Annotated in this window: 63 protein-coding genes and 1 tRNA gene (2 of these 64 running past the window's edge); 33 read left to right on the forward strand and 31 right to left on the reverse strand. The window is 37.1% G+C overall.

What is annotated here, in order from left to right; translation table 11 throughout:
- On the forward strand, positions 1–1,447 hold the 3' portion of the coding sequence (locus CCON33237_RS04435) for a heavy metal translocating P-type ATPase (protein ID WP_054196566.1). The gene continues 935 nt to the left of window position 1, outside the view; 1,447 of the gene's 2,382 nt are visible here — the last part of the coding sequence; the start codon falls outside the window, past its left edge; it ends in the stop codon at positions 1,445–1,447.
- Positions 1,447–1,677: a cbb3-type cytochrome oxidase assembly protein CcoS gene (gene ccoS / locus CCON33237_RS04440; RefSeq protein ID WP_054196567.1), complete on the forward strand. Its 231-nt coding sequence runs from the start codon at positions 1,447–1,449 to the stop codon at positions 1,675–1,677. The genes CCON33237_RS04435 and ccoS overlap by 1 nt, the downstream gene beginning before the upstream one ends.
- Here the strand turns inward: ccoS and CCON33237_RS04445 are convergent.
- The 3 genes from CCON33237_RS04445 to CCON33237_RS04455 form a co-directional block, all read right to left on the reverse strand.
- Complete coding sequence (locus tag CCON33237_RS04445) at positions 1,674–3,311, reverse strand: DNA polymerase III subunit gamma/tau (RefSeq protein WP_054196568.1); 1,638 nt, start codon at positions 3,309–3,311, stop codon at positions 1,674–1,676. The genes ccoS and CCON33237_RS04445 overlap by 4 nt on opposite strands.
- Before the next feature lie 331 nt (positions 3,312–3,642).
- Positions 3,643–5,073 carry a type I glutamate--ammonia ligase gene (gene glnA / locus CCON33237_RS04450; RefSeq protein WP_054196569.1) on the reverse strand — a complete coding sequence of 477 codons (1,431 nt, stop codon included), beginning with the start codon at positions 5,071–5,073 and terminating at the stop codon, positions 3,643–3,645.
- Positions 5,074–5,161: 88 nt separating this feature from the next.
- The gene (locus CCON33237_RS04455) at positions 5,162–5,941 is read right to left on the reverse strand and encodes a histidinol-phosphatase (protein ID WP_054196570.1); all 780 of its coding nucleotides are present in this window, start codon (positions 5,939–5,941) and stop codon (positions 5,162–5,164) included.
- A 136-nt stretch (positions 5,942–6,077) separates the two neighbouring features.
- On the opposite strand from CCON33237_RS04455, the gene CCON33237_RS04460 reads away from it, so the two are divergent.
- The 17 genes from CCON33237_RS04460 (at position 6,078) to rplS (ending at position 18,794) form a co-directional block, all read left to right on the forward strand.
- Positions 6,078–6,836 (forward strand): hypothetical protein, encoded by a 759-nt coding sequence (locus CCON33237_RS04460; protein ID WP_054196571.1) that lies wholly within the window; start codon positions 6,078–6,080, stop codon positions 6,834–6,836.
- The gene (locus tag CCON33237_RS04465) at positions 6,836–8,095 is read left to right on the forward strand and encodes a peptidase U32 family protein (RefSeq protein ID WP_054196572.1); all 1,260 of its coding nucleotides are present in this window, start codon (positions 6,836–6,838) and stop codon (positions 8,093–8,095) included. The genes CCON33237_RS04460 and CCON33237_RS04465 overlap by 1 nt, the downstream gene beginning before the upstream one ends.
- Positions 8,092–8,586 carry a 5-(carboxyamino)imidazole ribonucleotide mutase gene (gene purE / locus CCON33237_RS04470; RefSeq protein ID WP_021084425.1) on the forward strand — a complete coding sequence of 165 codons (495 nt, stop codon included), beginning with the start codon at positions 8,092–8,094 and terminating at the stop codon, positions 8,584–8,586. The genes CCON33237_RS04465 and purE overlap by 4 nt, the downstream gene beginning before the upstream one ends.
- Before the next feature lie 12 nt (positions 8,587–8,598).
- Positions 8,599–9,072 carry a DUF3972 domain-containing protein gene (locus CCON33237_RS04475; RefSeq protein WP_054196573.1) on the forward strand — a complete coding sequence of 158 codons (474 nt, stop codon included), beginning with the start codon at positions 8,599–8,601 and terminating at the stop codon, positions 9,070–9,072.
- Between the two features lie 3 nt (positions 9,073–9,075).
- On the forward strand, positions 9,076–9,495 hold the full coding sequence (locus CCON33237_RS04480; protein ID WP_054196574.1) for a GyrI-like domain-containing protein: 420 nt from the start codon (positions 9,076–9,078) through the stop codon (positions 9,493–9,495).
- Between the two features lie 5 nt (positions 9,496–9,500).
- The gene (locus tag CCON33237_RS04485; RefSeq protein ID WP_054196575.1) at positions 9,501–11,039 is read left to right on the forward strand and encodes an AbgT family transporter; all 1,539 of its coding nucleotides are present in this window, start codon (positions 9,501–9,503) and stop codon (positions 11,037–11,039) included.
- Between the two features lie 18 nt (positions 11,040–11,057).
- On the forward strand, positions 11,058–11,918 hold the full coding sequence (gene glyQ, locus CCON33237_RS04490; protein ID WP_054196576.1) for a glycine--tRNA ligase subunit alpha: 861 nt from the start codon (positions 11,058–11,060) through the stop codon (positions 11,916–11,918).
- Positions 11,919–11,924: 6 nt separating this feature from the next.
- Entirely contained in the window at positions 11,925–12,647 is a 723-nt protein-coding gene (locus CCON33237_RS04495) for a Nif3-like dinuclear metal center hexameric protein (RefSeq protein ID WP_054196577.1), read from the forward strand.
- Between the two features lie 17 nt (positions 12,648–12,664).
- The gene (locus CCON33237_RS04500) at positions 12,665–13,372 is read left to right on the forward strand and encodes a zinc ribbon domain-containing protein (RefSeq protein WP_054196578.1); all 708 of its coding nucleotides are present in this window, start codon (positions 12,665–12,667) and stop codon (positions 13,370–13,372) included.
- Between the two features lie 8 nt (positions 13,373–13,380).
- Positions 13,381–14,517, forward strand: coding sequence for a lipid IV(A) 3-deoxy-D-manno-octulosonic acid transferase (gene waaA / locus CCON33237_RS04505; protein WP_054197395.1), 1,137 nt, complete (start codon positions 13,381–13,383; stop codon positions 14,515–14,517).
- A complete protein-coding gene (locus CCON33237_RS04510; RefSeq protein WP_054196579.1) occupies positions 14,514–15,272 on the forward strand; it encodes an RluA family pseudouridine synthase in 759 nt (252 codons plus the stop codon). Before waaA ends, CCON33237_RS04510 begins: the two co-directional genes overlap by 4 nt.
- A 62-nt stretch (positions 15,273–15,334) precedes the next feature.
- Complete coding sequence (gene ffh / locus CCON33237_RS04515) at positions 15,335–16,675, forward strand: signal recognition particle protein (RefSeq protein ID WP_054196580.1); 1,341 nt, start codon at positions 15,335–15,337, stop codon at positions 16,673–16,675.
- 72 nt (positions 16,676–16,747) lie between these two features.
- A complete protein-coding gene (gene rpsP, locus CCON33237_RS04520; RefSeq protein WP_009293992.1) occupies positions 16,748–16,975 on the forward strand; it encodes a 30S ribosomal protein S16 in 228 nt (75 codons plus the stop codon).
- Positions 16,975–17,217 carry a KH domain-containing protein gene (locus CCON33237_RS04525; RefSeq protein ID WP_054196581.1) on the forward strand — a complete coding sequence of 81 codons (243 nt, stop codon included), beginning with the start codon at positions 16,975–16,977 and terminating at the stop codon, positions 17,215–17,217. Before rpsP ends, CCON33237_RS04525 begins: the two co-directional genes overlap by 1 nt.
- A complete protein-coding gene (gene rimM, locus CCON33237_RS04530) occupies positions 17,210–17,740 on the forward strand; it encodes a ribosome maturation factor RimM (protein ID WP_054196582.1) in 531 nt (176 codons plus the stop codon). The genes CCON33237_RS04525 and rimM overlap by 8 nt, the downstream gene beginning before the upstream one ends.
- Positions 17,737–18,429, forward strand: a complete 693-nt coding sequence (gene trmD, locus CCON33237_RS04535; RefSeq protein WP_054196583.1) for a tRNA (guanosine(37)-N1)-methyltransferase TrmD — start codon at positions 17,737–17,739, stop codon at positions 18,427–18,429. The genes rimM and trmD overlap by 4 nt, the downstream gene beginning before the upstream one ends.
- A gap of 8 nt (positions 18,430–18,437) precedes the next feature.
- Positions 18,438–18,794 (forward strand): 50S ribosomal protein L19, encoded by a 357-nt coding sequence (rplS, locus tag CCON33237_RS04540; RefSeq protein ID WP_021090978.1) that lies wholly within the window; start codon positions 18,438–18,440, stop codon positions 18,792–18,794.
- A gap of 162 nt (positions 18,795–18,956) precedes the next feature.
- On the opposite strand, the gene CCON33237_RS04545 is transcribed toward rplS, so the two are convergent.
- Entirely contained in the window at positions 18,957–19,655 is a 699-nt protein-coding gene (locus CCON33237_RS04545; RefSeq protein ID WP_054197396.1) for a CorA family divalent cation transporter, read from the reverse strand.
- Positions 19,645–20,775 (reverse strand): tRNA guanosine(34) transglycosylase Tgt, encoded by a 1,131-nt coding sequence (tgt, locus tag CCON33237_RS04550; protein WP_054196584.1) that lies wholly within the window; start codon positions 20,773–20,775, stop codon positions 19,645–19,647. Before tgt ends, CCON33237_RS04545 begins: the two co-directional genes overlap by 11 nt.
- A gap of 79 nt (positions 20,776–20,854) precedes the next feature.
- On the opposite strand from tgt, the gene CCON33237_RS04555 reads away from it, so the two are divergent.
- The 11 genes from CCON33237_RS04555 to CCON33237_RS04605 all read left to right on the forward strand — a co-directional run bounded on the left by CCON33237_RS04555 (position 20,855) and on the right by CCON33237_RS04605 (position 32,324).
- Positions 20,855–21,961: an MlaE family ABC transporter permease gene (locus tag CCON33237_RS04555; RefSeq protein WP_054196585.1), complete on the forward strand. Its 1,107-nt coding sequence runs from the start codon at positions 20,855–20,857 to the stop codon at positions 21,959–21,961.
- Positions 21,958–22,698 (forward strand): ABC transporter ATP-binding protein, encoded by a 741-nt coding sequence (locus CCON33237_RS04560; protein ID WP_054196586.1) that lies wholly within the window; start codon positions 21,958–21,960, stop codon positions 22,696–22,698. The genes CCON33237_RS04555 and CCON33237_RS04560 overlap by 4 nt, the downstream gene beginning before the upstream one ends.
- Positions 22,699–23,631, forward strand: a complete 933-nt coding sequence (locus tag CCON33237_RS04565; RefSeq protein ID WP_054196587.1) for an MlaD family protein — start codon at positions 22,699–22,701, stop codon at positions 23,629–23,631.
- Positions 23,628–24,188 (forward strand): ABC-type transport auxiliary lipoprotein family protein, encoded by a 561-nt coding sequence (locus CCON33237_RS04570; protein ID WP_054196588.1) that lies wholly within the window; start codon positions 23,628–23,630, stop codon positions 24,186–24,188. Before CCON33237_RS04565 ends, CCON33237_RS04570 begins: the two co-directional genes overlap by 4 nt.
- A gap of 93 nt (positions 24,189–24,281) precedes the next feature.
- Positions 24,282–25,700, forward strand: coding sequence for a COG3400 family protein (locus tag CCON33237_RS04575; protein ID WP_054196589.1), 1,419 nt, complete (start codon positions 24,282–24,284; stop codon positions 25,698–25,700).
- Between the two features lie 2 nt (positions 25,701–25,702).
- Positions 25,703–26,740, forward strand: a complete 1,038-nt coding sequence (aroB, locus tag CCON33237_RS04580; protein WP_054196590.1) for a 3-dehydroquinate synthase — start codon at positions 25,703–25,705, stop codon at positions 26,738–26,740.
- Positions 26,737–28,326: a mechanosensitive ion channel domain-containing protein gene (locus CCON33237_RS04585; protein WP_054196591.1), complete on the forward strand. Its 1,590-nt coding sequence runs from the start codon at positions 26,737–26,739 to the stop codon at positions 28,324–28,326. The genes aroB and CCON33237_RS04585 overlap by 4 nt, the downstream gene beginning before the upstream one ends.
- The gene (gene mtaB / locus CCON33237_RS04590) at positions 28,323–29,564 is read left to right on the forward strand and encodes a tRNA (N(6)-L-threonylcarbamoyladenosine(37)-C(2))-methylthiotransferase MtaB (RefSeq protein WP_054196592.1); all 1,242 of its coding nucleotides are present in this window, start codon (positions 28,323–28,325) and stop codon (positions 29,562–29,564) included. Before CCON33237_RS04585 ends, mtaB begins: the two co-directional genes overlap by 4 nt.
- Complete coding sequence (locus CCON33237_RS04595; RefSeq protein ID WP_390622033.1) at positions 29,527–31,203, forward strand: ATP-dependent metallopeptidase FtsH/Yme1/Tma family protein; 1,677 nt, start codon at positions 29,527–29,529, stop codon at positions 31,201–31,203. Before mtaB ends, CCON33237_RS04595 begins: the two co-directional genes overlap by 38 nt.
- A gap of 11 nt (positions 31,204–31,214) precedes the next feature.
- Entirely contained in the window at positions 31,215–31,754 is a 540-nt protein-coding gene (gene mog / locus CCON33237_RS04600; RefSeq protein WP_054196593.1) for a molybdopterin adenylyltransferase, read from the forward strand.
- The gene (locus tag CCON33237_RS04605) at positions 31,755–32,324 is read left to right on the forward strand and encodes a hypothetical protein (protein WP_054196594.1); all 570 of its coding nucleotides are present in this window, start codon (positions 31,755–31,757) and stop codon (positions 32,322–32,324) included.
- Positions 32,325–32,360: 36 nt separating this feature from the next.
- Here the strand turns inward: CCON33237_RS04605 and CCON33237_RS04610 are convergent, their stop codons facing one another.
- From CCON33237_RS04610 to murA, 15 genes are all read right to left on the reverse strand, one after another.
- Positions 32,361–32,975 carry a thiamine phosphate synthase gene (locus tag CCON33237_RS04610; protein WP_234402251.1) on the reverse strand — a complete coding sequence of 205 codons (615 nt, stop codon included), beginning with the start codon at positions 32,973–32,975 and terminating at the stop codon, positions 32,361–32,363.
- Complete coding sequence (thiH, locus tag CCON33237_RS04615; RefSeq protein WP_054196596.1) at positions 32,962–34,116, reverse strand: 2-iminoacetate synthase ThiH; 1,155 nt, start codon at positions 34,114–34,116, stop codon at positions 32,962–32,964. The genes CCON33237_RS04610 and thiH overlap by 14 nt, the downstream gene beginning before the upstream one ends.
- Positions 34,116–34,880 (reverse strand): thiazole synthase, encoded by a 765-nt coding sequence (locus tag CCON33237_RS04620; protein ID WP_054196597.1) that lies wholly within the window; start codon positions 34,878–34,880, stop codon positions 34,116–34,118. Before CCON33237_RS04620 ends, thiH begins: the two co-directional genes overlap by 1 nt.
- A gap of 1 nt (position 34,881) precedes the next feature.
- Positions 34,882–35,733: a sulfur carrier protein ThiS adenylyltransferase ThiF gene (thiF, locus tag CCON33237_RS04625; RefSeq protein ID WP_054196598.1), complete on the reverse strand. Its 852-nt coding sequence runs from the start codon at positions 35,731–35,733 to the stop codon at positions 34,882–34,884.
- Between the two features lie 7 nt (positions 35,734–35,740).
- A complete protein-coding gene (thiS, locus tag CCON33237_RS04630; protein WP_054196599.1) occupies positions 35,741–35,944 on the reverse strand; it encodes a sulfur carrier protein ThiS in 204 nt (67 codons plus the stop codon).
- Complete coding sequence (locus CCON33237_RS04635) at positions 35,944–37,122, reverse strand: pyridoxal phosphate-dependent aminotransferase (RefSeq protein WP_054196600.1); 1,179 nt, start codon at positions 37,120–37,122, stop codon at positions 35,944–35,946. Before CCON33237_RS04635 ends, thiS begins: the two co-directional genes overlap by 1 nt.
- A gap of 12 nt (positions 37,123–37,134) precedes the next feature.
- Positions 37,135–38,970, reverse strand: coding sequence for a biosynthetic arginine decarboxylase (gene speA, locus CCON33237_RS04640; RefSeq protein WP_054196601.1), 1,836 nt, complete (start codon positions 38,968–38,970; stop codon positions 37,135–37,137).
- Complete coding sequence (gene hisS, locus CCON33237_RS04645) at positions 38,967–40,193, reverse strand: histidine--tRNA ligase (RefSeq protein WP_054196602.1); 1,227 nt, start codon at positions 40,191–40,193, stop codon at positions 38,967–38,969. The genes speA and hisS overlap by 4 nt, the downstream gene beginning before the upstream one ends.
- Positions 40,194–40,222: 29 nt before the next feature.
- Positions 40,223–40,810 (reverse strand): dTMP kinase, encoded by a 588-nt coding sequence (gene tmk / locus CCON33237_RS04650; protein ID WP_054196603.1) that lies wholly within the window; start codon positions 40,808–40,810, stop codon positions 40,223–40,225.
- Between the two features lies 1 nt (position 40,811).
- Entirely contained in the window at positions 40,812–41,282 is a 471-nt protein-coding gene (gene coaD, locus CCON33237_RS04655; RefSeq protein ID WP_054196604.1) for a pantetheine-phosphate adenylyltransferase, read from the reverse strand.
- Positions 41,279–41,830, reverse strand: coding sequence for a UbiX family flavin prenyltransferase (locus tag CCON33237_RS04660; RefSeq protein ID WP_054196605.1), 552 nt, complete (start codon positions 41,828–41,830; stop codon positions 41,279–41,281). The genes coaD and CCON33237_RS04660 overlap by 4 nt, the downstream gene beginning before the upstream one ends.
- Entirely contained in the window at positions 41,827–42,633 is an 807-nt protein-coding gene (flgA, locus tag CCON33237_RS04665; protein WP_054197398.1) for a flagellar basal body P-ring formation chaperone FlgA, read from the reverse strand. The genes CCON33237_RS04660 and flgA overlap by 4 nt, the downstream gene beginning before the upstream one ends.
- A gap of 65 nt (positions 42,634–42,698) precedes the next feature.
- Positions 42,699–42,773 (reverse strand) — tRNA-Gly (locus CCON33237_RS04670).
- 50 nt (positions 42,774–42,823) lie between these two features.
- Entirely contained in the window at positions 42,824–43,984 is a 1,161-nt protein-coding gene (locus CCON33237_RS04675) for a molybdopterin molybdotransferase MoeA (RefSeq protein WP_054196606.1), read from the reverse strand.
- A 2-nt stretch (positions 43,985–43,986) separates the two neighbouring features.
- Positions 43,987–45,252, reverse strand: coding sequence for a UDP-N-acetylglucosamine 1-carboxyvinyltransferase (murA, locus tag CCON33237_RS04680; protein ID WP_054197399.1), 1,266 nt, complete (start codon positions 45,250–45,252; stop codon positions 43,987–43,989).
- 143 nt (positions 45,253–45,395) lie between these two features.
- On the opposite strand from murA, the gene CCON33237_RS04685 reads away from it, so the two are divergent.
- The 3 genes from CCON33237_RS04685 to CCON33237_RS04695 all read left to right on the forward strand — a co-directional run bounded on the left by CCON33237_RS04685 (position 45,396) and on the right by CCON33237_RS04695 (position 47,488).
- Positions 45,396–46,076 (forward strand): NlpC/P60 family protein, encoded by a 681-nt coding sequence (locus tag CCON33237_RS04685; protein WP_054196607.1) that lies wholly within the window; start codon positions 45,396–45,398, stop codon positions 46,074–46,076.
- 108 nt (positions 46,077–46,184) lie between these two features.
- Complete coding sequence (locus tag CCON33237_RS04690) at positions 46,185–46,994, forward strand: ferritin-like domain-containing protein (RefSeq protein ID WP_054196608.1); 810 nt, start codon at positions 46,185–46,187, stop codon at positions 46,992–46,994.
- Positions 46,994–47,488, forward strand: coding sequence for a SixA phosphatase family protein (locus CCON33237_RS04695; RefSeq protein ID WP_054196609.1), 495 nt, complete (start codon positions 46,994–46,996; stop codon positions 47,486–47,488). Before CCON33237_RS04690 ends, CCON33237_RS04695 begins: the two co-directional genes overlap by 1 nt.
- A gap of 9 nt (positions 47,489–47,497) precedes the next feature.
- Here CCON33237_RS04695 and CCON33237_RS04700 read toward each other — a convergent pair whose 3' ends face one another.
- The 11 genes in view from CCON33237_RS04700 to CCON33237_RS04750 are tightly spaced (at most 21 nt apart) and all read right to left on the reverse strand, a layout consistent with a single transcriptional unit that may run on beyond the window.
- A complete protein-coding gene (locus CCON33237_RS04700) occupies positions 47,498–48,757 on the reverse strand; it encodes a methyl-accepting chemotaxis protein (RefSeq protein ID WP_054196610.1) in 1,260 nt (419 codons plus the stop codon).
- Between the two features lie 2 nt (positions 48,758–48,759).
- Positions 48,760–49,260, reverse strand: coding sequence for a PAS domain-containing protein (locus CCON33237_RS04705; protein WP_054196611.1), 501 nt, complete (start codon positions 49,258–49,260; stop codon positions 48,760–48,762).
- A gap of 21 nt (positions 49,261–49,281) precedes the next feature.
- Positions 49,282–50,520 carry a type II secretion system F family protein gene (locus CCON33237_RS04710; RefSeq protein WP_054196612.1) on the reverse strand — a complete coding sequence of 413 codons (1,239 nt, stop codon included), beginning with the start codon at positions 50,518–50,520 and terminating at the stop codon, positions 49,282–49,284.
- A complete protein-coding gene (locus tag CCON33237_RS04715; protein WP_054196613.1) occupies positions 50,517–52,268 on the reverse strand; it encodes a GspE/PulE family protein in 1,752 nt (583 codons plus the stop codon). Before CCON33237_RS04715 ends, CCON33237_RS04710 begins: the two co-directional genes overlap by 4 nt.
- A gap of 9 nt (positions 52,269–52,277) precedes the next feature.
- Positions 52,278–52,817 (reverse strand): hypothetical protein, encoded by a 540-nt coding sequence (locus CCON33237_RS04720; protein WP_054196614.1) that lies wholly within the window; start codon positions 52,815–52,817, stop codon positions 52,278–52,280.
- Positions 52,814–53,692 (reverse strand): hypothetical protein, encoded by an 879-nt coding sequence (locus CCON33237_RS04725; protein ID WP_054196615.1) that lies wholly within the window; start codon positions 53,690–53,692, stop codon positions 52,814–52,816. Before CCON33237_RS04725 ends, CCON33237_RS04720 begins: the two co-directional genes overlap by 4 nt.
- A complete protein-coding gene (locus CCON33237_RS04730) occupies positions 53,685–54,512 on the reverse strand; it encodes an ATP-binding protein (protein WP_054196616.1) in 828 nt (275 codons plus the stop codon). Before CCON33237_RS04730 ends, CCON33237_RS04725 begins: the two co-directional genes overlap by 8 nt.
- Positions 54,505–56,025 (reverse strand): pilus (MSHA type) biogenesis protein MshL, encoded by a 1,521-nt coding sequence (mshL, locus tag CCON33237_RS04735; RefSeq protein WP_054196617.1) that lies wholly within the window; start codon positions 56,023–56,025, stop codon positions 54,505–54,507. The genes CCON33237_RS04730 and mshL overlap by 8 nt, the downstream gene beginning before the upstream one ends.
- Positions 56,003–56,416, reverse strand: a complete 414-nt coding sequence (locus CCON33237_RS04740) for a hypothetical protein (protein WP_054196618.1) — start codon at positions 56,414–56,416, stop codon at positions 56,003–56,005. The genes mshL and CCON33237_RS04740 overlap by 23 nt, the downstream gene beginning before the upstream one ends.
- Complete coding sequence (locus CCON33237_RS04745) at positions 56,416–57,063, reverse strand: hypothetical protein (RefSeq protein WP_054196619.1); 648 nt, start codon at positions 57,061–57,063, stop codon at positions 56,416–56,418. The genes CCON33237_RS04740 and CCON33237_RS04745 overlap by 1 nt, the downstream gene beginning before the upstream one ends.
- Positions 57,060–57,257, reverse strand: the 3' portion of a protein-coding gene (locus CCON33237_RS04750) for a hypothetical protein (protein ID WP_054196620.1). 1,323 nt of this gene lie beyond the right edge of the window; the window shows 198 of its 1,521 coding nt (coding positions 1,324–1,521); the start codon falls outside the window, past its right edge — the gene reads right to left on this strand; it ends in the stop codon at positions 57,060–57,062. The genes CCON33237_RS04745 and CCON33237_RS04750 overlap by 4 nt, the downstream gene beginning before the upstream one ends.

Here is a 57,257-nt window from a genome sequence, read left to right on the forward strand (position 1 = left end):
GGATGTTTTAAAAGAGCCAAGAGATGTAAATTTGGGCGAAAAGATTGTGCTTAGATCTGGCGAGAGGGCGCTACTTGATGGAGTGGTGCTTAGTGGCGAGGCAAGTGTGGATAGCTCAAGTCTAACGGGAGAGAGCCTGCCTGTGACCTTGGGATTGGGGCAAGAGGTAAAAAGTGGCGTCATTTGCCAAAATGGACAAATCATCTACGAGGCAAAGGAAATTTTTAAAAATTCTTATCTAAACCAGCTCATAAATTTGCTCCAAACTGCAGAGCTAAAAAAGCCAAATATCGAGCTGGTAGTCAATAAAATCGCTTCTAAATTTTCTCTTAGTGTGCTGACTTTAGCATTTTTTACATTTTGGTTTTGGTACTTTAAATTTGGCTTTTCAGAAGCTATTGTCACAGCTGCTAGCGTCATCGTGATCGCTTGCCCTTGTGCGCTTGCGCTTGCCACGCCAGTTAGTAGTGTTTGCGCTCTTGGTGTGGCTTTTAAAAATAGAGTGCTTTTTAAGGAGGCTAAATTTTTTGAAAGCCTTGCAAAGTGCGATGTAGCAGTATTTGACAAGACTGGTACGCTCACAAAGGCAGAATTTGAAGTTAGTGATCTTTTCATAAAAGAGAGCATAAGCTTAGATGAAATTTATTCGCTAGCTCTTATATCAAATCATCAAATAAGCGTGGCAGTGGCTAAATTTCTAAAGCAAAAAGGCGCAAGGAAAATAGAGCTTAAAAATACAAATTTAAGCGTGGCAAAGGGTGTTGAGGCTGAAATTTCGGGTAAAAAATTTTATGCAGGAAGCAAGCGATTTTTAGTTGAAAATGGTATTAGTTTTAATGAAGCTGAAGAAAATGTGAGCTTTTTTGTGGGGCTTAATGGTGAGCTAGTGGCGAAATTTTACCTAAAAGATAGCGTAAAACCTGAAGCAAAGGCCTTGATAGACGAGCTAAAGAATGCTGACATGAAAGTGTGTATCTTAAGTGGCGACGTACAAAAAGTAGTAAAAAACGTAGCAGATGAGCTTGGCGTGAGCGAGTTTAGAGCAGGGATGCTACCTGATGAAAAGGCTAAATTTATAGCTGGTCTCAAGCAGCAGGGCAAAAAGGTGCTGATGGTAGGGGACGGCATAAACGACGCAGCCGCGCTTAGCCTTGCTCATGTTGCCATTTGCATGGGAGGTGGGGCGGCAATAAGCTCAGAAAGAAGCGATGTAGTGCTACTTGATGATAGTTTAAAAAGTCTAGCGAAGGCCATAAAAATCTCAAAATTTACTTACAAAACGATAAAGCAAAATTTGCTCTTTTGTCTTCTTTATAATGTTCTTGCTCTGCCATTTGCTGTGTGTGGCTATGTCATTCCGCTATTTGCTGCACTTTTTATGTCGCTTAGCTCGCTAAGTGTTATCTTAAACTCGCTTTATATTGTTAGAAAATTTAAGGAAAAATAATGGATAGCGCGACACTTGCGATGCTAGTTTTTATCTCAGTTTTGATGGGAGCATTTTTGCTTTTTGGCGTGCTTTGGGGGATAAAAAATAAGCAATTTGAGGACTACCGAAAATTTTTAGACGGAGCAAATTTAGATGATGAAGAGGCGCTAAATGAAGCTTATGAGTTAGAGCTTCGCAAAAAAGAAGCTCTCAAAAAAAGAGCAAAATCTAATAAAGATAAAATTTAGCTCTCAATCGTTGGCTCACCAAAAAGTCTATTGGCCTCTTTTAGAACCCCTTGTTCTCTTTGTCTTTGAAGCTCTTCTGGTGTTTTTGGCTCTTTGTTGAGCATTAAAGCAAAGCTGTTTTTCTCGTTTTGTAGCTCGCTTTTTATCTCGGTTTTTGGCTCATTTTTAGTTTCAATGTTATTTGCATTTAGTCTTGAAATTTCCTCATCAAGCTCGTCTAGTTCGCTTTTTTCATTATTTTCTAAAGAGGCTTTAGGCGTCTTAGTTTGTGCTTTTTGCTCATCGCTCTTTGCATTTACTATCTTCGCATTTTGTCCAAAAAGCGTACGCAATATCTCATTTAAAATTTTCCAATTTTTCTTAAAATATTTAAGATTTTCATCTTTTGCATTTACTATCAGTCCAAGCTCATTGTTATTAAAAAAGCTAAATTCTACAAATTCTTTAAAAAACTCGCCAAGATCGTAATTTCTATCATAAATTTTTGTTAAGAAGAGTTCGTATGGACCTTGCATTTTAGCAGGAGCTACTTGGCTTTTTTGAGTGATGACTTCTGTGATTTGAGTGGAATTCTCGTTATTTTTTGAGATCACTTCATTTATAGCGTCGTCGATATCTTGTAAATTTAGCGCTTCTATCATCATAAAAAGCATTAGCATTAGCACAAAGCCATTGTCGCTACTTACATTTAGCATACCTTTAGCTTGTGCCAAAATCCTAAAAAATCTCTCATAAACAAGTAGAGAAATTTTTGAGTCGTTTTCTATAAATTTTTGCTTTAAATTTGCCAAAATTTCATCTATTATCATCTCAGGATCATAGCTTTCAAGCTCGCTTACAAGTACTCTAATAGCATTTTTATCGTGATTTAAAACATGAGTTATTATCTCTTCGATCTTTTCTGGATCAAGAAGTCCTAACATTGATGCTACGCCATTTGCCGTGACATTATTTGCCCCGTAAATGATAGCTTGATCAAGAAGTGTCAAAGTATCTCTTAACGATCCTCCGCCACTTCTTGCTAAAATTTCGAGTGCCTCTTTTTCGTAGCTAATGCCTTCTTTGCTTAAAATAAACTCAAGATGTTTAATGATGCTGTATCTGCTTATTTGCTTAAACCTAAAATGCTGCGTTCTTGAAAGCACCGTTGTTGGGAGTTTTAATGGATCAGTCGTCGCTAAAATAAATTTTACATAGCTTGGTGGCTCTTCAAGCGTTTTTAAAAGAGCATTAAATGCCTCTTTGGTTAGCATATGCACTTCGTCGATTATAAAAATTTTATATCTTGCCATTGCTGGAGCATATTTTGTTTGCTCTATTAGCTCTCTTATATCATCTATCTTTCTGTGGCTAGCCGCGTCCATTTCAATGATGTCCATATGCCTTGACTCATTTGCCATTATGCATTGTGGGCATACTTCACATGGTTTTGAGGTAGGTCCTTTTTCGCATACTAAAGCTTTTGAAAATATCCTAGCACTCGATGTTTTTCCACTGCCTCTAAGCCCAGAAAATAGATACGCATGACTGATGCGACCTTCGTCAAGTGCGTGTATTAGGCTTTTGCTAACTGCTTCTTGACCTATTAGTTCGTCAAAATTTTTAGGGCGATATTTTAAAGCTAGTGCTTGCAATGCAGTATCCTTTTTATAAAGTTCAAGGATTTTATAAAAAAAGGCATAAATTTATGATTATTTATATATTTAATTGGCTTTAAAATTTTTTTATTTTAGTTTAATGAGGGCGGATAAATTTTTATATGTTTGCATAAAATTCCTAGTGTATTTGCAAAAAATAAAAAATATCCCTTTTTATAATGATCCATAACCGATTAGATTTAAAATTTATAATAAAAATACATAAAATTTTATGTTAAATATTTAGTATATTTATATGTATTTGTTGAAAAATATTTTAAAGTAAAAGATGCCCTGAGAAATCAAGGCATCATAAAGTAAGCTTCTTTTAGCAAGAGAAGCAGGTTTTAAACTCATAAGCGGTTGGACGTGCTTCGTAAGGCCAAACTTGAGTTTCAAATTTGAAGTGCTGATATGTATCTATGAAAAGATCGGTCATTATTGGCTTTAAGTATTCATTATCGCGAATTAGTGCTTCTAAACTGCCACGAAGTGTGTGTGGAAGCTGTTCTATGCCACGCTCTCTGATCTCATCAAGATGAAGTTTAAATAAATTTTCATCCATCGGACCAACTGGCTCGTATTTGTTTTTAACGCCGTCAAGGCCCGCCATTAACATCGCTGAAAAGGCTAGATAAGGGTTTGCTGTGCTATCTGGAAATCTCATCTCAGCCCTAACTGACTTTTCACCTGAACCATAAGGTATGCGGATACTTGCTGAGCGGTTTTGGCTAGAGTATGTTAGGATAGACGGTGCTTCAAAGCCAGGGATTAGGCGTTTGTAGCTGTTTGTGCTTGGGTTAGTAAAGGCTGCAACGCTTCTTGCGTGTTTTAAAACACCACCAATATAGTATCTTGCGAAATCACTTAAATTTGCGTAGTTGCCCTCTTTATAGAATAAATTTTTACCATCTTTCCAGACTGATTGATGCACGTGCATGCCGCTTCCGTTATCGCCATAAAGTGGTTTTGGCATAAACGTAACTGTCTTACCGTTTAGGTGAGCGACCATGCGAACGACGTATTTATAAATTTGGACATTATCGGCGGCTTCGACTAAGTTACCAAATTTTACGCCGATCTCACCTTGTCCTTGAGCGACTTCGTGGTGTCCTAAAAAGACTTCAAGACCAACTTGCTCTAGAACTTGCATCATCTCGGCTCTTAGATCTACCATGCTGTCGATTGGCTGAGTCATCAAGTAACCGCCTTTTCTGCGTGGGCGATGACCTGTGTTGTAGCTATCTTTGAAGTCAGTAGCATCGTTCCACTCGCCTTCTTCGCTATCTACTTGATACATCGCGCAGTTTGGACTATCGATGATTTTGACATTGTCAAAGACAAAAAATTCATTCTCAGGGCCAAAATACGCCTCGTCACCAAGACCGCTATCTTTTACGTACTGCATTGCTCTTTTGGCAATTGAGCGAGGGCATTTTTCATAAATTTGACCTTTGTAAATGTCGTAAATATCGCAAAAAACAACAACTGTAATATCGGAAGTAAATGGATCTAAAAATGCAGTTGTAGCTTCTGGCTTCATTATCATATCGCTCTTATCAATCGGTTGCCAGCCATGCATAGAGCTAGCGTCCATCGGGATGCCATTTATGAAATTTTCTTTCGTAACAGCTTTTATGTTATAGCTAATGCTATGCCAAGCCCCACCTAAATCAGTAAATCTAAAATCTACAAATTTGACTTCATTTTCTTTACAAAAATCAAAAAAATGATCTATATTTTGGACGAATTTTCCCACTTTTTTCTCCTTTTAATTTTTAAATTTTTCGTATTCTATCATAAAACCTAATATTTAAGATTAAATTTATATTTTATTTGAACCCAATCTAAAATTTTACTAATTCTCTATCTCTATTTTTAAAAATAGCACATTTTGAATAGCCTAAATCTCTAGCTATTTGCTCGCAAATTTCACCATTTTTACCGATATCTTCTTTTGCGTGAGCATCTGAGCCAAAGGTGATGGTTATATCTTTTTCGGCTATTAGTTCAAGTAAATTTACGCTTGGATATTGCTCGCCGATAGGCTTTCTAAAGCCGGCGGCATTTATCTCAACAACTAAATCTGCTTCTTTTATCGCTTTTATGGCGTTTTTGGCTAGGATCCTGACATCTTTTTTAGGTAAAAATTTAAAGAGTTTTAAAAGATCGATGTGCCCCATAATGTCAAATTTACCAAGTTTGGCTGATCTTTCTATGTGGTCAAAATACTCTTGCCAAATTTGATCCAAGTCTTTGCCCTCGTATCCGCCGATAAATTCAGGGTTGTCAAACGCCCAGCCGTTAAAAAAATGCACAGAGCCTATCAGATAATCAACCTTTCTAGCAAAAACTCGCTCGTCCATAAAACCATCTAAAAAGTCCATCTCGTAGCCAAGTAAAATTTCTATCTCACCGCTAAATTCGTCTCTTAAACGTAAAATTTCGTCTTCGTAGCTTTGCATCTCTTCAAATTTCATCCTATAAGCTTCATCGTAGTTCATCGGCGCGTGATCGCTAAAGCCAAAGTATTTTGTGCCAGCTTTTATGGCGCATCTCACAAATTCTAGCGGTTCGCCAACTGCGTGGTTGCAAAGAGGTGTGTGGTTGTGAAGATCGACGGTCATTTTTAGCCTTTTAAAGTCGTTTATTTTTCAAAAATGCTACCTAAAATTTGATAAATTTAAAGATAAACGCATACTTTTTAAACTTTCTTTTTATTTAAATCCTATATAATCAAGCCAAATTTTATTAGGAGCTTTTATGACCCAAGAGGAACTTGACGCGCTTATGGCGGGCGGATTAGAGGATGATTCAGGTGATACTAAAGATGCCAGCCAAGAGGTCGCGGACGTCAAAGAGGAAACAGACGAGGTAGCAAAAGTTGCAGAGGCAATTAGTGCTAAAGCAGATGAGTCACAAGCAAAGTCAGAGAGTAGCTCAAAACAGAGCGAAAACTACAGAGTGAGTGCAGACGGCGTTTGGCCACCACCACCACCTACTGAAGACCATAAAATGGTACATCAGCTTGACGATGTGACAAGAGATAGCGAAGAGAAAGCTACTCAGATGTTTGACAAGCTTGAGACGATAAATAACTTTTTTATGGATGCTGAGAGCGACTCAAACAGCCTAAAAGACGCAATAAACTCAAATGTTGAGCTATTTACGACACTAAGTGAGAAATTTCCAAATATTGCCGCATTTAGCGAAGCTTTAGAGAAAAACAACTCGCTTCTTGGCACGATCGATAACATCATCTCAAATTTACAAATGGGACAAGATGAGATCATGATGGCTATGGATATGATGCAGTATCAAGACATCCACAGGCAAAAGATCGAACGTGTTATCAACGTTATGAGAGCACTTAGCAAATATATGAATACCTTGTTTGAAGGTCGTATCGATGATGATAAACGCGTTGGCTCTGCTGTTCATATCGCTGGTGATACAACAACAGAAAACCTTGTCAGTAACGACGACATCGAAGCCTTGATAGAAAGTCTGGGTAAAAAATAGTGCTAAAAAGGCCTGAGCTTTTATCTCCAGCTGGAAATTTAACAAAACTTAAAATCGCCCTTGAATACGGAGCCGACGCCGTTTATGGCTCAGTGGCTAGCTTTTCGCTAAGGACTAGATCGGCAAGGGAGTTTAACCTTGAGACTTTCAAAGAGGCGATAGACTACACACACGAAAAGGGAAAGAAATTTTATGCGACCATAAATGCCTTTCCTTTTAACTCTCAGATAGAGCCGCTAAAAAGGCACTTGCAAACCATCTCAGCGATGAAGCCAGACGCCTTTATCATCGCAACTCCAGGCGTCATGAGCCTAGCAAAAGAGATCGCTCCAGATATCGAGATACACCTCTCTACTCAGGCAAACGTTATGAACGTGCTGGACGCTAAAATTTATCACGATATGGGCGCAAAACGCATCGTCGTGGCACGTGAGATGAATTTAAAAGATGTTATAAAGATAAAAGAAGAAATTCCAACCCTTGATATCGAAATTTTCGTCCATGGCTCGATGTGCTTTGCCTACTCTGGCAGGTGCTTAGTAAGCTCAGTGCAAAGCGGACGTATGTCAAACCGCGGCAGCTGCGCAAACGACTGCAGATTTAAGTATGAACTCTACGCCAAAAACGAAGAGAGTGGCGTGCTTTTTCGCTTAGAAGAGGATGAAAACGGCACTCACATCATGAACTCAAAGGATCTTTGCCTCATCTCGCACATCAAAGAGATCGTTGATAGCGGCGTGATAGATAGCTTTAAGATAGAGGGCCGCACAAAGAGCGAGTACTACGCAGCCTGCACAGCAAGAGCCTATAAAATGGCGATAGATGACGCCATGGATGATAAATTTGACGCGCAAATTTATGAAAATGAGATAAATACGCTGAAAAATCGCGGCTTTACAGATGGATACTTAGTGCATAGACCTTATGAACGAACCGATACGCAAAATCACCTTAGTAGCCTAGAAGAGGGCACACATCAGGTAAATGCAATAAGTGAAGATGGCGAGTTTTTTAAGTGTAAATATAAAATTTTTCCAGGCAATAGCTACGAGATCGTGGCTCCTACTAGATCGGTTATAGAAGATAGTGAAAATGAAATCTCAAAGGTTTATTCACAAGAGGGCAAGAAATTTATCAAATTTAAACAGCTCATCACCAAAAAAGGTAAGGTCATGAGTGAAATTCATAGTGGCAATGAAAATGAGATAAGCCTTGGTATTAAGCTACCAAAATTTAGCTTTTTAAGGGAGAAAATATGAAATTTGTTTCTATTATAATGGGAAGTAAAAGTGACTATGAGATAGTTAGTGAGGCGGCAAAAACTCTTGAAAAATTTGGCGTAAAATATGAACTAATAATCAGCTCAGCCCACAGAAGTCCAAAAAGAACTAGCGAGTACGTCGCAAATGCTGAGAAAAAGGGTGCAAAAGTCTTTATCGCAGCTGCTGGTATGGCGGCTCACTTGGCTGGTGCGATTGCTGCAAATACTACAAAGCCAGTGATCGGCATACCAATGGCTGGCTCAGCTCTAAGCGGCGTTGATGCACTTTACTCAACTGTGCAAATGCCAAGTGGTATGCCAGTGGCGACCTTAGCTATCGGCAAGGCTGGAGCGATAAATGCAGCCTATTTGGCGGTGCAAATTTTAGCCCTTGAAGATGAGGGGTTAGCAAGTGCTCTAAAAGCTGACAGAGAGGCGAAGATAAAGGCTTTAGAGGAAGATTCTTCAAAGGTTGAAGTGATACTGTAAAAAGGAGAAGCGGTGCAGACATATCTTGGTGTTGATGAATTTTGCAAACTTGTGCACTTAGAGCGTGAAGTTATCGAAGATATGATAAATCGTGGCGTTTTGAAAACCAAAGAGGAAAATGGAGAAATTTTGATAGAAGCGAGCGAAGGAACGATGAGCGTGGTGCCTAGTGTTTCGCAAAATTTATCCTTGCAGCCGCAAAGCCAAGATGGTATCAGCTTTGTTGAAAAGACGATCGGAACGATATTAAATTTACACGAAAAGGTGCTTGACGCAAAGGATGAGACACTTGAAACCTTAAGAAATGAGAATAAATTTTTAAAAGAAGCGCTTATTTCTATGCAAGAGCTCTATGACGAAGATAGAAAAACGGTAGAAACTCTTACAAAACAGCTTAAAATTTCACAAGAGGAAGTTGAATTTTTAAAACGAAAATACAAGCTAATGTGGAACCAAGCGGTTGAAAATTTTAACGGACAGAAGTAGTTTATGAAGATTATAAATTTAGAGGATAGCTTTGAAATTTACGGAGCAAAAACTCGCACTAAAAATGAAGATGAGATAGGTGGCAAGGGTAAAATTCCAGCTCTATGGTCTAAATTTATGAGTGAGCACTATGATGGCAAGAGTGAAATTTATAGCGTTTACTGCAACTACGAAAGCGATTTTGATGGACATTACGATAACTTCATCGGCACAAGATCAAGCCATAAAAGTGATGAAATTCTAGAGATAAAAAGTGGCAAATACGCCGTTTTTAGTTTTGTAAGAGAGCCGCAAAATGTAGCAAAATTTTGGGGTGAAATTTGGAAATATTTTGAAAGTAGTGAGCTAAAAAGAGCCTATGAAACGGACTTTGAGCTTTACGGTAGCGACGAGATAAAAATTTTTATATCTATTTTAGGTTAGGTAAAATGAATAAAAAAAATAATAGTTCAATCTTAAGTTTTATTGAAAATTTTGGTAACAAATTGCCAAATCCAACTATGCTTTTTATATATCTTTCGATTATTACGATAATAGTATCATTTGTGTTAGAAAAAATGGGCGTTGGCGTAAGCTATCAGGCTATCAAAGATGGACAAATATCACAGCTTAATGCAAATGTTATAAATTTGCTTTCTGCTGATAGTCTTAGATCTTTTGTTTCGTCTGTGCTTAAGAATTTTACTAATTTTTATCCTTTGGGAGTAGTCTTTGCGATTATTCTAGGTATTGGTATTGCAGACAAGTCTGGACTTTTATCAGCACTTATGACAAAGATTGCCTTAAAATCTTCCAAAATATGGGTAACCCCAATCGTTATTTTTCTTGGTGTAATGTCAAATGTTGCTTCCTCAGTTGGCTATGTTGTACTAATCCCGCTCGGAGCTATTTTATTTGCTGGATTTGGTCGCCATCCAATTGCTGGATTAGCTGCTGCTTTTGCTGGTGTTAGCGGCGGCTGGTCGGCAAATTTATTAATCGGTACAAATGACCCTATGTTTGCAGCATTTTCTATGCAAGCAGCTAGCGTGTTAAATCCGGATTATGTGGTACTAGCAACTGCAAATTGGTATTTTATGATCGCTTCGACATTTTTGATCGTATTTGTTGGCTGGTTTGTAACGGATAAAATCGTAGAGCCTAGGCTTGGAAAATTTGATTTTTTGGGTGATTTTAGCTTACAAGAGCATAGCGAGATAAGTGCAGAGCAAAAACGTGGCTTAAAATTTTCGCTAATAGCATTGATTGTTTTTGTGATTTTACTGCTTGTGGCTATTTTACCTTCAGGCTCTTTATTTGGAGCAAAAGGCAATGAAAGCTTTATGAAATCTACTTTTATGCATTCTATTGTTGTTTTTATGATGTTACTTTTTATAGTGGTAGGTGTCGCTTACGGTGTAGGTGCTAGGAGTATAAAAAGCAGTAATGACGCCATAAAATTTATGGAGCAATCTATTTCTGAGCTATCAGGATTTTTGGTTTTGATATTTTTTGCAGCCCAATTTACATATCTTTTTAATACCTCAAATATTGGGCTAGTGCTTTCTATAAAAGGTTCTATTTTTCTAAAAGAGATTGGATTGACTGGACTTAGCCTTATTATAGTTTTTATTTTCTTGATCGCTTTTATAAATTTATTTATAGCTGTTGATTCTGCAAAGTGGGCTATGATGGCTCCAATTTTTGTACCAATGTTTATGAATCTTGGACTCTCACCAGAGCTTACACAGGCTGCTTTTAGAATAGGCGACTCTACTACAAATATCATAACGCCTTTGATGCCATTTTTTGTTTTGATAGTAGCTTTTATGCAAAAATACAATAAAGAGTTAAAAATCGGATCAGTAGTTTCTATTATGCTTCCTTATACGGTTGCATTTTTAATTTCTTGGACAGCATTAATGTCATTTTGGTACATTTTTGATCTACCGCTAGGACCTGGTGCAGTTATACACTATGTAAAGTAAAATTTTAAAAGGAAAGCAATGACATTTTCACAAATAATATTAACCCTTCAAAACTATTGGCAAAAGCAAGGTTGCGTTATACTTCAGCCATACGATATGCCTGCTGGTGCTGGTACTTATCATCAAGCGACTTTTTTAAGAAGCCTCGGACCAAAGCCGTGGGCTACTGCATACGTAGCTCCAAGCCGCCGTCCGACTGATGGCAGATACGGTGAAAATCCAAACCGCCTAGGCGCTTATTATCAGTTTCAAGTACTCATAAAACCAAGTCCAGAAAATATCCAAGAGCTTTATCTAAAAAGTCTTGAAAAGCTTGGGTTAAATTTGAAAAATCACGACATCCGCTTCGTCGAGGATAACTGGGAGAGTCCGACGCTTGGTGCTTGGGGACTTGGCTGGGAGGTCTGGCTAGATGGTATGGAAGTGACGCAGTTTACGTATTTTCAACAAGTGGGTGGCATCGCATGCGAGCTGATCTCTGGTGAGATAACATACGGCCTTGAACGTTTGGCCATGTATCTCCAAGACGTAAATAGTGTCTACGACATCGTTTGGGATGACAGGGATGGAAGCATCGTAACATACGCCGATGTGCATAAGCAAGGCGAGTACGAGTGGAGTAAATATAACTTTGAAGTGGCAAATGTTGATATGCTTTTTAACCAGTTTGAAAATGCATTTAACGAGTGCAAACGCTGCTTAGAGGCTAAAATTTCACTGCCAGCGTATGATTATTGCATGCTTGCGGCGCATACGTTTAACGTCCTTGACGCGCGCGGAGCGATCAGCGTAACGCAAAGGCAAGACTATATCCTAAAAATTCGAGAGCTTGCAAAAGAGTGTGCGCTAACTTATAAAGAGAGCCTAGAGCAAAAGTAAAATTTTATGAAAATAGCTGAAATTTATAAAATTTTAGATGAAATTTGCCCGTTTGCGAGCCAAGAGTCCTGGGACAATAGTGGCCTACAAGTTGGCTCATTTGATAGCGAATTTGAGCGAATTTATCTAAGTCTTGATTTAGATAGCAAACTTTTGCAAAGTGTATTGCCAAATTCGCTCATTATCACTCACCATCCACTCATTTTTAAGGGGCTAAAGAGCCTGGACTACAGCCTTTATCCAAGCTCACTCATAAGAGAGATGATGATAAAAGATATCTCGCTCATCTCGCTTCACACAAATGCTGACCTTGCATTTTTAAATGAAAAATTTGTAACGCAGGTTTTGGGGCTAGAAATTTCAAGCAAAGAGGGTTTTTTGATCTATGCTGATGTGAAGATGAAATTTAGCGAGCTTTGTGAATTTGTAAAAGAAAAACTTGGGCTAGAAAATTTAAGAGTAGTTCATGCAAAAGATGAAATTTTTAAAATTTGTATCTGCACTGGAAGCGGCGCAGATCTCATACAAGAAGTCAAAGCAGATACCTTTTTGACAGGCGATCTAAAGTATCACCAAGCTCTTTATGCAAAGGAAAACGGGCTAAATTTAATCGATATAAATCACTATGAAAGTGAACGTTATTTTGGTGATTTTTTAGCAAAATATTTGCAAAATCTAAAAATTGAAGTTATAATACGCAATTCTAAAAATCCATTTACATATTGCTAACAAAAAAAGGAAACATTATGAATAAATACTTACAACAATTAGTTGAATTATCTGATCTTGATAAACAAATAGATGGCTTTATACCACGCATTCAAGACATAGAAAAGGCTTATAAAAATATAGAAGAAGAGTGCGAAACCATAACGGTTAATATAGAAAGACTAGATGAAGAGGTAAATGACCTAAAATCTCAAAAATCAGGCACAAATGCTCATATTGCCGAGTTTAGTGCAAAGATAAAAGATGTAGCCAAAAAAAGCTCAAGTGCAAAAAGTGAAAAGGAGATAAAAGCTCTAAGTCTTGAAGAAGATATTGCAAAAGAGCAACTTGAGGCTGCAAATGAAGAGATTGCTAGACTTGAGAAGCTAATAGATAGTAAAAATAGTCAAAAAGATGAGCTTGGTGCAAAAAAAGCTGAACTTGAAGAGAATTTAAAAAATATAAAAAGCAAAACTTCATCTGAACTTGAAAATATCGGGAAAGAACGTGAAGAAGTTTATGCTAAAAAAGACAAGCTTATCGCCACTATGAATCAAAAAATTCTCGCATTTTATGAAAAAATTAGAAAATGGGCTCATAATACGGCTGTTGTTCCTGTAAAAAAACAAGCTTGTTATGGTTGCTTTATGCAGATAAACGACAAAACTTTCTCTGCTGTTATCAAGGGCGAAGATATCGTTACATGTCCGCATTGTGGCAGAATTTTATACAAACAAGAGCAATAACACATTTCGTGATAATAATATATTACTTTCTAGCCTCAATACTCTATCTCTTTGGGGCTATCTTTTTATTTTTTTTAAGTTTTAAAAAAAAGTATCACAAGTCGATTCCAGCACGTTTTTTCCTCTTTAATAATCCAAAATTTCAAGATGCAGATGTACATTTTCACGCTTGCTCATTTGGCGAGGTGCAAGCACTCAAGCCTTTGATGCAAAAATTTGATAGTAAAGCTATAAGTGTGGTGACAAATACAGGCTTTGAAGCGGCAAGTAAAATTTGCTCTAACACGAGATTTTTACCGTTTGAAATTTTCTTGCCATTTTGGCTAAAAAAGAGCAAAATTTTAGTAATTTTTGAGGCTGAGCTTTGGCTTATGCTAGTTTTCATGGCAAAGCTAAAAGGCAGCCGCGTGATACTGATAAACGCTAGAATTTCAGATAGAAGCTACAAAAGCTACTTAAAATTTGGCTTTTTTTACAGATATCTTTTTAAATTCATAGATAAAATTTACGCTCAAAGTGAGCTTGATAAAGAGAGGCTAAAGTCGCTTGGTGCAGATGAAATAGAGGTCGTTGGCAACATAAAGGCTGCGTTTTTGCCAAGCGTGAGTAAAATTTATGAAAAGCCAAAAGCTAGAGTGATCGTGCTGGCAAGCACGCATTTGGGCGAAGAAGAGATGATTTTGCAAAATTTAAATTTAAAAGAAAATGATCTTTTAATCATCGCACCACGCCATCCTGAGAGGTTCGCAGAGGTTGAGAAGATAGCAGGCGACTATGCTAAAAAGCATGACTTTAGCTTTGCGAAATTTAGTCAAACGTATAAATTTGAAGCTAAAGTAAATTTGCTTGACACTTTAGGTGAGCTTGTAAATGTCTATGCTATTAGCGATATAGTCGTGCTTGGAGGCAGTTTTGCGCCAAATATCGGTGGGCATAATCCAATCGAGTGCGCACAATTTAACCCAGTGATAATAAGTGGCGAGTTTATATTTAACCAAAAGGTGTTATTTAGCCTAGTTGAAAACATCTATATTGCAAAAGCAAGCGAGATCAGTGGCATAATAGATAGTGATGCTAAAAAGAGCAAGATCGCCGTGCAAGCAAGTACTGATGCGATCATAGAAGATATAAGGAGCACTTTATGAGCGAAGAAAAAGCGTATAAAATTTTAGCCAAACAAAAAAATATCTCAAACAACGAGGCAAAGGAGCTAATAGATAGCGGTCTAGTCTATGCTAAAGGCCAAAAAGTGATGATAGCTCGAGCACTAATGAGTGAAAATACCAAATTTAGCGTCGAAGAGATGCCAAAGCCAAGCATTATTTTTGAAGATGAAAATTTAATAGCAATCAGTAAGCCAGCTGCCATAACTAGTGAAAAAATTAGTCAAATTTATAAATTTCCACTCCTTCACAGGCTCGATAAGGACACAAGCGGCGTGTTGCTTCTTGTAAAAAATGATGAATTCGCAGCACTTGCCATAAATGAATTTAAAAAGATGAAGGTTGAGAAAATTTACGTGGCCGCAGTTAGGGGCATCATGAGCGAAGAAGTGGTCGTAAATGAGCCAATCTTAACGATTAAAAATAAAAATGGCGCCATTTCAAAGATATCAAAAGATGGCAAAGAGGCGATCAGTGAAATTTCACCTCTCATGGTTGTTGGCAAAAAAACGCTGGTAAAAGTTGCCATAAAAACAGGCAGAACGCACCAGATAAGAGTGCATTTGGCTAGCTTAAATTTACCTATCGTTGGCGATGAGAAATACGGCAAAAATAGGGCAAATAGAATGTTTTTGCATGCCTATTCTATTGCTCTTTTAAACTATAAATTTAAAGCGCCGATCCCAAGAGAATTTAATGCTCTTGGATTTGAGCTATCTAATAAATTTGAAATTTAAAGAGCAATAAAGAAATTATTTAGTAATATACGCCCTTTAATAACAACTTAGAAAGGTGATTAGTGTTCGAACAAATTAGCGAGTCTTTTAGATTAGCCGTTAGCAAGATACGTTTTGTAGATGACGAAAAAGCTCTAAAAAACGCACTTGACGTGCTTAAAAAAGCTCTTTTAAAAGCCGATGTTCACCACAAAGTCACCAAAGACCTACTCACATCTATCGAAAGCGAACTAAAGCAAACTGGCGTTGGCCAAAAGAATTTCTTGGATGCGATCAAGTCAAATTTAACGACTATCTTAACAGCTCCTGGCAATCAAGGCTTTGTCTATGCACCAGTTGCACCGACCATTGTTTTGATGGCTGGTTTGCAAGGTAGTGGTAAAACAACGACAACTATCAAGCTTGCAAACTATCTAAAATTAAGAAAGAAAAAAGTTTTAGTTGCGGCTTGTGACTTGCAAAGATTAGCAGCAGTTGAGCAGCTAAGACAGCTCTGCGTTGCAAATGAGATCGATCTTTTCTTTATAGAAAATGAAAATAATCCTATAAAAGTAGCAAAAGAAGCACTAGAAAAAGCAAAAAGTGGCCTTTATGATGTGCTTTTGGTGGATACCGCTGGTCGTCTTGCGATCGATGAAAAGTTGATGCAAGAGATAAAAGATGTAAAAAATGCTATAAATCCATATGAAATTTTCTATGTAGCTGACGCTATGAGCGGACAAGATGCTGTAAAAACAGCTACAAGTTTTAATGAAATTTTAGGAATTTCTGGAGTTATCCTTTCTAAATTTGACTCTGACTCAAAGGGCGGCGTAGCTATCAGTATCGCTAAACAGCTAAATATTCCACTTAGATTTGTCGGTATTGGCGAGAAAGTAGCCGATATCGAGAGCTTTATACCAGACCGTATCGTAAGCCGTATAATGGGTGAGGGCGACCTAGCTACTTTGGTCGAGAAGACATCGACTATTATTGATGAAAAAGAGGCAAAACGTCTAAATCAAAAGATAAAAAAAGGTCAGTTTAACTTTAATGACTTTTTAGATCAAATGGAAAGTGTTAAAAAGCTTGGCAGTATGAAGTCTTTGATGGGGATGATACCTGGGCTTTCAAACATAGCAAATCAGATAAAAGATATAGATCTTGATAATTCAAAAGAAATTTTACATATTAAGGCTATGATAAACTCTATGACGCAAAAAGAGCGTGAAAATCCTGAACTTTTGAATAATAGTAGAAAAAGACGTTTAGCGGCTGGTTCCGGACTTTCTCAGATAGAGGTAAATCGATTTTTAAAGCAGTTTGAAAATGCCTCAAAACTTGCTAAGAAATTTTCAGGAAAAGGTGGAGCAAAAGGACTTGCAAATATGCTTTCTCAAGCAAATTTAAAAAGACCTGTTTGATAAAAGGGTTTAAATTTGGATATTTGTTATCTAAATTTAAGCTTTATTTAAAAACAAGAGGAGAAATATAATATGGCAACAGTAGTAAGACTAACAAGAATGGGACGCAAAAAAAGACCTTTTTATCGTATAGTTGTTACAGATAGCAGAAAAAGACGCGACAGCGGTTGGATAGAGAGCATTGGTTATTACAACCCTATGGTTGAGCCAAATGTTATAAATTTCAACAAAGAGAGATTAGACTACTGGAAAAGCGTCGGTGCTAAACTTAGTGACAGAGTTGCACAAATTACAAAATAATGGTTGAAAATTTTTTATACGAATACGCCAAGCTGATAGCTGATTTTCCTGAAAAGGTGACTATTGAGCGTCAAGAGCTTGGTGAAAATTTTGTTGAAATTATCATAAATGCTGATAAGATTGATACTGGAAAACTTATCGGTAAAGACGGTAAAATGATAAATGCTATAAAGACCGTTATTATTGGTTGCAAAGCCAAAGATAATACAAGCTATAGGGTAACGGTAAAAGCTATTGAATAGTGATATTGTTGAAGTCGCTACTATCGGAAGATGTGTTGGTTTAAGGGGTTATTTAAAACTTCACAACAAGAGCGACTTCCCAGAGCAATTTAAAAAAGGTGCAACCTTTTTTGACAAAAACAATGATCAGCTCACTATAAAAGACTATAACAGACAAAAAGAGCTGGTTTTGTTTGAAAATTTTGATGACTTAGACCTTGCTAAGACACTTGTAAATAAAACTATCTACACCACAAAAGAACTCACTAGAAAAAACTGCAAATTAAAAAAAAATGAATTTTTTCAGTTTGATATTATTGGCTTAAAAGTTATAGAAAATGGTGAAATTTTGGGTATTGTAGAAGATATCCAAGATAATTTTGCAAATTCACTTTTATGCATAAAAACAGATGAAAAGCTTATTATGAGCGGCAATCCAAAGAATTTTTACATTCCATATTTAGAGCATTTTATTATAAGTGTAAATTTAGATAATGAAGAGATTTTGGTAAAAGGTGCTATAGCTATTTTAGAAAATTCATGAAATTTACATTTATTACACTTTTTGAAAATTTAGTTAAACCTTATTTTAGTGATTCTATTTTAAAACGTGCAATTGGTAATAAATTTATCGAAATTGATTTTATAAATCCAAGGAATTTTACCAAAGATAAGCATAATAAAGTCGATAATTATATGATAGGAGGTGGAGCAGGGCTTTTGATGTTTCCACAGCCTTTGGATGAGTCGATCAAATTTCTAAAAGAAAAAGATAAAAATGCTCATGTGATATTTTTAACGCCAGCTGGTAAAAAATTTAATCAAAATGATGCAAAGAGGCTTTCTAAAAAAGATCACATTTGTTTTGTTTGTAGTAGATATGAAGGCCTTGATGAACGAGTTGTTGAGCTTTGGGCAGATGAAGTTTTTTGTATAGGTGATTTTATTTTAACTGGCGGTGAGCTACCCGCACTTTGTATGAGCGACGCTATATCAAGAAATATTCCTGGGATTTTAGGAAATGATATGAGTCTTGAAGTGGAGAGTTTTGAGGATAATTTGCTTGAAGCTCCATCTTTTACAAAACCTGATAATTTTAAATCTCTCTTTGTAGTTTCAGAGTTTTTAAAGGGTAATCATGCTAGAATCCACAACTTAAAAAACAAGATGGCTCACTGCAAAACAAGGTACTTTCGCCCTGATTTATATCAAAAGCTAAAGCCACATAAATAAGGAAAAACATGAGAAATAAATACATTGAAGCGTTTGAAAATGCACAAATTGCTAGTAAGAATATCCCTGACTTCCGTGCAGGTGATACATTGCGTGTGGCTACTCGTATTCATGAGGGCGACAAAACAAGAATTCAAAATTTTGAAGGTATTTGTATAGCTAGACGCGGTAGCGGTACTGGCGAAACATTTATTATCAGAAAAATTGGTGCTAATAGTGTCGGTGTTGAGAGAATTTTTCCAATCTTTAGTGACTCAATTGAAGAGATAAAGGTTCTTAGAAAAGGTCGTGTTAGAAGAGCTAAATTATTCTATCTACGTGACCTTCGTGGTAAAGCTGCTAAAATCCGCGAACTTAGAAAATAATTCTACTATCTGTCCTGAAGTCTATTCAGGACTTTTAATCTTCTTTTTAAATTTAATTTTTTTAATTTTTTTTGTTTTTTAATATTAAAATATCTATTTATTTTTATTGTTTTTACCGCTAGTCTATAAAAATTTAAAATATATACTAAATTTATTTATTTTCTACTTCTTCTTATTTGTATACCAAAATAAAAAAATAACACAACAAAGAATTACTCCAAGCATTATTGATACAACTATCATGGTAGCATTTTTAGTTTCATTAAATGGCAAGCCTTGTGTATTCATACCAAAAAAACCAGTTATCAGATTTAGTGGTAGCATTACAGCCGATATCATTGTTAAAATGTAAATGTTTTGATTGATTTTGTCGTTTTTTATACTTTGTATAAATGTATAAATATCATCGATTCTACAGGCATATTCATTAGCCATTGTTCTAAAAACATTTGCCTCATGAGTACTATTTTTAAGCTCTTTTTTTAAATTTTGTTGCTCGCTTTGACAAATCGAAAGTGTCTCATAAAAGTGAGATATCTTGTTTTGAAATTTTCTAATCTCATATTTTAGAAAGTGGTGTCTTTTGATAAATTGATTAAAGTTTTTTCGACTAGCATAAATTTTTTCATACTCGTTTAGCTCATCTTGATGTTCTAAAATTTTGTTTGCATATTCATTACATAGTTTTTTAAGAGCCGCTTCAAACTCGTTTTTATCGCATTCGTGATCAAAATCTTCTTTATAAATTTTGCCATTTTTAAATAAAAATTTATAGCTTTGCTTTTGTGTGAAAGAAACAAGCAAAATATAGTCGTATTCATCGCCATAGAAATATCCACAAACTGAACTTTTATAGCTCATTTTTTGCCCTTTTAGCATAAAAATTTTTCTTAAATTTAGCAAATTCGCCTCTTTCTATTGCCTCTCTCATCTCTTTCATTAAATTTAGATAGTAGTGCAGGTTGTGAAGGCTTACTAGCCTAAAAAATGTGAGCTCTCTTGCCTTAAAAAGGTGATTTAAGTAGCCTCTGGAGTAGCGTTTGCAGGTATAGCACTGACACTGCGGGTCAATTGGCGCGTGGTCGTTTATAAATTTGGCTGATTTTATATTTATCTTGCCAAAGCTAGTAAAGAGCGTGCCGTTTCTTGCATTTCTTGTTGGCATGACGCAGTCAAACATATCAACGCCTCGCTCCACGTTTTCCACGAGATCTTCAGGCGTACCAACGCCCATTAGATAACGCGGCCTTAGCTCATCCATAAATGGCATAACCGCCTCAACAGTGTCATACATCGCCTCATTGCTCTCGCCAACGCTTAGCCCTCCTATCGCAAGGCCATCAAATGGCAGCTCATTTAAAGCTTCGGCGCAAAATTTACGTGCTTCATAATCAGTGCCTCCTTGAACGATGCCAAAGATATTTTGCTCTAAGCCAACGCCTTTACTCTGCATAAATTTATGATAATCAATCGCCTCTTTTGCCCATTTTATCGTTCGTTTTATGCTTAGATCGATCCTTTTTGGCTCAGCAGGCAAGGCGACTAGATCATCAAGTATCATCATAATGTCGCTACCTAGATCGTACTGTGTGTCAAGGACGGATCTTGGCGTGAAGTAGTGCATACTGCCGTCGATATGGCTTTTAAATTTTATCCCGCAATCATCGTTTTTGGTGTTTGATCTAAGCGAAAATGCCTGAAATCCGCCGCTATCTGTTAAAAACGAGCGCTCAAATTTAGAAAATCCATGAAGTCCGCCAAACTCGCGCACGACCTTGCTACCAGGGCGCAGATACATGTGGTAAGTGTTTGCTAAGATTATCTTTGCGTCTAAAATTTCACTCATATCAAAGGCGTCTAAGCTTTTAACCGCGCCAACCGTGCCAACTGGCATGAAAACTGGCGTTTGTATCACGCTGTGGGCAGTTGTTAGGATACCACGCCTTGCATTTCCATCTTTTTTTATAACTTCAAATTTCATCTAAATCCTTAAAATTTTTGATTTTTTATTTTAACAAAATTTATAATATAATCCAGAAATTTTAAGGCAAAGGAACTTTTTGCAAAAGAGAAATGATATCGTTTTTACCGAAGCAAACGGTACTGCGACCATAAAATTTGCAGGCGAGTTTAGCTACAAAGAGGCTAAAAATTTACAAAGCATTTTTAAAAAAATTCAAAAGTTTAACGGCAATGTTAAATTTGACTTTAGCGAGCTAAAGAGCATTGATTACGCTGTTTTGATCCTTTTAAAAAACACGCTAAATGGCAAGAAATTTGAGATCGTCACAAATGACGCCAAGATAAAGGCGATGGGCGATCTTTTAAATGACGAGAAGATCGATTTTAACTACATGCCACCGCACAATAGCCTAAATTTTTTCTCACGCTTGGGAGAGAAAATTTGCGAGGGATTTGTAAATTTGCTTGAGTTTGGCTCGTTTTTGGGCGAGTTTTTGATAAAAAGCGTTAGGATTTTATTTAATCCTACAAATTTAAGGTTTAGAGAATTTAGCAACTACATGAAAGATGGCGGTGTAAATGCCGTTTTCATCGTATCACTCACCGCTTTTTTGATAGGCGTCGTGCTCGCATATCTTGGTAGTGCTATGCTTGCAAGTTTTGGGGCAAGTATATTTATAGTCGAGATCATGGGGATGCTGACGCTTAGAGAAGTGGCTCCACTCATAGCTGCTATCGTCGTGGCAGGCAGGTCAGCCTCAAGTTTTACCGCGCAAATTGGCGCTATGAAGCTAACTGAAGAGATTGATGCGATGAAGACGATGGGCTTTGAGCCCTTTAACTTCTTGGTGCTGCCACGCATCATCGCCATGGTGCTTTGCGTGCCTGTCATCATCTTTATAGCAGACGGGATAAGCATTTTAGGGCAGATGATCATTTGCCAAACTATACTTGATATCAGTTTTAGCGACTATCTAAATAGATTTCGTGAGATGGTCGAGCTTAGGCACTTTGCTGTTGGCATGATAAAAGCGCCGTTTTTTGGTGCTGTAATAGCGATCATTGGGTGCATGAGGGGGTTTGGCGTTAGTCAAAATGCTCAGAGTCTTGGAGCAATGACTACTGTTAGCGTTGTAAATGCGATATTTTGGGTCATCGCGCTTGACGCGTTTTTCGCGATAATTTTTATGTGGCTAAAAATATGAATGAGATAATAGTTGGAAAAAATATAACGACAAGTTATGGCGATAAGATAATGCACGATAATGTGAGCTGGAGCATTAAAGAGGCTGAGATTTACGGCTTTTTAGGCGGTAGTGGTGCTGGTAAAACGACGCTTATGAAGACGATGATATATCTAAAAAAGCCAAGCGAGGGCGATATATTTTTTGACGGTGTTAATATGTGGAAAAGTAGTCAAGAGGAGCAGCAAGAGATAAAGCTAAAAAGTGGGACGATGTTTCAGTTTGGAGCACTTTATAGCTCAATGACAATACTTGATAACGTGGGTGTTTTGCTTCATGAGTACTCTAAATTTAACAAACGTCAGATTGATGAGATAGCGATGTTTTGGATACAAAAAGTCGGACTCAAAAAAGAGGTCTCGATGCTTTATCCAAGCGAGCTAAGTGGTGGTATGAAAAAGCGTGCTGCGCTAGCAAGAGCTTTGGTTTTAAGTCCAAGGGTGCTATTTTTAGATGAGCCAAACAGCGGCCTTGATCCTGTTAGCTCGCGTCAGATGGACGCGCTCATAAAGGAGCTTCGTGATAGCATCGGAGTAACCGTCGTTATGGTGACGCATGATGCCGATAGCATTTTTGATATTTTGGATAGATTTTTGATAATAGATAACAAAAAAATAGCCTTTGAGGGAGATATAAAAGAGCTTGAATATCTTAAAAACAACCCGCTTGAAGAGCTATTTAAAATGAGGAAAAAGTAGATGGAAAATAGAAATTCTTATACCATTGTTGGCATGTTTTTCATAGCCTGCCTTACAGCTTTTGCGATATTTATCTGGTGGATGACTAGTAAAAATAACACAAAGGTTGATTTTAAGGAGTATTACATCCACACGAGCGAGCTGCCAAGTGGGCTAAAGGTTGATTCTACGGTTAAATTTATCGGCGTGCCAGCAGGAAGCGTTAGTGATATAAATTTTGTCGATGACAAAAACGCTCTTATAAACATCACGATGAAGATAAGAGAAGATCTGCCTATAAAGGCTGATAGCATAGCAAGTATCGAAGTTCAGGCAATTAGTGGTGTGGCTAGTATAAATATAAGCCGAGGCACGAAGGATTTTAAACCAGGTGATAAGCCTATTTTAAAGCTTGAAGAGAGCCTTCTTTCAAAGCTTGGAAACAACGCTGAAAACATCACTTTAAAGATAAATCAAACCCTTGATAAAGTTGATGGCTTTTTCTCGGCTGAAAATATCGCTCACATCGAGTCAATCCTAAGAAATATCGATAAATTTACACAGGTTTTAACCGATGAAAATGGTCTAAGCGAGGTTGATAGCATCGTTAAAAATGTAAAAAATTTCACCGATAGCTTAAACAAAACCGACACAAAAGAGCTTGCTAAAAATTTAAACAAGCTAATTGCTAGTGCAAATTCAGTTTTTGTTTCAGCAAATTCAGCCGTCAGTGGCTATAGCTCTCTTCAAGATATCGTCACTCAAAAGGTAAAAAACGGCGAGTATGACCTTAGAAATACGCTCTCACCACTACTTAGAGAGGCTAGCGAGTTTTTAAATGGATTTGACAAGACGCTTCGTGAGTTTAGGGGTGCGCTCCAAAGACTTGAAGATAATCCTTACGAGTTTTTCTTCACAAATCCAGTGCCAAATGACAAAGGAGATAAAAAATGAGAAATTTAATCTTTTTAGCAGCTGCGTTTTTATTTTTTGGCTGCTCGCTAAAGACCGACGTGCCAGTGGCAACTATGTATGAAATTCACTACTCAAACAAAGAGTGCTCGGCTGAAAATAAGCAAAAAGAGCTTAAAAATGTCTTCATAGAAAACGTAAGCGCCCTTGATATGGTTGATACCAGAAAGATCCTAATCGTCGCTGAAAACAACAAGATAAGATACCTAAGTGACGCTAAATTTGTATCAGAGCCAAGCGAGATGATCTATAAATCGCTCGTAAAAGGGCTTTACTCAAACTGCGCTGCAAAGCCTATATTTTCACCAAATGCAAAGGATCTTAGGCTAAAAGTTAGTATCATCTCACTTCAAATAAGAGGCGACAAAGCCGAAGTTTCGCTAGCTTACGAGCTATTTAACGCAAACGCCTCGCTAAAATCAGGCATGATTACAAAAGAAATTTTTTGTCCAGATCCAAGCTCAAGTACTATTTTTGATACGATAAATAAGGCTACAAATTTAGCAATAGATACGCTAATCTCTGAAATAATCTCTTAAATTTTCTTGGCTGTAAATTTTTAAATTTATAGCCAGAATAGCTTATTTTAAAGACCTTTTGTTATAATGTGAGCTTTAAAATACGGAGAATTGATGAAGAAAATTTTAATAATCGCAGATGGAACTTTCGCAAGAAATTTTTTAAACAGACTGCTTGAAACAAAATCAAATTTACATCACTATATCGTTGTTTCAAGTGAGGATTACAGCCAAAAATCAAATTATGAAAATTTTACATTTCACCAGTTTGATCCAACTAGCCTCTCAAAGCTAAAAAGCGTGAGCGATGGCTATTTTAGTCAGTTTTGTATAGTTTGCGATGATAAAAATGAGGCGGTTGCTGTTTATGAAAATTTAAGACAGATCAGCACAAAGACCGAGACTGTTTTTATGAGCTCGTGGGAGCTTGATGAAAAATGCAAAGAAATATTTGCAAGCGATAAACACTTAAGCGTGGTTGATATCAGAGATATTGCAGCATCAAGGCTTATGGACTATTTACCAGATCTGCCGGTTTTAGCCGATAATATCGGGCTTAGTGAGGGTGAGATCATGGAAGTTAAGGTGCCAATAGGTAGCTCTTATATGTATCGTCACATTAGCTCAGTAGCTCAAAAAAAATGGCGAATAGCTCTCATATATCGAGGCAGCGAGATCATCTTGCCAAAGCCAAATGTAATGATACAGCCAAGCGATATATTACTAATCGTGGGTGATCCAAATGTGCTTCAAAATGTTTACCGCTCGATCAAGCGTGAAAGTGGACAGTTTCCAAGTCCATTTGGTAGCAATATCTATGTGCTGATCGACATGATCTCAATGGATAAAGAACGTGTTAGCAAGCTCATAAAGGATAGCTTGTATTTGCATTCAAAGCTAAATAATAAACGCCTTTTTTTTAGAGTGATAAATCCAACTTTAGGTGAAAATTTAGATACTTTAAAAGCAATAAAAGAGAAAAATATCATTGTTTTGATGGATTATTTTAATAGTGATAACAAATCTATAAAATATGATGTTTTAAAGCACGACATCGGCCTAATCTTAAGCGATGATAAATACTTTTTTAAATTTAAAAAGCTATTTTATGAGCTAAAACTTCCAGTGCTAAAAACGGGTAAAATTTTGCTCTCAAATATAAAAGAGGGCGTTATACTAGGCGATCAAAGTCAAGAAGTGGAGAATCAATCAGCCGTGATAACAGACTGCTGTGCACAGCTTGATTTGGAGATGAAATTTTACTATTTTGATAATAAGCATAGCGATGATGAGGCGTTAAGAGAGCATTTTGAGAGCATTAGCGCGCTATTTTCTAAGCGTATAAAGATAGAAAATCACAATCTTAAAAATCCACTTGTAAAACTAAAAAATACAAAAGATCTGCTTCATTTTGTGATGTTTACTAAAAGCGTGGCAAATGGTGGGGCATTTGCCTTTTTATCAACAAATTTAAATAGACTTTATAAGAAGCTAAGCCAAAATGCACAGCTTTTTGTGCCAGTAAGTGAGTAAAAATGCAGATAAATTTAAATCTTAAAGAAAAAGCATCAAGCTATAAAATTTATATAAATGAGCTTGAGAGACTAGAGCTAAAAGGTAAAGTTGGCATCGTTACAAACGCTAAAGTAGCGGGGCTTCATCTTGAAAAGCTACTTAGTGTTTTGAAGTGTGATGAGAAATTTATCATAAGTGTGCCTGACGGCGAAGAGTATAAAAACCTTGAAACGGTAGAGCAAATTTTAGAGCATCTTTTTGTGAGTAAATTTGATCGCTCATCTACGCTAATCGCCTTTGGTGGTGGCGTCATAAGCGATATGACTGGCTTTGCGGCGAGCATCTATGAAAGAGGAATAAGCTTCATAAATATTCCAACTACGCTTCTAGCGCAAGTTGATGCAAGTGTGGGCGGAAAAACGGGTGTGAATAATAAATTTGGTAAAAATTTAATAGGCTCTTTTTATCAGCCAAAGGCAGTTTTTTGCGAGATAAATTTCTTAAAGACATTGCCAAAGAGAGAATTTGCAGCTGGCGTGGCTGAGGCTTTAAAAATGGCGATAACTTTTGATAAAGAGATGTTTGATTGGTTAAAGAGTGTAAATTTAGATGATGAAAATTTAGCCAAGCTAGTCGAAAAGTCGGTAATTTTAAAAGCAAAAGTGGTTGAACAAGATGAGAAAGAAAAAGGGCTAAGAGCCATCCTAAACTACGGACATACCTTTGCTCACGTTATAGAAAATGAGACAAATTATAAAGAATTTTTACACGGCGAAGCAGTGGCGATAGGTATGAATATGGCAAATCGCCTAAGCGTAAAACTAGGTCTCATGAGCGAGGTAGATGCCGAAGAGATCAGGCAGGTTTTGGTAAAATTTGGCCTTCCAGTAAACTACAAAATAGAAAATGAATATGCATTTTACGAGGCATTTTTTATGGATAAAAAGACAAAAGATGATAAGATAAATTTCATCATTGCAGATAAAATCGGCAGTGCGATCATCAAAAATGACGTCAAAAAAGAAGACGTTTTAAAAATTTTAAGAGAATTTAAATGAAAAAGATCCTAGTTTTAATACTTTTTTGCTTTGCCCTTTACGCTGAGGAGAACGTTACGCTTGAGCAAAATATCTCACAAAATTTACAAAATAATGAGCTTATAAAAGATATTTCAAATCTAGATAACTCCCTAAAAAACAATATCTGGATCACAAGATATGCTAACTATAACACTTATCAAAGGCTTATTGATGAGCTTGAAAAAAATGAAAATGAACTAAAAAAGCTAGATAAAAGCTCAAGAAGAGGCAGTGATATCATAAAGAGAATCCAAACTCTAAAAGAGCAGATAAATTTACTAAAAGAGTATGAAAAAACGCCATTTTCAAATATGCTAGCAGCTCCTGAAATGGATACTCCACCAAGGATAACAAGTCCTGTTGCACTTATATCTGGCTTTTCGTATATCAAAAAGATAAAGAGCGATAAGATCGAGTATCAAAGGCATATAAAAGAGCTTGATACGCTTTTAGAAAAGCTTGAAACAAAAGAAAATTTACTAAATAGACTAAATTTGATCGAAGAAAATGAGCAAAATAGAGAAAGCCTAAACTTGGTAAAACAAGAAATAGGCGACTTTAAAGCGGCAAAACAGATCGCTGATACAACTTATAATGTCTATGAAAAAAGAGCTGATGAGGCTATAAATTTAACCACCTCTGATATAAAAGCTCAGTTTTTAAGTATGGGCTATACGGCTATCATCATTCTTTTAACGATCGGACTAACATTTATCGCTAAATTTATCGTTAAAAGAACGATTACCGATAATGAGAGATTTTACACGGTCAATAAATTTTTAAACGTTTTAAATATCACCATTATCATCATAATCTTACTTTTTTCGTATATCGAAAACGTCACATATCTAGTAACCGTGCTAGGTTTTGCCTCAGCTGGTATCGCCATTGCGATGAAAGATATGTTTATGAGTATGCTTGGCTGGATGGTGATCATGTTTGGTGGCTCTATACATGTTGGTGACAGGATCAGGGTGCTTCATGATGGTAGTGAATTTGTAGGCGATGTGATCGATATTTCTTTGCTTAGGCTGACTGTTTTTGAGGATGTTAGTTACTCGACTTATAAGACAAACCGCCGTGCAGGTAGAATTATCTTTGTGCCAAATAACTATATCTTTACCGACCTCATCGCAAACTATGCTCATTATGGTATGAAGACCGTTTGGGATGGTATAGATATCGTTATAAGCTTTGATAGTAATCATAAAAAGGCTGTGTATTTAGCAAGAAATGTCGTTAAGAAATACTCAAAAGGCTACACTGATATCGCGAAACGCCAGATGAATAAACTAAGAAGCCAGTACAGCATCAAAAATCCAAATGTCGAGCCAAGAATTTATACGTTTTTTGAGCCTTATGGCATAAATATCTCATGCTGGTTTATGTCAAATTCCTATGCCACGTTGGCACTTAGAAGCACGATAAGTGCTGAGATCATCGAGGTTTTTTTGGCTCAAGATGATATAAAGATCGCTTATCCAACGCAAACCATGTTTGTAGGTAAAAAAGAAAATCCAAGCGATCATACCGCACACGGTGAGCAAGAGAGCGAAAATATTTGATGCAAAAGATATTTTTTAAAACATTTGGGTGTCGTACAAATATCTATGATACCGAGCTTTTAAAAAGCTACATCAAAGACTACGAGATCACAAATGATGAAGATGCTGCTGATATTGTCGTGATAAACTCTTGCACAGTCACAAATTCTGCCGATAGCGGCGTCAGAAACTACATAAACGGTGTAAAAAGGCGCGGGGCAAAGGTGGTGCTGACTGGATGTGGCGCGGTTAGTAAGGGCAAAGAGCTATTTAATAGCGGTATATTTGGCGTACTTGGAGCTAGTAAAAAGAGCGATCTAAATGAACTTTTAAAGCAAGAAAAGCCATTTTTTGAGCTTGGGAATTTAAACTCAGTCGATAAAAATATAGTTACAAATTACGAAAATCACACAAAGGCTTTTATAAAGATTCAAGAAGGCTGCAACTTTAGTTGCAGTTACTGCATCATCCCTTCGGTCCGCGGTAAGGCTAGAAGCATGGATGAGGCTATGATATTAAAAGAGGCAAGAATTTTAGCTCAAAACGGCTATAATGAGCTCGTACTAACCGGCACAAATATAGGCAGTTATGGCAAAGATACAAATAGCTCTCTTGGTAAGCTTTTGGCAAACTTAGGTAAAATTTCTGGCATAAGGCGCATTAGACTTGGAAGTATTGAGCCAAGCCAGATAGATGAGAGCTTTAGAGAAATTTTAAAAGAAGAGTGGCTGGAGCGTCATTTGCACATCGCACTTCAGCACACGAGTCAGGCGATGCTAAAGATCATGCGAAGACGCAATGACGCATTTAGTGATTTGGAACTTTTTAATGAGCTTAGCTCACTTGGCTTTGCCCTTGGCACGGACTACATCGTGGGTCATCCTGGTGAGAGTGATGAAATTTGGGTAGAGGCTGTGGAAAATTTTAAGAAATTTCCTATCACACATCTGCACGCTTTTGTATATTCACCAAGGCGTGATACGCACTCAGCTACGCTAAAAAGCGATGTTAGCGGCGATGTGGCAAAAAATAGGCTAAAAATTTTACAAGGCATTACTTTGCAAAATAATGAAAATTTTAGAAAAAAACATAACGGAGCTTTGAAAATTTTAGTCGAGCAAAAAAATGGTGAATTTTACGAAGGTTTTGATCAGTTTTACAACAAAGCTAAAATTTTAAGCCAAAAAGATATAACAAAAGAGTGGGTGGAGGTAAGCGAATATGAAGTTAAGCCAGATGCCAATTATGCAAAAATTTAAATTTAATAAAAAAAATATCCTAATAATCGCAGCTATCGCATTAATCAGCGTGCTGTTATTTGCCGTTAGCAAAGAGCCACGAAATATCACATATTCGCAATATATGCAGCTAATGGATGGAAATTTTATAGACCGCGCTGTAATCAATGATGATGAAGTCGTGCTTTATGCACAAAACAATCGTTTTTCAATCATAAAAGAGGGCATCGATCTAAAAGAGCTTATTAAAAAAGTGCCTGTTGAAAAGACTAAGCAATACATCACCCCTGGCATGATCTGGGGTTTTATCATCTTTGTCTGCTTTGTGCTTTGGTATGCTTATATCTTTAGAAGTATCAGGAAAAAAGAGGAGAGCTTGCTTAGCAAAAAAGAGGGTGCATTTGAGATAGAAAGCGTGCTAAATCAAAACACTATGCCAGTCATCTCAAATGTGAGATTTAGCGATGTGGCAGGTATTAGTGAGGTTAAAAGCGAGCTTAGCGAGATAGTTGATTTTCTAAAAAATCCACAAAAATATAGAAATTTTGGTATCAAAATGCCAAAAGGCGTGCTAATGATAGGCCCTCCAGGCGTTGGTAAGACGCTTGTGGCAAAGGCGGTTGCTGGCGAGGCAAATGTACCATTTTTCTATCAAAATGGTGCTAGTTTTGTGCAAATTTATGTTGGCATGGGTGCAAAAAGAGTAAGAGAGCTTTTTAGCAAAGCTAAGTCTTATGCTCCGTCTATTATCTTTATCGATGAGATAGATGCTGTTGGAAAGAGCAGGGGTGGTACTAGAAACGACGAGCGAGAAGCCACTCTAAATCAGCTACTAACCGAGATGGATGGCTTTGAGGACAACTCTGGCGTCATCGTAATAGCTGCTACAAATAGGATCGAAATGATCGACGAGGCACTACTTAGATCGGGTCGTTTTGATAGGAGAATTTTTCTTTCGATGCCTGATTTTAACGACAGAGTGGCTATTTTAAATACCTATTTAAAAGATAAAAAATGCGATGTTTCAGCCGAAGATATCGCTAGGATGAGCGTTGGCTTTTCAGGTGCGGCACTTAGCACACTTGTAAATGAAGCTGCGATAAATGCTCTAAGAAATAATGAGAGCGTACTAAAAATAAGAGACTTTGAGGCTGTTTTAAATAAGGTCTTGCTTGGTAAGAAAAAAGTACTAAGCTACAGCGAAAGTGAGAAAAAAATCCAAGCTGTCTATCAAGGTGCAAAGGCACTTAGTGCTTACTGGTTTGATGTGAAATTTGAAAAGATTTCACTTATAGAAGATCGCTTCATGGCAACAGAGCAAGAGATCGAGTCAAAATCACAGATGATCTCTCGTATAAAGGTGTTAATCGCTGGCATGTGTAAGCTTGAAATAGACGAAAATGATATTTTTTCAAACTCGAGCAATGATCTAAATTTAGCCAAAGAGATCGCATCAAAGATGGTTTATGAGTACGGCATGGGTAGCTCTTTTGTGCCAAATCCAAACGATGTAGAAGAAATTTTAAAACAAGCAAAAGAAGAGATTATGTCATTTTTAAAGGGGACAAACGAGCAGATCGCAAAGATCAGCTCATATCTGCTGGCCTACGAGAGCGTGGATAAAGAGACGCTAGCAAAAATTTTAAACGAAAACTATTAAAGGAGAAAAAAGTGAAAGCAAAAATAGGTATATTAACCCTTTCTGACCGTGCAAGCGAAGGCACATATGAGGACAAATCGGGCCCAGCGATCAAAGAGGTGCTTGATAGCTGGATAGTGAGCGAGCGTGAGTACTTTTACGAGGTTATACCAGATGAGTTTGAGCTGATAAAAGAGAGGCTTGTGTACATGGTGGACGTACTTGGCTGCGACCTTGTGCTAACTACTGGCGGTACAGGACCAGCGGTGAGAGACGTTACGCCAGAGGCTACTGAGGCAGTTTGCGAGAAGATGATGCCAGGCTTTGGCGAGCTAATGAGAGCTGCGAGCTTAAAATATGTCCCAACAGCGATCCTATCACGCCAAACAGCAGGCATAAGAGGCCATGCGCTCATCATAAATTTACCAGGACAGCCAAAGGCGATAAAAGAGTGCTTAGAGCCGGTATTTCCAGCGGTACCATACTGCATCGATCTTATAGAGGGTGCATTTATCGAGACTGATGAAAACGTGATGAAAGTTTTCCGCCCAAAACAAAAGAAAATCTCGTAAATGAGTTTGACAGATAGCCTAAATTTAAAAGCCACTGCCTTTGCAAATAGGTGGCGATTTGTTATTAAAATTTGGCTTGTTTTTTCTTTTTTATCCTATGCGCTGGCCTACTATCTTGGGTTAGAGGTTTTTGGCTTTATCTCTGCCATTTCTATCTTTGGCTGTGTTTGCCTGCTAGCCTTTAGCTCACTTCTTTGGTTTATCGCTAGCCTTGTATTTTTGCAACCTTTGGTATTTTTACTACTTGAAAAATTTGATGAAAGCATTACTGTTTATGCTTTAGCCTGCTCAATTTGGCTGCTTGGCTGGATCACTTTGTCGCTTGTGGTCGATGATAAATTTGCAAGACTGGGAAATGACATCTTGCTAAAGATCACTCGCATAGTTCTTGTTAGCGAGTTTGCCTTGCTATATTTTTTTAACTACAACAGCAGCTTTGACATAGAGACTTTAATAAAGTCAAATTTGACAAAGTCGCTGCTTTTAGTGCTAAACTCCTATATACTGCCATCGCTTTTGATGTTACTTATATTTGATATAAAAACATATATCGCTAGTAAAAATGAGTAAAATTTTATGTATTATTTTGCGTAATTTAAACTAAATTTAGCAGTTTTTGCTCTCTGCTATCTTTTTTATAAGCTCCAGATCGCCGTTCATTGCTAGGCTCATAAAACAAATGCCACTTGCACCAGCTTCTATGGCCTCTTTGTAGTTCCCGTCATCTAGTCCACCAAGTGCATAAATTTCTTTATCAAAGCTTTTTAGCTCGCTTATAAAATTTACCCCTTTTGGCTCTAAACCTGCCTTACTAGGAGTAGCAAATATATGAGAAGCTACGAGCACGTCAGCGATAGAGGCTGAAATTTTAGCTTGCTCTATGTCGTGAGCTGGAGCGTAAATTTTTGCTGTTTTTCTAAATTCATCTAAAAAAACGCCGTGATTTTTAAAAAAATCAAGCTGCGCCGAAATGAGCCAAAAGTCGCTCTTTAGCTTGCATGCTACGTCAAAAAATTGATTAATGATAAATTTCTTGCGGTAGTTTTCACAAATTTGAGCCACAACTCTAGCAAAGTCGTAAAATTTAGCCTCGTCTAACCCCTTTGCACGAAGCAAAATTTCATCCACGCCAGCCTTACAAAGTAGCTGTATCCTCTTTAAAAAGTCATCGCCATCATAGCTTTCAAAGTCGGCCACGCAGAGAATTTTAAACATAGACATACTCACTCATCAAGGGCTCTAAGCCGTTTGCTTTTATCATAGCTTTGATCTCGTCCACGCTTCTGTCGTCGCTTATCTCAAACTGCTCGTCGCCCTTTTTCTCTTCGCCGTGAGCGCCAATGCTTATTTTTACGCCAGCGCTTATCTTATTTGTGGCGATCTTTACGGCGTTGTTGCGAAATTTCGCCTTTTCTCTAGTTGAGATCGTTATGCTGGCCGTTGGCATAAAAATTCTATAAGCGCAGATCACTTGCAAAAGCTCGCGCTCGCCCACGTCGCGTGGATTGATGCGGTCGTTGTTTATGATGGGGCGAAGCCTTGGGCATGAAAATGCGATCTCGGCATGCGGATACTTTTTTTGAATGAGGCTCGCATGAAGTGCAGTCGAAAAGGCGTCAAGCCTAAAATCATCTATGCCAAGAAGTGCGGCAAAACCGACCCCTCTCATGCCTCCAAGAAGCGCTCGCTCTTGCGCATTTAAGCGGTATGGGAAGATTCTTTTGTTGCCACCAAGGTGGATTTTCTCGTATTTTGTGGGATTGTAGGTCTCTTGAAAGACAGTCACGTAGTCTGCGCCACTTTTGTGAAGCAGGGCGTAGTCGTCTGAATTTAGTGGATAAATTTCAACCCCAACGACTTTAAAAAATTTCTTTGCCAAAGCACAGGCGTTTGCGATATAGGCTACACTTGAGTTGGTCTCGCTCTCGCCTGTTAGGATCAAAATTTCCTCCAAGCCGCTTTTTGAAATTTCTCTTAGCTCTCTTGTGATCTCCTCGTCGCTTAGCTTTGCTCTTTTTATATTATTTTTAGCATTAAAACCGCAATAAACGCAGAGATTATCGCAATAGTTTGCTATGTAAAGTGGGGTAAAAAGTGTGATATTTGAGCCAAAATTTGCCCTTGTTTTTGCTTGGGCTAGCTGGGCTATTTGCTCTAAAAATGGTGCTGCAGCAGGCGAGAGTAGGGCTTTTAGGTTTTCAAGCGAGCAGTGCTTTGCATTAAGAGCTGCTTTGACGTCAGCTTCGCTGTAAATTGCAGGCTTGTAGCTCTCGCGCTCTTTTAAAATCTCATCCATAATGTCGTTGCCAACATCCTCCATGTGAGGTAGTAGCTGCATGTGATCGGTTTTAGTAAATTTCATCAGTCTAAAAATCCAGTGAGCGGTGATGAGGCATTTGCGCTTTTGCTCTTTGCACCAAGGCCTGCTAGGTAGGCGTTGCGACCAGCGATGATAGCCTCTTTGAAGGCTCTTGCCATGAGTGGGATATTTTTAGATGAGGCGATGGCTGTGTTTGCCATGATAGCAGCTGCTCCCATCTCCATCGCTTCGCACGCTTGTGAAGGCCTGCCTATGCCAGCATCAACTATGATCTGCGTATCAAGCTCATTTATCAAAATTTCAATAATATCTTTAAAAACTAGCCCCTGATTTGAGCCAATGGGCGCAGCTAGAGGCATTATACAGCTTGCTCCTACACTTAGCATCGCTCTTGCAGCGTTTAGATCCGGAAACATATAAGGCATCGGCACAAAGCCGTCATTTGCCAAGGCTTCGCAGGCTTTTATCGTCTCAGCGTTGTCTGGAAAGAGAAATTTAGAGTCAGTGATGATCTCTATCTTAACAAGCTCTCCACACCCAAGCTCACGTGCGAGCTGGGCGATACGAACAGCCTCTTTAGCGTTTCTAGCACCACTTGTGTTTGGCAAAAGCGTCACACCTTTTGGGATAAAGTCGAGTATATTTCGCTCTTTGCTCTCGTTTATGCGCCTAAGAGCAAGGGTTAGGATCTGCGCTCCAGCCTCGTTTATGGCTGAGTCGATGAGCTCGTGCGAGTACTTGCCAGAGCCAAGGATGAAGCGGCTTTGAAACTCCTTGCCGCCAAGGATCAAGCTATTATTTTGCAACTTACGCCTCCAAGCCCATAAGTAGCCTAATGGCTAAATTTGCCTCGTGGTTTGCGCAGACTGCAACACGCGGTGCCATGAGCCCTTGACCGATCTTTGCTTCATTTGTGAGGTCGCCACAAAGATAGACATTTTTGGCAAATTTTATGGTTTTTATGAGATTTGAGCTAAAGTGTCCAGCCATACCAGAGGCACCGATGATCTTTTTATCTTTTAGACTAGCACCAGCTTCGTTTAGTATCATCGCCTTACCAGCGACGTTGTCAAAGGCTTCGCATAAAATTTCGCACTCGCCAAAGACGTTAGCCACGTTTTTTTCGTCCAAAAATGTATCGTGAGTCTCGACCTCGACAAAGGGATTTACGTCATTTATCAGCTCTTTAAGCGCTTGGGTCTTTTTCATACCGATGTGGCGGACAAAATACTGCTGACGGTTTAGATTGCTTGGCTCAACGACGTCAAAGTCAGCAAGCACTAGCTTTTTTACGCCAACTCTTGCAAGGCTTAGCGCGATATTTGAGCCAAGGCCGCCAAGTCCAGCCACGCCGATAACTGCTTTGCTTAGGGCCAAATTTAACTCAGGACTGTTTCGTGAAGCGATCATTGAGCGTAAAACTTCACGCTCAGGCATCACGCCACGCCTTATAAATACGACATTTGAGCTATCTTTTAGCTCGCTATCTTCTTTTATAGCAAAGCCATCAACGATAAAAATGTCAGGCTTTGTCGCGTTAAATTTCTCTAAAAATTTATAAATTTCACTCTCTTTATCGCCAAGCGCAAGCTCTTTTAGCTCGCTAAGGCTTTTTACTGGCACCTTAAATTTCGCGCCGTTTAAAACTATCTCTATCATTTTCTCCTCATCCACCGCCAACTAAAGTGACGATCTCATAAGCTTTGCCCTCGCTCATGAAGCGCTCACGCCAAAGCTTTTTTGGCAAAATTTCTCCGTCTCGCTCAAGGGCTATAAATTTAAGCTCATAGCCATTTTGAGCTAAAAAATCATAAACATTTATATCGTTTTCAAGCTCGAAGTTTTTGCCATTTACTCTAAATTTGATCATTAAATTTTGTAGCTTTTTACAAAATTTGCGATCCTCTCGATCGCTTTTTTTATGCTCTCGATGTCTGTCGCAAAAGAAATTCTAAAATATCCATCCATACCAAAGCCCACACCTGGCACGGTCGCTACATTTACCTCTTCAAGCATCTTTTTGCAAAACCTAAGTGAGTCGCCATCTACCTCTTTACATTTTACAAATAGATAAAACGCGCCATCAGGCTTAACTACGCTTAGCCCAGGGATAGCATTTATCATCTCAACTGCCACGTCGCGTCTTTTTTCATACTCTTTTCTCATGTTTTCGATATCTTCGTCAGTTTCGCCAAGAAGCGACGGGATAGCGCCTATTTGCACGATCGAGCTGATGTTGCTTGTGCTTTGGCTTTGAAGCTTTTTGATACCAGCTATTAGCCAGTCCATCGAGCTTGCTATGTAGCCAAATCTCCAGCCAGGCATCGCGCCACACTTGCTTAGGCCATTTATCGTGACCGTTCTTTTGAAAAGATCCTCGCTCACTGAGGCTACGGCGTGAAATTCTTTGCCGTAGATCACTTTTTCATAAATTTCATCGCTTGTGATGATGATGTCAGTGCCCTTTAAAACCTCGCCAAATGCAGCAATCTCCTCTTTTGTATAGACTGCACCTGTTGGATTTGTCGGGTGATTTAGCGAAAATACCTTTGTCTTTGGCGTGATCGCTTTTTTTAGCTGCTCGGCTGTGATCTTAAAATTTGTGCTCTCGTTTGCTTCGATAAAGACAGGCACACCGCCACAAAATTTAACGATCTCAGGGTAGCTCACCCAGTATGGAGAGGGGATGATGACCTCGTCGCCTGGGTTGATAAGCGCTTGGAAAACGTTAAAAAGTGAGTGTTTTGCGCCGATGTTTGTGACGATTTGATTTGCCTTGTAGTCAAGTCCGTTATCTCTTTTTAGCTTTACTCTAATGGCCTCTATCACTTCAGGAAGACCTGGCACTGGCGTGTATTTACCACTTTTGCTATCGTTATCAAGTGCGTTTTTTACAGCTTCTCTTATCTTTTTTGGAGTCATAAAGTCAGGCTCACCAGCTGAAAGCGAGATCACGTCGATGCCAGCAGCCTTCATCTCTTTGGCCTTTGTGCTGATCGCGATTGTGATTGATTCACTTAATGTTTGCATTCTGTTTGCTAGTTGCATTTTTCGTCCTTTTTAGTTAATCGTTTTTAAGTAGCTATTATCATTTAAAAATAGATAAAGTTCGCCTAAAATTTGCTTCTTTTGTGTTTCGTTTATCAGAGTTGATTTCTCTAAGCGCTCATTTAGAGTGTCTTGGATCTCGTAGATATCGTAGTCCATATCTTCCATAATATCAAGGATTGATTGGCTTTCTAGTAAATTTACGATCTTGTAGCCATCGTTTGTAAGCTCTATTGTAGCTTCCGTTGGGTGAGTAAAGAGGTTGTGCTTCATGCCGATCACCTCTTGATATGCACCAACTAGGAAAAATCCCAAGAAATAATCCTCCTTCTCCACGTCCACGTCGTGTAAAAGTAGAGGGTTTTTCTCATCATCGTAGCTGATCTCGCCGTCACTATCGCAGGTGATATCCCAGATCGAAGCTGGCAAAGTAGGTCGCTCATCGAGTCTGTCAAGTGGCATGACAGGGAAATTTTGCTTTAGCCCCCAAAAGTCTGGCAAGCTTTGAAAAATAGAGAAATTTAGCAAGTATCTCTCTTGCACTTCTTTTTGAATTTTGGCCAGATCGCTTGAGTTGCTCTTGTTGCCAAGCATCACGACAGCCTTTTTGCTAATGAGCCTTAAAAGCACCTCTGCGTTTGATCTATCTTGCAGATCAACATATCCAAGGTCAAAAAGTGTTAGCACGCTCTCTGTGTGGTGTATGGCGTCGTGCAGGTATTCTAGGGCGTTTGATGGCTTGATTGATCTATAAAGATCGACTAGCTCGGTTATCAAATTTGGATTATTTTTCTTTAAATTTAGTTTCTCTTCGGTGTACTCTTGAGAAAATAGCTCAAGCACGGGAGCGACCAAAAGCGCGTGAGAAGCGGCGATGTAGCGACCTGACTCTATGAAAATATCTGGCTCGATCTCCTTTTTTTGCTCGCTTATGGTTTTAAGCATATAAACAACGTCGTTTGCGTATTCGTTTAGCGTATAGTTTCTACTGCTCTCCTCTTTAAACTGCGAGTATTCAATCGCTAGACCGCCGCCTAAATTTATAGCTTTTAAATTTGTTGCACCCATTTTTCTAAGCTCAGCGTATATGTTACCAGCCTCGATGAGAGCCTTTTTGAGCGGATGTATCTCGCTTATTTGAGAGCCGATATGAAAGTGTATCATCGTGAAATTTTCGAGTAAATTTGCCTTTTTTAGCATCTTTACAGCTTCTATCAGTTCGGTTGATGTTAGGCCAAATTTAGAGTGTATGCCACCACTCTTTGCCCAGAGCCCCGATCCTGTCGAGTGCAGTCTTACTCTAAGTCCGATCTTTGGTTTTGGTTTAAAGCGCTCTTTTGCGATGGCAATTATCGCTTCAAGCTCATTTAAGCCCTCGATCGTTAGCGTGATGTTGTGCCCCATTTCAGCGGCGATAAAGCCTATATTTATCATCTCTTTATCTTTAAAGCCATTTACGGTTATGGGAGCTTTTTCGTTATTGTAAGCCATAGTTAAAAGTAGCTCAGCCTTGCTACCAGCCTCGAGGCCGTAGTTGTAGGGCTTGCCAAGGCGAACTAGGTTTTTTACAAAGCCAGGATATTGATTGACTTTAAGTGGAAATACGGCATTAAAGCTGCCTTTGTAGGCAAATTCTTTCTTTGCCTTTGCAAAGCTTGCGTGGATCTGCTCGATCTGCTTTTGGATAAGGTGTGGAAAGCGAAGCAGTAGTGGTCCTCTATATCCATCGTCTCTTATCTCTTTTACAATGTCAATGATCGCTGGTTTACTGGCTGCATTTATACAGACTTTGCCATCTTCTATAACAAAATTTGAATTGCCCCAAATGCTAAGTCCAAAATCATTCATCCCAGCTCCTTTTCAAGCTCATCTAAATTTATCGTTTTTTCATCTTTGCTCTCTAAATTTTTATACCAAATTTTATTCTCTTTCATCTCATTTTCGCCTACACAAAGGAAAATTTTTACATTTTTATTGTCGGCATTTTGTAGATGTTTTTGAAGTTTTTTGGCTTCATAAGAAATTTCAACCTGATATTTTTTGCGAAGTTTTGTACCAAGCGCATAGACAAAGTCTAAATTTGGTGCATCAAGCGCGCAAAGATAAATCCCAGCTCGCTCATCCTGGGCCTCACCTAAAATTTCCATTATCCTCTCAACACCCATCGCAAAGCCAACGCCATAACTTGCTTTACCGCCAAGATACCCAACAAGCCTGTCGTATCTGCCTCCGCCTGCGACTGCACTTTGTGAGCCGATCTCATTGCTGATAAACTCAAACGCCGTCTTGCAGTAGTAGTCTAGCCCACGAACGAGCTTTGTATCTATCTCAAATTTAACGCCATTTGCCGTTAAAATTTCTTGCAGCTTTACAAAGTCAGCTTGCGCCTCATCGCTTAAGCTATCAGTGATAACTGGAGCATTTTTATAAATTTCTTGGCAGCTCTCAATCTTGCAGTCAAGCACGCGGATAGGATTTAAAAGCTTGCGTCTTTTGCAGTCCTCGCAAATTTTATCGTCGTTTTCATCTAGAAATTTAACAAGCTTTTCCTTGTAAGACTTCATCGAGCTCTCGTCACCAAGGGAGTTGATCTTTAGGGTTGTTTTTATGTTTAGTCTGTTAAAAATTTCGCTCACCATCAAGATAATGCTCGTATCCTCGTAAACACTGCCTTCGCCAAAGCACTCGCAGCCAAACTGGTGAAACTCTCTTAAACGGCCTTTTTGTGGGCGCTCGTAGCGAAACATCGAGCCGTAATAAAAGCAGCGTTTTGTCACATTTGCCCTGTCAAGTTTTGCCTCGATAAACGCTCTAACCACGCCAGCTGTGCCCTCAGGACGCAAGCAAACGTCGTTGCCACCTTTGTCTTCAAACTGATACATCTCTTTACCCACGATGTCGCTACTCTCGCCGACACTTCTTTTAAAAAGCGCCGTCTCCTCGAGGTGCGGGGTCAAAATTTGCTCATATCCGTAGTTTTTTGCGACTTCCTCGCAGGTTTTGATTATCTGTGCGTAAAGTTTTGCACGAGCCGGAAGCATATCTTTCATGCCACGAAGTGCCGTTATCATCGCATTGTCCTTTTTATTTTTTTGTGATTTTACTTAAAATTTATAAAATTTTCTATCTCTTTTGAAATTAGCTCTATGCTTTTAGATGCGTCTACAAAAAGCGTTTCAAAGCCGTTTTTGATAAGAATTTGCTTCATCAGGCTTTGCACTTTTAAAAGATACTCTAGTCCACGAGCCTCAATCTTGTCGCTTGTGCCTCTGCTTTTTAGTCGGGAGCTTATAAGCTCAGGACTTGCTTCAAAAAAGACTATTTTATCTGCAAATTTATCATTTAGTGCAAATTTATTAAGCTCTAAAAGCACGTTTTCATCTAAGTTTTCATCATTTGCCAAAGCGTAGGCAATGCCGGAGATAAAGCCTCTGTCGCTTAAAATAAGCCTACCTAAATTTGGAGCGACTAGCTTTTCAAAATGCTCAGCTCTATCAGCTAAAAAGAGTAAAATTTCAGCTCTTTTGCCTATTTTTATGTTTGAACTAAGCAAAATTTCTCGCAGATTTTCACCTAGCTGCGTACCACCAGGCTCTTTTGTGACGATGGCATCACTAAATTTAGAGGCTAAAATTTCTATTTGCGTACTCTTACCAACGCCGTCAATGCCTTCAAACAAAACATACATTTTACGCCTTTAAATTTTTTAGAATTTTTGCTGGCACTAGGTTGCTCACGTCGCCATCATGGCGTAAGACTGAGCGGACGATCGAGCTTGAGATGAAGGCGTTATTTAAGCTTGGCATAAGATAAACCGTCTCAAATTCGTTCCAGAGTGCAGCGTTTGCGTAGCCGATTTGTAACTCGTATTCAAAGTCACTAACCGCGCGAAGGCCCCTAATGACGGTGTTTATGCCGTATGATTTTGCAAAATCAACAAGCAAGTTATCAAAGCCTAGCACGCTTACATTACCTAGCCCACTAACTGCCTCTTTTGCCATCTCTATACGTTTTTCATGTGCAAACATAGGCTGTTTGCTATCACTTTTTGCAACTGCGACGATCACTTTATCAAAGATTTTTGTAGCCCTTATGATAACGTCTAAATGGCCGTTTGTGATCGGATCAAAGGTCCCTGGATAGATGCAGGATTTTTTCAAATTTGCCACCTTTTGTAAAGATTATTTTCGATTTTTAAGGCATCAAGCCACTTGCCAATGATAAAATTTTCCATATCTTCTAGGCTCTTTATCTCTGCGTAGTAGCCCAAAACTGGTGGAGCGATGATAGCTCCAAGAGATGAGAGAAGCTGCATCTGAGAAAGCGCGATGGCAGAAAATGGCATCTCTCTAACGCCTAAAACCAGCCCTTGTCTCTCTTTTAGTGCGACACTTGCAGCCCTTGTGATGAGCGTGTCACTTATGCCGTTTGCAACTTTTGCTAGGGTGTTGGTAGAGCAGGGCGCTATTATCATCGCCTCCGTGCCAAACGAGCCAGAAGCAGGGCCTGCACCAAGATCTTGATCATCATAAATTTTCACGCCAAGACCATCTAAATTTAACTTCAATTTTTCCTCAGCCTCCAAGACTTTCATGGCATTTTTACTAACTATGACATGCGCCTCGCAGCTATCTTTTGCGGCATTTATTAGTTTTAGAAAAAGCCCAGCCCCACTTGCTCCAGTGGCTGCAAAAACTACCTTTTTCATCTTATAACTGCCTCATCTTTGCCTGAAACTGTGGCTTGTAAAATTTTATTTTCTTTTGTTCTTATCTTTATCGTATCGCCTAAATTTCCATCTTCAAGCGCCTTTACTTCAGCGATTATCTTGACGCCACCTTCGCTCAAAACTGCATTTAGTATTTGCCCTTTTTTAACTAAGCTTATGGCGTTAAACTGGCGTTTGGTTAAAATTTCACCGCTTCTTATCTGCACTTTTGTGACAAGCGTTGAGGCGCTAAGTCCAAAGAGTGCATCACGTGGCCATTTGCTAAACTCGATCATCGTTGGTTGGTAGTCAAGTAGGCTTAAAATGTGGTTTGTATTCATTGAATTTATGGCGATAAAAACTGGCATTTTGGCATTAAAGTTAAATTTAAAGTAAAGGCTCTTTAGGCTTAGATCAACATCCTCAAATGAGGCTCTAAAGACACCTTTTTGGCTATTTTGATCGTTTAAGAAGATATTTTTAAAGACTAGATCCTTAAAATTTGAAGGTAGTTTGTTTTGCGGGCTGATGCTAAGATCGCTCACGCTGATGCCTGGATACTCGTTGCTGATCTCTCTTAGAAACTGCATCTGAATTTCATCCATAATAGAGCAGTTTTTCACAAAAGCTACGCTACCACCGCTTTTGTCATTATATGTTTTAAAATTTGCTGTTAGAATTTCATAGAGCTTTTTGCTATCTATCTTGGCAGCTTTTTTACCCTCTAAATTTAAAATTTCATTATCTTCGCCTTCAAAGCCAAAAGTACTAAGTGAAATTTGATCATTTACGACACAATACATCGGATATATGCTGACTTCATTTGCAAAAAGTTTTGTGGAAAATAAAAAAATGAGTATAAAAAAGATGGAGCGGGAAACGAGATTCGAACTCGCGACCCCAACCTTGGCAAGGTTGTGCTCTACCCCTGAGCTATTCCCGCAATCAAAATGAAGTCCGCATTTTATCAGATTGTTTTTCATTTGTCAAGGACTATGGAAGTTTTATTAGTGAAATTTCATCATTTTTTAAAATTTCACTTTGATCTGGGCTAGTTATCAACACAAAATCACTCTTTAATATATGTTTTATCATGCCTGAGCCATATTTTCCACCGTCAGTTGCTATAAATTTACCATCAGTTACATTGCCAAAAACCGCATTTGCTCTGCCAGATTTTACCTTTAAATTTTCACCATTTACTGCTTTTTGCGTCACAAAACATTCGTCTTTTAAAAGTGGTAAAACAAGCATCATTAGGCATAGATATGCTGCCATTGGATTTCCAGGGAGCACAAAGACAAGCTTGCCATCTTTTTCATAAGCCTTGCAAGGTCTGCCAGGCCTTATGTCAAGATGTGAGAAAATTTCGCTGTATCCAAGCTCACTTAGAGCTATTTTCATAAAGTCGGCCTCGCCAGCGCTTGCTCCGCCAGAGCAGATAACAATGTCGTAGTTTGCAGCGTTTAAAAATGCCTTTTTTACGGCGCTTAACTCATCTTTTATAATGCCAAGATATGAGCTTTTTTGACCTATGGAGCTTAAAAGTGCGGTGATGCCAAAGGCATTTGCGTTGTAAATTTCATCTTCGCTCGCTCTTTGCCAAGGCTCGATGATCTCGTTTCCGCTTGAGTAAACTGCAATGCTTGGCTGCTTTTTTACATCTATAAAGCTTATGCCCTGAGCCGCTAACATCATCACGCTTCTTGTATTTAAAATTTCGCCACTTTTTAGGAGAATTTCGCCTATTTTTGCCTCTTCGCCTTTAAAGCGGTAGGCATCACCTTTTTTAAGCTTCTCTGGCGCTTTTACAAACTCGCCCTCAACGATGCAGTCTTCAAACCTCATGACCGTGTCAGCACCCTTTGGCATCTTAGCACCTGTCATTATCTTCACGCACTCGTTTTTGCCGATGCTTAGCTGCTCTTTGTCGCCTGCAAAGGCGCTTGCGATGATCTTATAAGGCTCATCTTTTTCATCAAATTTGACTGCAAATCCATCAAGTGCTGAGTTGTCAAAGCAAGGCAGATCTTTGACGGCCATCACATCATTTGCTAATGTTTTACCAAGAGCATCACTAAGAGGTAAAATTTCACTCTCATTTTTTGGTTTAAATTTAGCTTTTAAAGCCCCAAGTGCCTCATTTACTAGCATTTTTACTCCTCAAGCCTAACGATTTTTGCTCCAAGGCTTTTAAATTTCTCCTCAAGCCTCTCATAGCCTCTATCAAGGTGGTAAATTCTATGCACCAAGCTCTCGCCATTTGCGATGAGAGCGGCTAGTATTAGGGCTGAGCTAGCTCTAAGGTCAGTCGCCATCACGTCTGCTGCATTTAAATTTGCAGGGGCGTAAACGCTTGCGATATGTCCATTTAGGCGGATATCAGCGCCCATTCTAGCTAGTTCACTAACGTGCATAAAGCGGTTTTCAAAAAGCCTCTCATCTATTGTGCTAACACCGTTTGCCGCAAGGCAAAGTGCCATAAACTGAGCTTGCATGTCCGTAGGAAAGCCAGGATATTCAGTTGTTCTTATCTCTACTGGTTTTATCTCTTTAGCTGGCAATATCGTGATCTTATCGCCGTCTACTTCGATACCAAAGCCCATCTCTTCAAATTTATTTAAAATAGCTGTCATATGGGCTGCATTTGCCTTTGTGACTGAAATTTTGCTATTTGTTATAGCTCCAGCACAAAGGTATGTGCCGGCTTCAATCCTATCAGGGATGACTTCAATATCGCAAATTTCAAGTAATTTTTGGCCACTTCCAGTGATCTTTAGTTCACTTGTGCCGATGCCTTCTATTTTAACGCCACTTTTTGCTAAAATTTCACAAATTTGCACCACTTCAGGTTCAAGTGCGACGTTAAAAAGCTCTGTCGTGCCGTGTGCTAGAGCTGCCGCCATAATGATGTTTTCGCTGCCAGTTACAGTGATCTTGTCAAAAACGATCTTTGCACCTTTTAAACCATTTGGTGCGGTTGCGACGACATAGCCTTGCTTTATCTCGATATTTGCGCCCATTTTCTCAAGTGCGCTTAGATGTAGGTCGATAGGTCTTTGTCCGATCGCACATCCTCCAGGTAGGCTCACTTCGCAGTGTCCAAAGCGCGCTAGAAGCGGACCAAGCGTCAAGATAGAAGCGCGCATCTTTCTAACAATGTCGTAGTTTGCCGTTGTCGAATTTACACTGCTAGTGTTGATACTTAGCGAGTTTTCGTCTTTAAATTCGCACTTTGCTCCTAGATTAGTTAGCAGTTGGCAAAGTGTTTTTATATCAGCGACATTTGGGATATTTGTTAAATTTACACTTTTTTTTGCAAGTAAGGTTAGGGCGATGATCGGTAGAGCAGCATTTTTAGCACCGCTTATTTTTACTTCGCCACTTAATTTGGCATTTCCTTTTATCTTTAAATAGTGCATCATTGTTTTTTGCCTTAAGAAAATATGTTTTTTACCGATATTATATTGCTTTTTAACTTAGAATAAAGAAAGCAAAGCACTATTTCCGGTTCATTTACGTTTAAGAGTTAAAATTGCAAACACTAAAATTTTGGATATAAAATATGTCAAATTCAATAAATAAAAAAATCTTTTTTATTCTTAGCATTATATTTTTTACAGGTTGTTCTTTTACCTCTAATCGACCGACAACTCCGCAAAATGAAACAAATCAAACCGTAACTTCAAGTGTTGATTTTAGTGAGCAAATGATTGGTGAAATCATAGATGAAGACAACGATAGAGAAGATAAAAAATTTGGTTCTTTTTTTAAAAAATACCTAAATACAAGAGCGGGCGGCGATTGTTCAGGATTTGTTTCTATCGTAAATGCAAAGTATCAAAATATGTATTTTGATGAAAAGATAATAAATCGCTACTACGATAATGGCGGTAGAAAGTCAAAAGCGATCTATAACTTTTATGAAAGTAAGAATTTAATTACTCATAAAAATCCAAAAATAGGCGATCTTGTATTTTTCTCAAATACCCTTGGCAAGGGTGTTCAGAAAAATAAAGATAAGAAAAATATCACTCATGTTGGTATAGTTACGGCTGTTCTTGGCGATGAGACAGTAAAATTTATACATAATTCTGGCGGAAAGATAATTCATAGCTATATGAATCTAAAACAAAAAAATGTGCATCTAAAAGGAAATCAAGAGATAAATAGCTACCTTGTAAGGTGTTCAAATTCAAGTTGCTTGGCAGCAAATAGATTTGCTGGATATGGCAAAGCAAAATAAATCAGAAATTTTTACTAAAAACCTTTTAAAACAAATACTAGGCTCAAATTTTAAGCATTATTTATATAAATTTACACTTGTAAATGCAGATTTAAATAAAGAGAAAATATGAATTTTTTTGATGAAATTTGGGAAATTTTAAATGAAGGTGAGATCGGGCTTAAATTTTTAAAATTTGAGCTATTTTATGAGAAATTTAAACGAGATTTTAATATAAATTTTTGTGAAAGCTCTAAACCAAACGAGCTAATAACGCCTAGCTATGCAAGATTTTGTGAAGTGGTTAGCATGAAAGAGCTAAACAAAAAAGTAAAGCCAAAAGATAAAAATTTAAATTTTATCCATTCGGTAGCTCATATTGAATTTAGTGCTATTGACATCGCGCTTGATGCTTGTTATAGATTTAGAAATTTGCCAAGAAAATTTTATGAAGACTGGCTAGAAGTGGCTGAAGATGAGATCAGGCACTTTTGTATGATAAAAAATTTGCTCTTAAAGCATGGCGGTAGATACGGCGAGCTAAGTGTGCATGATGGGCTTTTTATCGCACTTCAAAAGACTTCAAGTAGTCTAACTAGCCGTATGGCGCTACTGCCAAGATATATGGAAGCAAATGGACTTGATGCAAACGCTCATATTATAAAAAGGCTTGAAGGTGAGGGCGGAAACGAAGAGCTCATTGAGTGCCTGAAAGTCATCTTAAAAGAAGAAATCTCTCATGTTTATAAGGGTGATAAGTGGTTTAAGTTTGCCTGCAAAAAAGAGGGTATTGACGAAAATAGCTACTTTGACATTATCTTAAGTTTGTATCCAAATTCATTTAAAAATGTTAGAGAGATCAATGAGCAAGATCGCTTAAAAGCTGGATTTAGCAAAGAAGAGCTTTGCTTGATAAAGAATTTCTCAAAGGAGAGATAGTGAGTAAAATTTATTTCATAAGACATTCAAAAGCGGTTGATGAGAATAAGGATGGAGCTAAAGATGCCTTAAGAGAGCTTAGTCAAAAAGGCAAAGAAGACGCTAAATTTATGGCAAATAGGCTAAAAATGTATGATGTGATGCCAGGGGCTATATTTTCTAGTAGTGCCAAAAGATGCGAACAAACAGCAAAGATTATCGCCAAAACTTTAAAATTTAAAGAAGAGATCGATCTTATAGATGAGCTTTATAATATAAGCTTTGAAGATCTTTTAAAATTTGTCAAAAATATAGATGAGAGTTTGGATGAGATTTTTATCATTACACATAACCCGAGCATTACCGAAATTTGCGAGTATTTAAGCGATTCATCAATAGACAATATCCCAACTTCTGGAATATTTTGCGTTGAGTTTGGATGTAAATTTAGTGAGTTAAAAGAGGGTAGTGCAAAAGCGTTATTTTTTGACCACCCCAAAAAACATCAAAGATAATTTAACACTTTAGTTTTTATCTTTAAAAATTTCGTTATATGAAGTAAAAATTTGCTCGCTTAGATCTTCTATTTTTTTAGACTTATCAACAAAATAATTTAAATTTTGTTCGTTGTAGCCAGAGGCTGACTTCTCGAGCAAGGGTTTGATTTCATTATTTAGCGACGCTGTAAGCTCTTTTGACTTATCAAAATTTTTATTTTGGTTGTGTTCGCTTATACTCTCGTTCTCGTACCAATCTAGCAGGCTTTGCGCTAAATCACGTATTTCTTCACTATATCCTTGTTCGTTTATAAGATCAGAGTACACTTTAGTTTTGTAGGCAATTTGCGAAATTTTTGCAATTATGGCAAAGGTTTTATTTTCGACATATTTTGATGTTTGAGCAGTATTTTGTGCGTTCGCATTAAACTCGCTCAATACCTTTTTGAAATTTTCTACATTTTGTGTTGTTAGTTTAGAAATTTCATCAATTTTTTTAGAATTTTCATCGATATCATTTACCTCTTGCTGAAGTGTTTTTATATTGACTTCTATGTCGCTTGCGGCTTTTTGTGTGTTTTCAGCTAGCTTTCTTACCTCATCAGCAACTACCGCAAAACCACGTCCGTGCTCTCCTGCACGAGCAGCTTCAATGGCGGCATTAAGAGCAAGCAGATTTGTCTGATCGGCAATATCTTTTATTAAATTTAAAACAGAGCTTATTTCAGAAGCCCTAGCGCTTAGCATGCCAGTAGCATTTGAGCAGCTTTGTACTAGACCATCAAGCTCTCCCATATTTTGACTAAGCTCGACGATGTTTGACATATTTTCTCTTGCTATTTGTGCAGTTTGTCTAGCATCTGTTGCTGTTTGGCTTAGGTTTTTGATACTTTCATTTAGATCATCTCTTACATAATTTATACCACTTATACCGTTTCCAAGTTTGTCAAGCTCGCTTGATAGAAGACCTCTAACCTTGCTTTTTTGGCCGTCTTTTATACCTGTGACACCCTTGCTCATAGATATAGCATTTCTTTTAAATGCACCTCTAAACCCTTCTACAAATATATTTCTATATGTTTTCGAGTTTTGTGCAGCTTGGACTGAGGTTGAAATTTCACGTTGAAGCGCCTCAACTTGATCTAATAGATCATTTATGCCAAGGGCGACTTCATACATCTCGTCCTTTTCTCCAACATTTACAATGCGAGGCTCTAGTATGCCATTGCTTGCCGATTTGACAACACTTAAAATCTCATTTATTGCATTCGATTTTTTCTTAAACATATCTAGAACCTTTGCAAGTTATTTATAAATTCATCATAGCTTGTTGATTTTTCCTCAAGGAAATTTAACAGATACTTTTTAGATGCCTCGATACCGCCATCACGCTCTAGCTCAAGTAGTTTTGCATAAAGCGGTTTTATGATCTCTATTGCTTTTGCATTTGGTTTACGTCTAACAGAATAATATCCAACTACATTATCTTGTTGATCTAAAGAGGCGGTGATATTTCCAAATACCCAGTAGTATCCGCCATTAAGAGTTTTATTTTTAATAAAAGCAAACATTTCTTCTTTGTTTTGTATACGTTCCCAAAGTAGCTTAAAAATAACCCTTGGCATATCTGGGTGTCTTATGATGTTGTGCGGTTTGCCCAAAACATCGCCTTGTTTTACACCTACGATTTCTAAAAATGGCTCGTTGCAATAAGTGATTCTTCCTTTTGTATCCGTTTTTGAAACTAAAAATGCGTTCTCATCAACGCCATATTCTCTTTCTATAGGCATTTTACTCCTTTAAATGTTGATTTAATTTTTAACAGCTTTTGCCATATCCCACATTGGCATAAATATACCAAGGGCGAGCAAAAGCACCATAGCTGCGATAAATATTAGTAGTATCGGCTCAATATAGTTTGAAATATTATCAATAATATCATTAAATTTCACTCTATAATAATCAGTAACTTTTTGTGTCATGTCGTCTAAGCTACCACTTTGTTCGCCAGCACCTATCATCTGTATAAGCATACCCTCATAAAGTCCAGTTTGCCTAAAGGCCTCGGTTAAGCTTATGCCGCGGCCAACCAGTACTTTTACAGCAGTTAGCTTATTTCTTATGTCTTGATTTGAAACAGTTACAACGGCAGTATCTAGCGCATCAGCGATAGGAAGTCCCGCACGAACAAGCTCTGTAAAGATTAGATTAAATCTACTCATATTTGCAAAAAATATTATCTTGCCTACAAGATAGACTTTTAGTAGATATTTATCGACCTTATCCCTAAAATTTTCATCATTTGAATATTGCCTTTTTAGCAAAAAAACAAATGTGACAAGAACAACTATTATGTATATACCGTAATTGCTCATTATATATTCAATGTTTAGTAAAATTTTAGTAGGAAGTGGGAGATCGGCATTAAGCTGGCTAAAAATTTCTCGAAATTGTGGGACAACTGATGTCATGAGCACAATAAAAGCCAAAATTATAGAGCATATTACGGTTATTGGATACCTTATGGCTTTTTTAAATTTTTGTTGGTTATCCCAGACTTCTTGCAAGATAGAAGCTAGCTTAGATAATGCGTCAGCCATATTACCAGTGCTCTCTCCAAGCCTTACCATGGCAACAGTGACATCGCCTAGCTCTTCTTGAAAATTTTCTATACTTTGAGTTAAGCTTGCACCTTGATTTAGGTCTTCATCTAATGTTTGAAATATTGTTTTTAGCCTTTTATCCTCGGTAGCATTTGCTGTCTCTTTTATGCCATCATGTATTGATATGCCAGCATTAGTCATAACGCTAAGTTGCCTTATGGTAGCAACAAGAGCTGGAATTTTTACTTTTGAAGAAGAGAAAATTTTGTTAAATTTTTCTTGCAAGTCCAAAAAATAATTATTGATACTTGAGACCTGAGTTTCTTTGATCTTTACTATCATGCCTTGAATATTTGCACGATTTTTTACATCATTTTTGCTATTAGCCTTTAGGCTCATCTTTTGGCGTTTGCCATCTTTTATATATTCTATTTCGTAAAATTTCATATCTTGGCAACTCTATATACTTCTTCGATTGTTGTTACACCATTTGCTGCGCGTATAACGCCATCATGGAACATATCTATAAAGCCTTCGTCATAGGCAGCCTTTTTAAGCTCTTCTTTTGAAGCGTTATTTGCTACGATACTTGCTATATGATCGCTGATAGACAATATCTCGCTTATCATTTCACGCCCTAGATATCCGGTTTGTGAGCAGTGCTGGCAACCTACGCTTTTATAAAACTGATAATCTTCAGGGAGAAATTTCTTAATCTCATCAAGAGCTTTTTGAGATAGCGTGACTTTTTGTTTGCAATACGGACAAAGCTTTCTTACAAGCCTTTGAGCCTCTATGCAAACTAGTGCACCACTTACTAAATATGGCTCAATGCCCATATCAACCATACGAGGCAAAGCGCTAATAGCGTCATTTGTATGAAGTGTAGAAAAAACCAAGTGGCCAGTTAGTGCCGCTTGAATCGCGATTCTAAGTGTCTCTTGATCTCTGATCTCACCTATCATAATAATATCTGGATCTTGCCTTAAAATAGAGCGAAGAGCCGAGATAAAAGTAAGCCCAGCCTTCTCATTTACATGTACTTGTTGGATCATATTTAGCTGATACTCAACCGGATCTTCAACGGTAATAATCTTAGTTTTTACACTTTTTATATCATTTAATGCACCATAAAGTGTAGTCGTTTTTCCTGATCCTGTCGGACCAGTAACAAGGATGATGCCATAAGGCGCTTTCATACTTTTTTTAAACTTAGCAAAGTTATCTGGATGCATACCGAGGTCTTCAATGTTTATGATAACCTTTGATTTGTCCAAAATTCTTAAAACTATGCTTTCGCCGTTTAAAATAGGTAGTGTAGAGATACGAAAATCGTACTCTTTATCTAAAATTTGAGCTGAAAATCTACCATCTTGTGGGCGGCGGCGCTCCGCGATATCCATGTTTGAAAGTAGCTTCATTCGGCTTACCATCGGCGGATAGATATCTTTATCAAATATAAATGTCTCGCTTAGCATGCCATCTATCCTGCTTCTTACGATGCAGTTTGTCTCGGTTGGCTCGATGTGGATATCGCTCGCTCTGCTTTGAATAGATGTTTTTAAAATTATCTCAATTAGCTTTAAAATTCCAGAGCTTTCTGTGCTTTGCCCTTGGCTGCTAGAGCTTGAAAGCTCTTTTCTAATCTCTGTAATAACGTCTTTAATGCTTTCATTAAGAGCTATTTTGTTTATATATTTTTCTATCTGGGCTGGGTCGGCGCAAGCTACTTTTAATAGCTTTCTGTTAAATAAATTTTGAACTTTATCTTGAATAATCACGTCAAAAGGATTTTTAAAAGCAACATAAACGCTTATCTCATCTTCTTTTACAGGGATGGCGTTATATGATTTTAGCTGCGAGGTGCTAAGTTTTTCACTTATACGGTAGTCGATATCTATATCATCAAGATCAAAAAATGTGATTTTAAATTTATCACATACATATTGAATAAAGCGCTTTTGATCTATCTGAAGACTAGTCGAAATTTCATCAATGTCAGTGTGTCCTCTTCTATAAATATCAGATAGAATTTCAAAAAAAATCTCTTCTTCTAGCATATTTTCTTCAAGCAAAATAGCCAAAAGACTTTTTTCGTTTATCTTTTTTATCTCTATAATCTTTAAAATTTGCTCATCATTTAGTTTATTAAGTTGTTCTAATGTCTTTAGCGTTAAATTTTCTAAATTATTCATCTCTTCTCTTTATCTATACTCAATCTGCGAAGTAAGATCGTCATTTTTAAAAATTTTTAAAATCATTTTTGCAAAATTTGAGCCAGCGATCGCACTAAGCTCATATCTTGTATCTGAATTTGGCTCTTCAAAAATAAATACGCCAAGCTCCTCAACGTATTCTTTTTTGACAAATTTATCAAATATAAATGAAAGAATGTAATCGCTCTTTGGAAGCCTAATATAGCTTATATCAGCCCCATCCAAGATAGCATGAAGCAATAGCTTTTTTTTAAGCAATATATCAGCAAAATATGCTGCATTCTCTCTTGAACTTTGTGTTTTTGATAGTTTGCTTGCTGGAAGAGCGAGCCTATCTATATCATTTGTTTTTAAGCAAGATATACCAAAGATATTAAGAAATTCTTCATTTTGTGAATCTTTTAAAAGATCTTGTATTTTTTGATTACAAATTTTAGGATATTCAGCCTTTTCAAAATAACTTTTAATGTCAGCCGTTCCAAGCGCAAAGGCATTTAAAGATAAAAATATAATAAGTAAAAATTTCACAAGGTATCACTTTTTATCTTATTTATTAGCTCATTTATTTCTGGCCTATTTTTATTTTTATTATATTCTTCTAATGCGCGCAATGCGTCATCTTTTTGTTTTAGCATATATTTTGCTTTAGCAAACATGATCCAAGACTCCTCAATGCTACTATCTAAATTATTTGCCGATAGTGCCCATTTTATAGTGTCGCTATATCTTTTGTCTTGATAGCATTTTCTTGCTATTTTAAGGGCGATTTCTGGATTTTTGCTTTTATTAAAATTTTCTTTTAGCATAGATATTTCATTGTTTTCACTTGAAATTTGAATATCAATTTTTGGCTTTGCCTTTGGTTCTAATTCTATTATCTCTTCATTTGGTAGAGGCTGTTCATTTTGTATATTTTCATTTTCAGTTGGTAAATTTAGCTTTAGCCAACCGCCACCACTTCTTTGTTTTTTATCTGGTGCCTGCTCTTTATTATCTTCATTTAGCTTTATGGATTGTTCTAGCTTTTTAGCTATTTTCTCAGCGAGCTCATCTTGTTTCTTATCTGATTCAAACCTCTCCTTTGCCTGCTCACTTTTTTGTTTGCCATCTTCTAAAATATTTTTGCTGACATTAGTTTCAGTAAAGGTTATGTTTTTTTCTTTTATATCTGTTTGTATTGTCAAATTTTTCTCAACTAAAGTTGGAGTATTGGTTGTCTCTTTTTCGTTTTTAGCATTTGAGAAAAATAAAAAAGCACCAAAGATAAAAGCAATTAGCAAGATCGTAATTATTAAAAGACCTAGCTTTTTATGTGATAACAATTTTAAAAAGCTATTTTTATTCTTTTTTTCGTACTCTTCATAAAGCTTTTCTAGCCTTTGAATTTCTTGTAACTCAAGCATGAATTATTCCTGTATCAAGTGCAGACATTGTCAAAATTTTAATATTTGCGTCCTCGCTACTTAATTTTGATGGCTGATTTTGTTCGTAATATTCACAAATTTCATAAAATTTATACATAATTTTATTTAGTGTGCGTAGATTTCCACAACAAAGCTCATAGGCTTTGTCATAGTCTTTTTTCTGAAAATTTAGGTATTTATCGTAGCCCTTTTGTCCTATTTTTCTTTGTAAATAAACTATGATTTCATTTGTGTTTGCACTTCCAAGCTCTATGCTCTCCCAAATTCTAGTTTGAAAATAGTCCTTTGCTAACACATCTTCATTTTCAGTTTTATGAATAGTAAATAGAAATTTAAATAATCTTGTATCGGCCATTAGCCTTATTTTTTCGATCAATTCAGTAGGATAAAGTTGTGCTTCATCCAGGATGACAACTATTTGGTTTTGTAAAATTTCATCTTTATTTTTAAATTCTTTTGAGTAGTGTGCGACAAAACTTTCAAAATTATTTATATTATCAAGCTTATTTCCGTATATATCCTCACAAAGGGCTTCTATAAATGTAGCCTCGCTAAAAAAAGGATGTGGAAAAAAAATTAATTTTTTATCCTTTTGAAGATCAGAGGCTATCTTGTTTAACAAAAAGGTCTTTCCACTACCAGGCTTGCCATAAAAAAGTATAAGCTTTAATGGCTTTTTTAGAGCCGAGACGATCTTATTGTAACAAGTGATTGAGTTATCTAGATTAACAAAATCAGCTACTTCGTCTTCGTTGATAAAGATATCTTTTATATCTGTATAAATATTCTTGTTATTCATAGATCGTTTTAGAAAAACCTAAGTCTTTTAATGATTGATTAAGTAGCTTTTTTTTGTCAAAATCAACTACATGAGGAGTGATGACAAAGATAAGCTCTGTTGTTTTTATATTGTCTCTTGTACTTTTAAAGACACCACCTATAAGTGGGATATCAGAAAGAAGAGGTACAGAAGTATTATTTTTACCCTTTGTCTGGCCTATTAATCCACCAAGAATAATAGTATCACCGCTATCAACTTGAACAACAGTTGAAAGCTTCTTTTGTACTGTATCTGGAGCAATCTCTCTTAACGCATTTTGTCTTGTGTCGTCTTCAGCGTATTTAAAGTTACTAAGCGATGGATTGATTCGAAGCATGATTTTATTATTATCAGAAACTTCTGGTAATAAATTTAATAATATGCCTATAAAAACAGAGTATTGTTTATAAGTAGTTGTTAGCCTATCACTATTGCTGTTTCCATTATCGGTTTTTTGTTGAACACGGTAGTTTATGTTATCACCAACTGAGATTAGAGCTTGCTGATTATTAAGTGTTGTTACTTTTGGGCTTGATATAACCTTTGTCTTTCCATTTGTCTCAAGAAAATTTATCATTCCATCAAGGCTAAAATTTAAATTAGCTGCAATATTTAATGTACGTCCAAATCCATCACTTAGGCTATTGCCTTTATTTGTCCAAGTAGCACTTGAACTCGGATTGTTTCTTGAATTGCCAATGTATGTATTAAATCCAAGTTCAAATTTACTCCAATCGACGCCTTGCTTGTATTCATTATTTAATTCAACTGAAATAATAGAAACATCAATAATTACTTGTTTTTTTAGTCTTTTTTGCATTTCATCTATATATTTTTCGACACGCTTAAGTTGAGAAGGAGTGGCCGTAACAGTGATAAGGCCTGCGTTTTGATTTATGATAGGATCAGGTGCTGTGATATGTTCGCTACTATTATTTAAAATAGCTTTGAGCTCAGCATCTAGTTTTTCCCAAAAATCAAACCTTTCGGTAGTTTTTATAAGGTTGCTTGAGCCTTGGGAACTATCATCTTGGGAATTATCGCTACTACTTGAACCACTAGAAATTTCAGATGGAGTAGCATCCACTGAAGCTTGGGTGACAGCAGTTCCTTCTCTAATAGAAGTTATATAATCTAGTTTAAAAATTTGAGTTTTTAAAGATGAAATTTTTAATACATTATTTGAAAACTCGTAGCTTAAATTTTTCTCACTTAAAAGCAGGTCAAAAACTTCGCTAAGACTCATATTTCTGATATTAACACCAAAAACTTTATCTTTTAGTTCTGTCTTGCTATAAGTATCCTTTGCAACAATGCTAAAGTTACACATCTCTGAAAGCTGATTTAACACATCTACTAGCGCAACATCATCTGAAATTTTCATATTAAAATTCTTGCTTAAACAACTACTCTCATTAGCACTAGCATAATTCATATTCAAGCAAATGAGTGCACCTATTATTAATATTTTATTTAATTTTAATCTCAACATTTTTACTTCCATTTTTTAAAATTAGCTCTTGTTTTTCATCGCCTTTTACTAAAAAAACACTATTTCTAGTAATATTGGCTATTTTGTAACCATCAACAATATCACCAACAGCATACCACTTGGAATCAATATTTGCTTTGTTTAATAAAATTGCTTTTAAACTAAGCCCTTTTGAAGCTTGAGTGATAATTGATAAATTTTGATCTGTTACCGTCTTGATAGGTTCTTGCTTAAAAGGATTTTTTATACTTGAAAGCTCAATATCGCTAAGACCGCTTCTTTTTTCCTTTATTTTTTCAAAAATTTTATCATAAGAGTCCATTTCATCTTGAAGCTGATTAGCAAAAGCAATATTTAAAAATAAAAAAGCCAATAAAATTTTTATTTTCATTAGTATTTCATCCCCCAAACAGATATTGAGATCTTAGCGCCAAGCTCTTTTTGGGTAGAATTTACATCCATTTTATGAAGATCAACCACTAGCTTTGATTCTTCAAGGCCATTTATATATGAAAGCATATCTTTAAAACCTCCCAAAAATGTCAAGTCAATATTTAAAATTTGCTCAATTTTTTGGAAATTTGGCTCTTTTATATCGCTTTTTAACTCTAAAATTTTTATATTATTTTGCTTTGCTAAAGATACGATGTTGTCTAAGAAATTTGCCCAATTTTGATCGTTAAATAATAAAAACGATAGTTCTTTTAGCTTTGAGTCAAAATGGGCATTAAATTTTAAAACACTAGAATATTTGCCTTTAAGCGTTTCAAGTATTTTGGTCTCTTCATTTATTTTAAAATTTTTATCCCCACTAGGTGAGCTAGTCGATCTTAAATAATCTCTTGTTCTTGAAAGATCATTGCTAATTTTAGTATGTGTATTAAGTCTTTCATCATAAAAATCTTGCGACGGATCAAAGCAAAGCATATAAACAATATAAATAATAATTAAAGCTGAACCCAAAAAAATTATATTTGTTTCACTTTGTTTTTTTGCATCAAAATACTTATCTATTTTACTTAAAACATCTTGTCTCATTGTCTAATCTCTATACTTATATTACTTTCATACTCGTTGTTTTGCCTATCTTCTTTAATTTTTTTTGTATTTACTGAATATTTAGGCATCTTGCTAATATCTTTTATTAGCTGCGTAATCCTTTTTTCATTGTCGCTAACAACCGTTACAGTTAAATTTTTATCGTTGTTTTTAATATTTGTTATAAAAATGCT

Origin of the sequence: Campylobacter concisus (genome assembly GCF_001298465.1) — a bacterium.
Lineage (GTDB): Bacteria > Campylobacterota > Campylobacteria > Campylobacterales > Campylobacteraceae > Campylobacter_A > Campylobacter_A concisus.

Coding starts and splice junctions, on each gene's coding strand:
- ccoS (WP_054196567.1), top strand. CDS start 1,447: ATGGATAGCGCGACACTTGCGATGCTAGTTTTTATCTCAGTTTTGATG.
- CCON33237_RS04455 (WP_054196570.1), bottom strand. CDS start 5,941: ATGACCGTCGATCTTCACAACCACACACCTCTTTGCAACCACGCAGTT.
- CCON33237_RS04460 (WP_054196571.1), top strand. CDS start 6,078: ATGACCCAAGAGGAACTTGACGCGCTTATGGCGGGCGGATTAGAGGAT.
- purE (WP_021084425.1), top strand. CDS start 8,092: ATGAAATTTGTTTCTATTATAATGGGAAGTAAAAGTGACTATGAGATA.
- CCON33237_RS04480 (WP_054196574.1), top strand. CDS start 9,076: ATGAAGATTATAAATTTAGAGGATAGCTTTGAAATTTACGGAGCAAAA.
- CCON33237_RS04485 (WP_054196575.1), top strand. CDS start 9,501: ATGAATAAAAAAAATAATAGTTCAATCTTAAGTTTTATTGAAAATTTT.
- glyQ (WP_054196576.1), top strand. CDS start 11,058: ATGACATTTTCACAAATAATATTAACCCTTCAAAACTATTGGCAAAAG.
- CCON33237_RS04495 (WP_054196577.1), top strand. CDS start 11,925: ATGAAAATAGCTGAAATTTATAAAATTTTAGATGAAATTTGCCCGTTT.
- CCON33237_RS04500 (WP_054196578.1), top strand. CDS start 12,665: ATGAATAAATACTTACAACAATTAGTTGAATTATCTGATCTTGATAAA.
- CCON33237_RS04510 (WP_054196579.1), top strand. CDS start 14,514: ATGAGCGAAGAAAAAGCGTATAAAATTTTAGCCAAACAAAAAAATATC.
- rpsP (WP_009293992.1), top strand. CDS start 16,748: ATGGCAACAGTAGTAAGACTAACAAGAATGGGACGCAAAAAAAGACCT.
- CCON33237_RS04525 (WP_054196581.1), top strand. CDS start 16,975: ATGGTTGAAAATTTTTTATACGAATACGCCAAGCTGATAGCTGATTTT.
- trmD (WP_054196583.1), top strand. CDS start 17,737: ATGAAATTTACATTTATTACACTTTTTGAAAATTTAGTTAAACCTTAT.
- rplS (WP_021090978.1), top strand. CDS start 18,438: ATGAGAAATAAATACATTGAAGCGTTTGAAAATGCACAAATTGCTAGT.
- CCON33237_RS04545 (WP_054197396.1), bottom strand. CDS start 19,655: ATGAGCTATAAAAGTTCAGTTTGTGGATATTTCTATGGCGATGAATAC.
- tgt (WP_054196584.1), bottom strand. CDS start 20,775: ATGAAATTTGAAGTTATAAAAAAAGATGGAAATGCAAGGCGTGGTATC.
- CCON33237_RS04560 (WP_054196586.1), top strand. CDS start 21,958: ATGAATGAGATAATAGTTGGAAAAAATATAACGACAAGTTATGGCGAT.
- CCON33237_RS04565 (WP_054196587.1), top strand. CDS start 22,699: ATGGAAAATAGAAATTCTTATACCATTGTTGGCATGTTTTTCATAGCC.
- CCON33237_RS04570 (WP_054196588.1), top strand. CDS start 23,628: ATGAGAAATTTAATCTTTTTAGCAGCTGCGTTTTTATTTTTTGGCTGC.
- CCON33237_RS04575 (WP_054196589.1), top strand. CDS start 24,282: ATGAAGAAAATTTTAATAATCGCAGATGGAACTTTCGCAAGAAATTTT.
- aroB (WP_054196590.1), top strand. CDS start 25,703: ATGCAGATAAATTTAAATCTTAAAGAAAAAGCATCAAGCTATAAAATT.
- CCON33237_RS04585 (WP_054196591.1), top strand. CDS start 26,737: ATGAAAAAGATCCTAGTTTTAATACTTTTTTGCTTTGCCCTTTACGCT.
- CCON33237_RS04595 (WP_390622033.1), top strand. CDS start 29,527: ATGAAGTTAAGCCAGATGCCAATTATGCAAAAATTTAAATTTAATAAA.
- CCON33237_RS04605 (WP_054196594.1), top strand. CDS start 31,755: ATGAGTTTGACAGATAGCCTAAATTTAAAAGCCACTGCCTTTGCAAAT.
- CCON33237_RS04610 (WP_234402251.1), bottom strand. CDS start 32,975: ATGTCTATGTTTAAAATTCTCTGCGTGGCCGACTTTGAAAGCTATGAT.
- thiH (WP_054196596.1), bottom strand. CDS start 34,116: ATGAAATTTACTAAAACCGATCACATGCAGCTACTACCTCACATGGAG.
- thiF (WP_054196598.1), bottom strand. CDS start 35,733: ATGATAGAGATAGTTTTAAACGGCGCGAAATTTAAGGTGCCAGTAAAA.
- thiS (WP_054196599.1), bottom strand. CDS start 35,944: ATGATCAAATTTAGAGTAAATGGCAAAAACTTCGAGCTTGAAAACGAT.
- CCON33237_RS04635 (WP_054196600.1), bottom strand. CDS start 37,122: ATGCAACTAGCAAACAGAATGCAAACATTAAGTGAATCAATCACAATC.
- speA (WP_054196601.1), bottom strand. CDS start 38,970: ATGAATGATTTTGGACTTAGCATTTGGGGCAATTCAAATTTTGTTATA.
- hisS (WP_054196602.1), bottom strand. CDS start 40,193: ATGATAACGGCACTTCGTGGCATGAAAGATATGCTTCCGGCTCGTGCA.
- tmk (WP_054196603.1), bottom strand. CDS start 40,810: ATGTATGTTTTGTTTGAAGGCATTGACGGCGTTGGTAAGAGTACGCAA.
- CCON33237_RS04660 (WP_054196605.1), bottom strand. CDS start 41,830: ATGAAAAAGGTAGTTTTTGCAGCCACTGGAGCAAGTGGGGCTGGGCTT.
- flgA (WP_054197398.1), bottom strand. CDS start 42,633: ATGTATTGTGTCGTAAATGATCAAATTTCACTTAGTACTTTTGGCTTT.
- CCON33237_RS04675 (WP_054196606.1), bottom strand. CDS start 43,984: ATGCTAGTAAATGAGGCACTTGGGGCTTTAAAAGCTAAATTTAAACCA.
- murA (WP_054197399.1), bottom strand. CDS start 45,252: ATGCACTATTTAAAGATAAAAGGAAATGCCAAATTAAGTGGCGAAGTA.
- CCON33237_RS04685 (WP_054196607.1), top strand. CDS start 45,396: ATGTCAAATTCAATAAATAAAAAAATCTTTTTTATTCTTAGCATTATA.
- CCON33237_RS04690 (WP_054196608.1), top strand. CDS start 46,185: ATGAATTTTTTTGATGAAATTTGGGAAATTTTAAATGAAGGTGAGATC.
- CCON33237_RS04700 (WP_054196610.1), bottom strand. CDS start 48,757: ATGTTTAAGAAAAAATCGAATGCAATAAATGAGATTTTAAGTGTTGTC.
- CCON33237_RS04705 (WP_054196611.1), bottom strand. CDS start 49,260: ATGCCTATAGAAAGAGAATATGGCGTTGATGAGAACGCATTTTTAGTT.
- CCON33237_RS04710 (WP_054196612.1), bottom strand. CDS start 50,520: ATGAAATTTTACGAAATAGAATATATAAAAGATGGCAAACGCCAAAAG.
- CCON33237_RS04715 (WP_054196613.1), bottom strand. CDS start 52,268: ATGAATAATTTAGAAAATTTAACGCTAAAGACATTAGAACAACTTAAT.
- CCON33237_RS04725 (WP_054196615.1), bottom strand. CDS start 53,692: ATGCTTGAGTTACAAGAAATTCAAAGGCTAGAAAAGCTTTATGAAGAG.
- CCON33237_RS04730 (WP_054196616.1), bottom strand. CDS start 54,512: ATGAATAACAAGAATATTTATACAGATATAAAAGATATCTTTATCAAC.
- mshL (WP_054196617.1), bottom strand. CDS start 56,025: ATGTTGAGATTAAAATTAAATAAAATATTAATAATAGGTGCACTCATT.
- CCON33237_RS04740 (WP_054196618.1), bottom strand. CDS start 56,416: ATGAAAATAAAAATTTTATTGGCTTTTTTATTTTTAAATATTGCTTTT.
- CCON33237_RS04745 (WP_054196619.1), bottom strand. CDS start 57,063: ATGAGACAAGATGTTTTAAGTAAAATAGATAAGTATTTTGATGCAAAA.